38 protein-coding genes, 7 tRNA genes and 2 pseudogenes (1 of these 47 running past the window's edge) are annotated in these 57,671 nt (G+C 44.8%); 5 read left to right on the top strand and 42 right to left on the bottom strand.

From position 1 onward, the window contains the following. Together OCV99_RS10905 and OCV99_RS10910 are read left to right on the top strand one after the other, a co-directional pair. Positions 1–189: hypothetical protein (locus OCV99_RS10905; protein WP_262575449.1), on the top strand; the 189-nt coding region annotated here is incomplete at its 5' end. Positions 190–277: 88 nt separating this feature from the next. After that, positions 278–1,432 carry an AraC family transcriptional regulator gene (locus OCV99_RS10910; RefSeq protein ID WP_262575451.1) on the top strand — a complete coding sequence of 385 codons (1,155 nt, stop codon included), beginning with the start codon at positions 278–280 and terminating at the stop codon, positions 1,430–1,432. 223 nt (positions 1,433–1,655) lie between these two features. Here the strand turns inward: OCV99_RS10910 and OCV99_RS10915 are convergent. From OCV99_RS10915 to OCV99_RS10965, 11 genes and pseudogenes are all read right to left on the bottom strand, one after another. Next, a pseudogene (locus tag OCV99_RS10915) lies at positions 1,656–2,537 on the bottom strand (Fic family protein); the annotation flags it as partial. Positions 2,538–2,833: 296 nt separating this feature from the next. Next, positions 2,834–4,303, bottom strand: coding sequence for a tetratricopeptide repeat protein (locus OCV99_RS10920; protein WP_158370552.1), 1,470 nt, complete (start codon positions 4,301–4,303; stop codon positions 2,834–2,836). A 32-nt stretch (positions 4,304–4,335) separates the two neighbouring features. Then, complete coding sequence (locus OCV99_RS10925) at positions 4,336–4,920, bottom strand: hypothetical protein (RefSeq protein WP_158370554.1); 585 nt, start codon at positions 4,918–4,920, stop codon at positions 4,336–4,338. Positions 4,921–4,932: 12 nt separating this feature from the next. Further along, the gene (locus tag OCV99_RS10930) at positions 4,933–8,994 is read right to left on the bottom strand and encodes an AAA family ATPase (RefSeq protein WP_158370556.1); all 4,062 of its coding nucleotides are present in this window, start codon (positions 8,992–8,994) and stop codon (positions 4,933–4,935) included. Between the two features lie 14 nt (positions 8,995–9,008). Beyond that, positions 9,009–10,514 carry an Hsp70 family protein gene (locus tag OCV99_RS10935; protein WP_158370558.1) on the bottom strand — a complete coding sequence of 502 codons (1,506 nt, stop codon included), beginning with the start codon at positions 10,512–10,514 and terminating at the stop codon, positions 9,009–9,011. Positions 10,515–10,627: 113 nt separating this feature from the next. Next, complete coding sequence (locus OCV99_RS10940) at positions 10,628–11,923, bottom strand: hypothetical protein (protein ID WP_158370560.1); 1,296 nt, start codon at positions 11,921–11,923, stop codon at positions 10,628–10,630. Further along, entirely contained in the window at positions 11,908–13,395 is a 1,488-nt protein-coding gene (locus OCV99_RS10945) for a serine/threonine-protein kinase (RefSeq protein WP_227193167.1), read from the bottom strand. The genes OCV99_RS10940 and OCV99_RS10945 overlap by 16 nt, the downstream gene beginning before the upstream one ends. A gap of 89 nt (positions 13,396–13,484) precedes the next feature. Beyond that, positions 13,485–14,723 carry a 6-phosphofructokinase gene (locus tag OCV99_RS10950; RefSeq protein ID WP_158370564.1) on the bottom strand — a complete coding sequence of 413 codons (1,239 nt, stop codon included), beginning with the start codon at positions 14,721–14,723 and terminating at the stop codon, positions 13,485–13,487. A 60-nt stretch (positions 14,724–14,783) separates the two neighbouring features. After that, positions 14,784–16,289: a glycerol kinase GlpK gene (gene glpK / locus OCV99_RS10955; RefSeq protein ID WP_158370643.1), complete on the bottom strand. Its 1,506-nt coding sequence runs from the start codon at positions 16,287–16,289 to the stop codon at positions 14,784–14,786. A 130-nt stretch (positions 16,290–16,419) separates the two neighbouring features. Continuing rightward, positions 16,420–18,459 (bottom strand): hypothetical protein, encoded by a 2,040-nt coding sequence (locus OCV99_RS10960; RefSeq protein WP_158370566.1) that lies wholly within the window; start codon positions 18,457–18,459, stop codon positions 16,420–16,422. Between the two features lie 21 nt (positions 18,460–18,480). Beyond that, on the bottom strand, positions 18,481–18,852 hold the full coding sequence (locus OCV99_RS10965) for a response regulator (RefSeq protein WP_158370568.1): 372 nt from the start codon (positions 18,850–18,852) through the stop codon (positions 18,481–18,483). A 191-nt stretch (positions 18,853–19,043) separates the two neighbouring features. Between OCV99_RS10965 and OCV99_RS10970 the strand changes: the two genes are divergently transcribed. Together OCV99_RS10970 and OCV99_RS10975 are read left to right on the top strand one after the other, a co-directional pair. After that, positions 19,044–19,760 carry a LytR/AlgR family response regulator transcription factor gene (locus OCV99_RS10970; protein WP_158370570.1) on the top strand — a complete coding sequence of 239 codons (717 nt, stop codon included), beginning with the start codon at positions 19,044–19,046 and terminating at the stop codon, positions 19,758–19,760. Then, a complete protein-coding gene (locus tag OCV99_RS10975; protein ID WP_227193166.1) occupies positions 19,757–21,082 on the top strand; it encodes an ATP-binding protein in 1,326 nt (441 codons plus the stop codon). Before OCV99_RS10970 ends, OCV99_RS10975 begins: the two co-directional genes overlap by 4 nt. 14 nt (positions 21,083–21,096) lie before the next feature. Here the strand turns inward: OCV99_RS10975 and OCV99_RS10980 are convergent, their stop codons facing one another. The 24 genes from OCV99_RS10980 to OCV99_RS11095 form a co-directional block, all read right to left on the bottom strand. Further along, complete coding sequence (locus tag OCV99_RS10980; protein WP_158370572.1) at positions 21,097–23,937, bottom strand: phosphatidylinositol-specific phospholipase C domain-containing protein; 2,841 nt, start codon at positions 23,935–23,937, stop codon at positions 21,097–21,099. 137 nt (positions 23,938–24,074) lie between these two features. Then, on the bottom strand, positions 24,075–24,530 hold the full coding sequence (locus tag OCV99_RS10985; RefSeq protein ID WP_158370574.1) for a hypothetical protein: 456 nt from the start codon (positions 24,528–24,530) through the stop codon (positions 24,075–24,077). A gap of 9 nt (positions 24,531–24,539) precedes the next feature. Further along, positions 24,540–24,827: a hypothetical protein gene (locus OCV99_RS10990; protein ID WP_158370576.1), complete on the bottom strand. Its 288-nt coding sequence runs from the start codon at positions 24,825–24,827 to the stop codon at positions 24,540–24,542. 5 nt (positions 24,828–24,832) lie between these two features. Beyond that, positions 24,833–25,966 (bottom strand): hypothetical protein, encoded by a 1,134-nt coding sequence (locus OCV99_RS10995; RefSeq protein ID WP_158370578.1) that lies wholly within the window; start codon positions 25,964–25,966, stop codon positions 24,833–24,835. A 76-nt stretch (positions 25,967–26,042) separates the two neighbouring features. Continuing rightward, positions 26,043–26,116 (bottom strand) — tRNA-Arg (locus tag OCV99_RS11000). 280 nt (positions 26,117–26,396) lie between these two features. Beyond that, the gene (locus OCV99_RS11005) at positions 26,397–28,094 is read right to left on the bottom strand and encodes an ABC-ATPase domain-containing protein (RefSeq protein WP_158370580.1); all 1,698 of its coding nucleotides are present in this window, start codon (positions 28,092–28,094) and stop codon (positions 26,397–26,399) included. 33 nt (positions 28,095–28,127) lie between these two features. Continuing rightward, entirely contained in the window at positions 28,128–29,300 is a 1,173-nt protein-coding gene (locus tag OCV99_RS11010) for a nucleotidyltransferase domain-containing protein (protein WP_227193163.1), read from the bottom strand. A gap of 4 nt (positions 29,301–29,304) precedes the next feature. Continuing rightward, the gene (locus OCV99_RS11015; RefSeq protein ID WP_158370584.1) at positions 29,305–29,571 is read right to left on the bottom strand and encodes a PqqD family protein; all 267 of its coding nucleotides are present in this window, start codon (positions 29,569–29,571) and stop codon (positions 29,305–29,307) included. Beyond that, entirely contained in the window at positions 29,572–30,312 is a 741-nt protein-coding gene (locus OCV99_RS11020) for a hypothetical protein (protein WP_158370586.1), read from the bottom strand. A gap of 22 nt (positions 30,313–30,334) precedes the next feature. Continuing rightward, the gene (locus OCV99_RS11025) at positions 30,335–30,778 is read right to left on the bottom strand and encodes a S24/S26 family peptidase (protein ID WP_262575459.1); all 444 of its coding nucleotides are present in this window, start codon (positions 30,776–30,778) and stop codon (positions 30,335–30,337) included. A 95-nt stretch (positions 30,779–30,873) separates the two neighbouring features. After that, positions 30,874–32,259: a radical SAM/SPASM domain-containing protein gene (locus OCV99_RS11030; protein ID WP_227193161.1), complete on the bottom strand. Its 1,386-nt coding sequence runs from the start codon at positions 32,257–32,259 to the stop codon at positions 30,874–30,876. A gap of 27 nt (positions 32,260–32,286) precedes the next feature. Further along, the gene (locus tag OCV99_RS11035) at positions 32,287–32,463 is read right to left on the bottom strand and encodes a hypothetical protein (protein WP_227193160.1); all 177 of its coding nucleotides are present in this window, start codon (positions 32,461–32,463) and stop codon (positions 32,287–32,289) included. Between the two features lie 302 nt (positions 32,464–32,765). Next, a complete protein-coding gene (locus tag OCV99_RS11040; protein WP_262575462.1) occupies positions 32,766–32,900 on the bottom strand; it encodes a hypothetical protein in 135 nt (44 codons plus the stop codon). A gap of 42 nt (positions 32,901–32,942) precedes the next feature. Next, positions 32,943–35,027, bottom strand: coding sequence for an RICIN domain-containing protein (locus OCV99_RS11045; protein ID WP_227193159.1), 2,085 nt, complete (start codon positions 35,025–35,027; stop codon positions 32,943–32,945). 224 nt (positions 35,028–35,251) lie between these two features. Further along, positions 35,252–36,547 (bottom strand): ABC transporter ATP-binding protein, encoded by a 1,296-nt coding sequence (locus OCV99_RS11050; RefSeq protein WP_227193158.1) that lies wholly within the window; start codon positions 36,545–36,547, stop codon positions 35,252–35,254. A gap of 33 nt (positions 36,548–36,580) precedes the next feature. Continuing rightward, positions 36,581–37,450, bottom strand: a complete 870-nt coding sequence (locus OCV99_RS11055; protein WP_158370592.1) for an ABC transporter permease — start codon at positions 37,448–37,450, stop codon at positions 36,581–36,583. A 108-nt stretch (positions 37,451–37,558) separates the two neighbouring features. Next, positions 37,559–37,645: transfer RNA gene (locus OCV99_RS11060), tRNA-Leu, on the bottom strand. Positions 37,646–37,675: 30 nt separating this feature from the next. Beyond that, positions 37,676–37,748, bottom strand: a tRNA-Val gene (locus OCV99_RS11065). A gap of 39 nt (positions 37,749–37,787) precedes the next feature. Next, a tRNA-Asp gene (locus OCV99_RS11070) sits at positions 37,788–37,861 on the bottom strand. A 6-nt stretch (positions 37,862–37,867) separates the two neighbouring features. Next, a tRNA-Ile gene (locus tag OCV99_RS11075) sits at positions 37,868–37,941 on the bottom strand. A 27-nt stretch (positions 37,942–37,968) separates the two neighbouring features. Continuing rightward, positions 37,969–38,041, bottom strand: a tRNA-Thr gene (locus tag OCV99_RS11080). Positions 38,042–38,275: 234 nt separating this feature from the next. Then, positions 38,276–38,347: transfer RNA gene (locus tag OCV99_RS11085), tRNA-Glu, on the bottom strand. Positions 38,348–38,610: 263 nt separating this feature from the next. After that, positions 38,611–43,878: a family 78 glycoside hydrolase catalytic domain gene (locus OCV99_RS11090; RefSeq protein WP_158370594.1), complete on the bottom strand. Its 5,268-nt coding sequence runs from the start codon at positions 43,876–43,878 to the stop codon at positions 38,611–38,613. 242 nt (positions 43,879–44,120) lie between these two features. Further along, positions 44,121–45,293, bottom strand: a complete 1,173-nt coding sequence (locus OCV99_RS11095) for an iron-containing alcohol dehydrogenase (protein WP_158370596.1) — start codon at positions 45,291–45,293, stop codon at positions 44,121–44,123. Positions 45,294–45,432: 139 nt separating this feature from the next. On the opposite strand from OCV99_RS11095, the gene OCV99_RS11100 reads away from it, so the two are divergent. After that, positions 45,433–45,882, top strand: coding sequence for a MerR family transcriptional regulator (locus OCV99_RS11100; protein ID WP_158370598.1), 450 nt, complete (start codon positions 45,433–45,435; stop codon positions 45,880–45,882). A 21-nt stretch (positions 45,883–45,903) separates the two neighbouring features. Here the strand turns inward: OCV99_RS11100 and OCV99_RS18240 are convergent. The 7 genes and pseudogenes from OCV99_RS18240 to OCV99_RS11135 form a co-directional block, all read right to left on the bottom strand. Then, a pseudogene (locus OCV99_RS18240) lies at positions 45,904–45,990 on the bottom strand (AAA family ATPase); the annotation flags it as partial. Between the two features lie 200 nt (positions 45,991–46,190). Beyond that, positions 46,191–46,580, bottom strand: a complete 390-nt coding sequence (locus OCV99_RS11110) for a hypothetical protein (RefSeq protein ID WP_227193572.1) — start codon at positions 46,578–46,580, stop codon at positions 46,191–46,193. Positions 46,581–46,587: 7 nt separating this feature from the next. Further along, positions 46,588–46,845: a hypothetical protein gene (locus tag OCV99_RS11115; protein WP_227193571.1), complete on the bottom strand. Its 258-nt coding sequence runs from the start codon at positions 46,843–46,845 to the stop codon at positions 46,588–46,590. A gap of 168 nt (positions 46,846–47,013) precedes the next feature. Beyond that, positions 47,014–47,586 carry a type IV toxin-antitoxin system AbiEi family antitoxin domain-containing protein gene (locus OCV99_RS11120; protein ID WP_158370600.1) on the bottom strand — a complete coding sequence of 191 codons (573 nt, stop codon included), beginning with the start codon at positions 47,584–47,586 and terminating at the stop codon, positions 47,014–47,016. 185 nt (positions 47,587–47,771) lie between these two features. Then, a complete protein-coding gene (locus OCV99_RS11125) occupies positions 47,772–53,585 on the bottom strand; it encodes a beta-L-arabinofuranosidase domain-containing protein (RefSeq protein ID WP_262575468.1) in 5,814 nt (1,937 codons plus the stop codon). A 93-nt stretch (positions 53,586–53,678) separates the two neighbouring features. Then, the gene (locus tag OCV99_RS11130; RefSeq protein WP_158370604.1) at positions 53,679–57,560 is read right to left on the bottom strand and encodes a family 43 glycosylhydrolase; all 3,882 of its coding nucleotides are present in this window, start codon (positions 57,558–57,560) and stop codon (positions 53,679–53,681) included. A gap of 12 nt (positions 57,561–57,572) precedes the next feature. Continuing rightward, positions 57,573–57,671 carry the end of a family 43 glycosylhydrolase gene (locus OCV99_RS11135; RefSeq protein WP_158370606.1) on the bottom strand. It continues 3,645 nt past the right edge of the window, so only the last 99 of its 3,744 coding nucleotides appear in the window; the start codon falls outside the window, past its right edge — the gene reads right to left on this strand; its stop codon occupies positions 57,573–57,575.

Raw genomic sequence — 57,671 nt, forward strand, 5'->3', positions numbered from 1 at the left:
TGGTGGACACCGCCAAAAGCTAATATATCTGCAATTTTCAAGGTTCCGATGGAGCCATTTTTTCAGCTCCATTTTTTCATAGACTACTTTACACTACCCCTTTTTTTGAATGCATTCATTGAAGAGACTATAGCATTTTTATACCAAAAGGAATATGGCAGGATTTGTCTTTTCATTGTCTTTTTATGATATTTGCCAAAAATATTGCTTTTTCCCAAAAATAATTTTAACATATTATATAAATACAATATTTTATATCATCCAGAAGGAGAACGCTATGAAAAAACCAGCTTCCGTCACAGATATCGGCAGCGTCCGTTCCGTTTTATATGCAAACTATGAAAAAAATCAGACAACCATGCCTTTTCCTAAGGCTCTCTCCCTTGCGCTTCTATCCGAAACCCGCAAGACAGATACCTTTTGTTACCCGGAATATTCCGGTTTCTTATCCTGCAAGGATTTTTGGGATTATGTGGGGCGGATTCCTGTCTTTCAAACAACACATCCGTCGCCAATCTCCCACCCTCAGAATATTACCGGCAGATTCGGCAATTTTTACCTGCAGGAAGATTCTTTGTTCACAGAAGGAATGGACATTAATGTCTATACCCATCTTCCTTTCGTAAATGATGGTTTTCACACGCACGATCATTTTGAACTAAATTATATCTATCATGGAAATGGAGATTTTTACTTCGAGGATGAACATCTGACCCTAAAAGAAGGAGCTTTCCTGATAATTGCACCGGATTCCCCTCACAATATCCGGGCATTTAAAGACGATTTCATCATTTCTATCATGGTAAGGAAATCCACCTTTAATAGCCTTTTCTGGTCGCTGCTTAGTAAAGACACTTTATTGTCCGCTTTTTTCAGAAACGCTCTAAAACAAAACAATGAAAAAAATTACATGATTTTCCAAACAGAAAACGAATGGCTTCTGCAAAATTACCTGCAGAATCTATTTGCCGAACTTGGCATGAAGGATGCTTTCTATAACCATAATATGACATCCATCCTGTTGTTATTTTTTTCCACACTTTTAAGAAACCACAGCGACACAGCGCACTTTTATAACTGTCAGCAGTTATCCGGCGAGCACTGCGATTTTAATCTACTTTCTCAATATATAAGGCAAAATTACAACACCATCACGCTAAAAGATGTCGCAGAGAAGTTCCATTACAGTGAATCTTTTTTTAGCAAGCTGATAAAGAAGAATTTTGGTGTTTCTTTTTCTGTACTTATCCGCGACCTTCGCCTGTCCCATGCGCACGAATTGCTCCGGCACAGCAGCTACACGCTCAGAGAAATCTGCGATATTGTGGGCTATCAGTCTGTCAGCGCTTTCAGCCGCTCTTATAAAAAGCGTTACGGAACTTCTCCGGGCAGTCATTCACAATCCACAGCTGATTCTTTCCCACGTTCATAATTTGTTCATTTATCTTTTAAAAATCTTTCATTTCTTCAACACCATTTCTTCACAGCTGTCACGTATACTATAACCATCAAAAGAAAACGACGACTTAGTAGATAATACTTTTTGAATAAACTTTTTCATAATACATGCCGGGAACCGCATAAAGCGGTTACCCGGCATCCTCCCTTTATCAGCATTCCCGACGTTCTGTCCGTTACTCAAACTGATTATCCGTTTTTGAATTTATATTTTCCTTTTCCGAAAGCACACTTTCAATGTCTACTTTTTCAGCATTCAAAAGTCCACTTATATGCAAATCTCTGTTATGAAGTTCGTTGTTCTCATTCAAAAGCAGATTTCTAAGGAACACTTCCAAATATTCCGTGGTTTCGTGAATACCTTTTTGTAAATTAGTATAATTGGCACGAACCAGTGCGTTTCTGAAATACCACGCATTTTCCGCAAAAATATCATTGGTTGCGGAGAAGCCAAGCGTTCTGAGATATTTGATAAAGAATACCGCCGTCGTCCTTGTATTGCCCTCTCCAAAAATATGGATTTGCCAAAGTCTTGAAACAAACACTGCAAGATGATGTATAATTTCATCCATTGAAAGTCCTTTATAACTAAAGTCTTTTTCCTGTGAAAAGTCATATTCAAGAGTTGCTCTAAGTTCCGAAGCACTACCGTATATTACGGTTGCACCGTCAAGCACCCATTCTTTCTTTGTGATATTATAGTCTCTGATTTTTCCGGCGTGCTTATATATTCCGTGAAAGAGTTTGCGATGGATAGAAATATACTCATTTGGGGAGAATGAAAATGCAGCTTCGGAAAGTATCAGTGCAATACGAGAAGAAACCTTATCTGCTTCTTCTGTGCGTTCCTCATCCGGCAAATGCACAGGGCGTTCCTCATAATAGCTGTCAATAAGGCTCTGTGCTTCTTTCATCGTGATTTTGCCTTCAATGTTTTGAATAGCAGTATCTATCAAATATTTTGACGGTTTGAGTCCATCCACAGCCTGAAGTCCGATTGCAGTACTCCAAGCGTAACCTTTTCCTGCTTTGTCAGGCTCTGATTCTCTCAAATATTCCTTAAATGGGTCTTTTTCCATTTTCGCTACCTCGCTTCACAAATATGTGCCTATCGTTACCATTCACAGCCGATTTGAAATTCAATATGGATTCGCCGTGCTTGCACGTAAGAAGATATATTGAATTTCAAATCCGGCCTGTGGAGCAGTCACCCCACCCATATAAGCAGTCTTAGCTCCGTCAGGAGCGGGACTGGAGCATCGAAGATGCGACGAGTGCGCATGTTGGTGGGGTGCTGTGAATGGTAACTGCCTATCTATAATTCCATATTAATTTTACTACAAGCCTTGCTCTGGTTTCCCCACACAAAAGTACATTATTTCATTTTAAATACACTCTTTACCGCACTTCCAATTGCCCATCCGATTATAATCGGTACGAAGAACGCAATAAAGCTCTTCACCGCAAACTGTTTCAGATATTCTGTCGCCGTATGCCATACATAAATATGCCATACTGTCATTGCTACTGCTACCCACGGCACAAGGGAACTTATTTTTTTAGCAAATTTTTTACGGGAATGGACTGCTCCGATGGTTGTCAGCGCTGCTGCAACTACCAGAAGTTCCATTGCAAAAATTCCGTTAATCGTTAAAAATCCTCCGCTTGACGCCCATTCCGTCAGCGTCTGCCATGGAATAATCAATTTCTCGGGAGCCATTGGTATCTTGGAAAAAAAGGATACCATAGTTGTGTAATTCGGGTGCAGCCCCCAGAACATATAAACAAAACTTACCACGTACAATACATTTCCCATAAGGGAAAGTATCGTCGGCAATGTTCCTGCATTCTTCGCTTTGTTAAGCCGCTTTCTTTTCTCTTCCAGTTCTTTTTTCTTCTTCTGATACTGATCTTTTTCATAAGAACCCTGTACAAGATTGGCTCCTCTGTCACAATATGCCATTGCTCTTGTAAGCCACTGGGTATTCATGCCATCCTGCAGGCTCAGCTCAATGTACTTATCGATTGCCGCCTGATAATTCTGTTCCGCCGCCTTTTCCATATAAGACATTCCGGTCTTAGTATTTGTATTGTCCGACGTTCCGCTGCCGCTTGCCAGCATTAATACCGCATAAGCATACTGCGCATCCGGGTTACCTCCATCCGCCGCACTCTTATACCAGAATTCCGCCCGGTCTTTGTTGACGGCAGTTCCCTCACCTTTCTCATACATCCTGGCAAGCATCAACTGTGCAACCGGATGTTTTTTCTTCTCGCCCAGTTCAGTAAATTGCTGAAAAGCTCTCTTATAATCGCCCTTCTGGTAATTCTGAAGCGCCGCTGAAAGCGCGGTCTGCTGCGGATCCGCCTGATCGCCTTTCCTCGCAGCCTGCTGTACATCCTTCCGGTCGTCTTGCTTTGCGGTCTGCTGTGCATCCTTCCGCTCACCGTTTTTCACCGTCTGCTGTGTATCTTTCTTCTGCTCCGGCTTCGCTTTTTCTTCCGGTTTCTGCTGTGCACGGTTTTTCATCTTTTCGATGTCTTTCTTCAATGCTTCATTCTTTTCTTTTTTCGGCTGTGCCTTCTTCTCTTTCTTTTCCGTCTTTTCAGCTTCCGGACCATCAACGATAATTGCCGTCTGAATTGCATTCAATTCTTCCTTCACGGATTCTGTTGCTTTCTCGATTTTAGATAGAATCTGCTTCAGCTCTTCCTCTCTTTTCGAGTCATTGACATTCTCCAACCGTTCAAAATACTCCAGTTGTTTTTCCTCCAACTGTTCCAATATGGCCGCCAAGCCATCCTCCGTATGAACTCCGATTGATTCCAAAAATTTTTTGTCCATCTTCCTTTCCTCTCCTTCCTGCTGCCTCTCCACTATAACGCTGTATTGGGAATTTCTACTACTTCGCCATCATACATAACGACCCGACAACAATTTGTATATACTTCTACACATTTGCAATCCGGATATTTATTGAACGCAATTCTTCCATGCTCATATCCTTCCGGCATTGCTTCATCTATTTTAAAATGCTCAAGAATGCTTCCTTCCGGCGTAATAGCATGGCAGTCGCATCCTGAAATATAGCATTTAGACAGAACGCCCAACATAATGGAACTCATCTCGATCTCAATCTGCGCAAATTCTTCCAGAAAAATAGCCCGTATCTGTTCCAAAATATCTTCATCGGACATTTCTTCAAATTCTTCCGCCTCATCTTCATCCATATTTTCTTTCAGCATCTCGATAATTTCTTCGTCCGTTGAGCTCAGCATATCCATTAATTCAAACATCGCCAGATATTCCTGTGATCTGGGCTGACGCAGAAGTCTCTCTGCATCATTAAGCTCCGCCATAGAAAAGTTAAACCGTCTTGTCACACTGCCTGTCTGTACCTGTTCCTGCTCTTTTGCTTTCTGAGTCTGAGCCTGTTCTCTCTGTTTTGTCAAATCTTCCATAGCGCTTCTCCTTTACTGAAAATCTTCTCTGGTTATCGTAGAGACCATATCTTTATCCAGCTCTATATGCTCCCGCATCATACGGGCAAGCCTTACATTCCTATTCTCAATAACCTTATCTACAATATTGCGCACGCCGCGCGCATTTCCAAAGTCTCTGCCTTTTGATTTCTCCGCAAGATATTCTCTTGCCGTCGGTTCCGCGCCTTCTTCCAGTACTGCCGCTCTCTTGTGCAGCATCCCCTGGAAAATGGAATACAGCTCATCCGCCGTATAATCCTCAAATACAAGTTCCGTTGACAGCCTGCTCTTTAGTCCCTGATTTGTATCCAGAAACCGATCCATCTCGCCCGAATATCCGGCAACAATCAGCATCAGGTCATCCCGGTAATTTTCAATATCCGCTACCAACGTATCAATCGCTTCTTTTCCAAAGTCACCGGCTCCGCCGCTGCTCAGCGTATACGCCTCATCAATAAATAGAATCCCGCCTCTGGCTTCTTTTACTTTAGCTTTTACTTTTGCTGCGGTCTGGCCTACATATTCGGCCACCAGATCACTGCGTCCGCACTCTACCAGATGTCCGCTGGGAAGCACGCCCAGTGCCTTGTAAATCTTGCCAATGATTCTCGCTACCGTCGTCTTTCCGGTTCCTGCATTTCCCTTAAATACCATATGGAGCGTGCCAAAGCCCTGCGCCGGAAGTCCCATTTCTTTAAGCTTCTGATTCACCAGTACGGAATCCATCATCTTCTGCACCTTTTCCTTCACAGAAGCAAGCCCTGTCAGAGACTGAAGCTCTTCCATCAATTCTTCCACAGAAACTGTATGTTCCCTTTCCCCGCCAAGTCCTTCCAGATCCTCTTTCAGAATCCTCTGATAGTCTTCCTCCGTAAGCTCTCTTCCGTTTCGCATCCATTCTGCAATCCGAATATTTCTCTGCTCTACGATCTTATCCAGAATATTGCGTACACCTCTGGCATTTCCAAAATCAGGCATTGCAGACTGTTTTTGGATGACACTGCGGATCAGCGCGTCCATATTTTCCTCCAGAATCAGTCCTCTGGATCTGCACATTCCTCTGAAGATTGACAAAAGTTCCTCCACAGAATAATCTTCAAATATAATTTCATTGGCAAAACGGCTCTTTAATCCCTGATTCATCGCCAGCAGCTGCTCCATGTCTGCTGAATATCCTGCAATGATTACCATCAGGTCATCCCTGTAATTCTCAATATCCGCCACAAGTGTATCCAGGGCTTCCTTTCCGGCCGTATCATTCTGATCCCTGCAAAGGGTATATGCCTCATCAATGAACAGGATACCGCCCATTGCCTGCTTTACCTTTTCCTTCACTTTAATCGCTGTCTCGCCCATATACTGGCTTACCAGATCACTTCTGCCGCATTCCACGAAGACTTCTCCTCTTGGCAGGATTCCCAGCCTCTTGTATATCTGCCCGATAATTCTTGCCACCGTGGTCTTTCCGGTTCCCGCATTTCCTTTAAATACCAGATGAAGTGTACCGTAGCCTTGCGTGCTCAGCCCTTTTTCCTTCTGTGCTTTGACAATCATGGTACTGTCAATCATGGCAGAAACTTTCTTCTTCACACTGTTAAGCCCTGTCAGACTATTTAACTGTGCTTTCAGCTCTTCTATCGTTGATTCACTCTCCTCACTTGTGACTCCGGTAATATCTTCTTTTTTAATAATCATATAATCATTTTTGCTGACATTCACGCCTTCCATCATCAGGCGGACCAGCCTGTCATTCTGGTTCTGAACCACCTCATCCACTACATTCCGCACACCTCTGGCATTGCCAAAGTCAGGAACCCGTGATTTTTCATTCAGAAGATTCTGAATCTCCTTCTCCAGGCCAATATCCAGATGCAGACCTTTCCCTTTTACCATCTGGGCAAAAATCGCCGTCATTTCTTCTATCGTATAATCAGCAAAATGTATCTCTGTCGCAAGTCGGCTTCGCAGTCCCTGGTTCTTGTTCAGAAACTTATCCATATCCGCCGAATAACCCGCCAGAATCACTACCAGATTATCCCGGTAGTTTTCAATATCCGCTACCAGCGCGTCAATTGCTTCCTGTCCGAAGGAATCATTGTCATCTTTGCAAAGCGTGTAAGCCTCATCGATAAAAAGAATACCTCCCATCGCCTGCTTTACCTTCTCCTGCACCAGCTTTGCCGTTTTACCGACAAATTCTGACACCAGATCTCTTCTGGTACACTCAATCAGCGTTCCATTGGGAAGAATTCCCAGGTTCTTGTAAATCTTTCCGATGATTCTTGCCACCGTGGTCTTTCCGGTTCCCGCATTTCCCTTGAAAACCATATGCATTGTGCCAAATCCCGTCTTACGCTGAACACCGGATTCTGCCGCCTTCTTCTGAATCAGAACCGTATTAACCATCTTGTGAACCTGGTCTTTGACCTCCTGAAGTCCCGTCATATCATCCAACTGGCGCAACAGCTCTTCTACAGTCTCAGTTTCCTCACCCGTCTCAAAATCCTCCGCCAGTATCAACACCAGATCCTCGTCCTTCAGATGCCGCTTCTTAGACACTCGCTTTGCCATATGCAGGGCGGCCTCGCCCAGAATTTCTTCTACCGTCCGGGTATATTCAAATCCCGGCTGCTTCATCTCCCTCTCCAACAGCTTCTGAAGCCCCAGAGCGGCTTCCTCACTGATAATATAAGATTGTTTCTCCGCAATTCTTTTGGCAATCTCACACAACTCCGTCAAAGAATATCCTTTCAGATCCACCCGGTTCATAAAACAATCTTCAAAATTATACTTCACCTTCAGAAGTTTATCCGTATCATTCTTATCTCCGGTGATAATCACCGCAACATTTCCATTCGCTTCCCGAATTGCTTTCTCAATCTGTGTCACGGCATCCATTCCGGGGGCGGAAGGATTGTCGCTATAGAATTCCTGAATATTCTCAATCAGGATGACTCCGCCCATGGAATTCTCAAAAGTATCCTTAATATTGTTAAATGTCTCATCGGCTGTATTCGCCACCAGCTTCGTATAATCCGTCTCTGTAACGGTTTTACTGCTTAATACGCCAAAATCATACAACACGCCGGCAATCACATGCGCCGCCTCAGTCTTCCCGGTTCCCCGTTCTCCACACACAATGAAATTACTGTTTACCGCGCTGTGTGCAAAGCCCTTCTTCAGGCGGGCCTTCTGGAACTGCAGCAGGCGGTACAGATTATTTAGTTCCCCGGCCAACTCCTTCATACCGACAATCTCTTCCATATGCTTCTCAATCGGCTTTGGCAGTGTATCTTCTTCTTTTTTCTTTTTCTTCTGCATTCCCAGGACATCCGCCAGCGATTTCCTGCTTTTTACCGCAGGAGCATCCTCTTCTGACGACTTTTCTAACGGTCTTTCTGAAGGCTTTTCTAACGGTTTTTCTTCCGTCGGCTTTTCTTCTTTCAGATGCTTATAGACGCCGCTGGCTTCCCAGATATCCTGTTTCAGGAAATCCTTTGCCTTCCCATCGCCAATCGCGTCCAGAAACCGTTTGGCATATTCCACGCTTTCTCCATTCTGAAACAGACGAATCAGCTTCTTACACAATTTGGACGCTTTCTTTTCTTCTCCTGCCTCCACATAATCCGCCGCAAGATAGAGCATATAGTTCTCATCTTCCTGCTCATCTAAAAATGCCTGAATATCTTCTATCTGTTTCTGAAGTGGTTTCTTCTCTATATGTCCCAGCTCATAGACGGCCGCGCGGTAATAATAACCTGTGTATCCCGCCTCTTCCATCTGTTTTAAAATATCCTGTATCTTCTGATAATCATGGTTGCCAAAACATACATCTATCAGAAAGCCATAGGCTTCCTCTGATGGCTCCAGATCGCAGTATTTCCGATACCACGCTATACTCTTTGTATAACTTCTGAGATTTTCATATGCCTCTGCCACAGCAAACACGATGTCCGGCGACGTCTGGCTTTCCGGTGTCTCAGTCTTAGCCAGCCTGGCTATCTCCCTGTAATTATTTTCTCTTTTATATTTAATGATTAATGTCTCATCCATGGCGCAATTCCTTGTTAGTTTACTTCATAATCTGCAATAAGTCCCGTCAGCTTCGCTATATCTGCCTCACTCAGATTCGCTTGCCGCTCAAAAGAAAATTCCTTTTCAAACTGTGCCGACGGAATGTTTAAAAATACATGAATCAGCTGTGACGCATCCAACTGAAGCTTAATCTCAATCTTGGTTCCCTTTTTCAATCCCTCCGGCAGCGCAAGATAAGTTGTGCTGATAATCGTAACATCAGTAAGCTCTACAAATTCACCCTCTGTCACCGACAGTTCAATTCCCTTCTGTCCGTCCACAGCCGTCCGGAATGTATTCGTAACGCTTGCCGGAATTGCAGAATTGCGGTGAATCTGAATGGAGTTAATCTTCTTGCTGGTCTTGGCATCCAGAGTGACAATTCCGATACTGTGAGAGCAGACATCCTGTATTGTCTTTTTCTTACTTCCGGATTTTTTCGTTGTAATCTCTCCGTAAAGAGCGGCGCCCAGGCCGACCACCTCATCCGGGTTCACCTCCCTGGACGGTTCAAAACCTACCAGCTTCTCAAGCTTTTCTTTGATATAAGGGATACGGCTGGAGCCTCCCGCTAGAATCACTTTATCAAGATCTGAAAAATCAAGTCCTGCATCTTTCATCGCTTTCTTTACCACGAATTCTGACCGCTGATACAGCTTACCGACAATCTTCTCCAGAAATTCTCTGGTAATCTCAACATTCTCCCGGACCTTGCCCGCGCGAACTGCAATATAAGCTTTCTGCTGATTGCTCAGTTGGATTTTCACCTTCTCAGCCCGCTCATACAGCTCCTGATAGGCATCCAGATACTCTTCATCCTCCAGATCCACATCATATTTATCATCAATATATTCACACACATAATCTACAATATCCTGATCAAAGAATCTGCCGCCGACCTTAGAAAGTCCGCCCGTACTCTTCACAACGATATCTTCACCTTCAATATGTATAATCGTAACGTCAAAGGTGCCGCCGCCCAAATCATATACCAACACATTCGCATTCTTAAGCTTTGTCTGATGTGCATAATAAAGAGCCGCAGCCGTAGGCTCATTGAGAATTCCCAGAAGATTCAGTCCCGCGATGGTTGCCGCATCTTCCGTCGCCTTTCGCTGGGCATCTGTAAAATACGCAGGAATGGTAACTACCACATCTTTGATAGGTTCCTCAGGGTTCAGATAGATATTGGCATCACCGACAATCTTCTTTAAAATAAAACTGGAAATCACTTCCGGCGTATATTTCTCACCATATGTAGATTCAAAGACCTGCTTCTTCCCCATATAATTTTTCACTGCCGAAACCACATTCTCCGGACAGATAATACTGTTATCCTTTGCCGCCTGGCCGACAACGACAGAATTTTTATTTTCAAAATACACCACCGATGGCGTAACATTATTTCCTTCGGTATTAATAATCACCTTCGGTTCTCCATTTTCTGCAATGTAACTTCCCACAGAATATGTCGTCCCGAGATCTATTCCCAAAAACATAGAATTCACTCCTTCGTCAATAACTTCAGTCCCTCAACCACTAATTTATATTATACTTTGCACGAAAAAAACTGTCAATTTCTTTAATTAATACAAAGAAAAAAGAATCCCGCCTACTCACGAAATTCTTTTTTTCTGATTTTTACCATCCCGGCTCCCATAAAAATGCTTGCTGCCGCTGCTCCCACCGCCAAAAGCAGCTTCCTGCCTTGTCCTGAATATCCTTCGTCTTCCTCTGTAACCCTGAATAAAATGCTCTTCTCTGCCCGGTTTCCCGCCTTATCCTCCGCCAGCACAAATATCTCCCACTCTCCCGGCTCACTTATCTGATATTCCCACACATTCCGGCCGCCGTCAGCCTGCATCTCTTCTCCGTTAATCAAAACCTGCTCCAGTTTGTCCGCCGGATTTCTGAGCTTCACCTGAACCACCGCAGACTCCTTATAGGCCGCCCCTTCTTCAATTCCCGAAACCAGAATTTCAGGCGGCGTACGGTCTATAATAAATTCCACATTCTCTTCTGTCTGATTCCCCGCCAGATCTTCTGCCGTAATCCGAAGCCTGTGCATCCCCTCTTCGGTCACTTTCTCCCCACAGCGATAGAGTTTATCATCAAGCTGCATTTCGCAGGTACAGCTTGTGGCATCTTTCATATACTGCCCCACCGGAGAGGAAAGACAGAATTGGCGCATGTATTTTCCATTCAGATCCTTAATTTTCATAATCACCGGAGCCGTCCTGTCAATAATTACCTGCGTATCCGCCCTGCTCTCCTGTCCTGCCCTATCTACAGCATACATCTCTATGCGGTATACCCCTTCCTGTTCCAATGTTTTTACCTGGCTCTTTCTTCCGCCCGTTTCTTTCCAATCTTCGGCGGATAGATAACTCTCGTTTCCCTCCACGTCCTTCCATAATATGGAAACCTCCCATGTATCCAGTTCACAATTATCTTCTGCCAGAAATGTAAGCTCCACTTTACCGGCCGAGGCCATACGATGATCCGCTCCCAGTATCTGCGTCCGGGGCGGTTCCTGATCCAGGCGGATTTCCAGCACCTGCTCCTCATAACGCTCTCCTTCCCTATCCTCCATCCACACAGTCAATACATTCTTCTCTCCTTTAAACTCTTCATGAAGGCTAATCTTCTCCTGGTTTTTCAGTCTTCCTTCCACATAACCGCCATTCCCGTTAGCAAGCCTGTATTCGGTATACACCCTGTCGTCCCGATTCTGTATAACCACTTCCGGCAAGGATGTATAATAATGATAATTCTTGTAAGAATCCGTACAATATAAAATATATTTTCCAAGCGGCGTCTCTTCAACGGCAAATAATTTCTGCTGCCGGTACAGTGCCAGAAGAACCAGCAATAACAGGAAAAGCCTCTTTTTTATCTCCCCACCCATACCTGTTCTCCTTCTATTCTTATCTCATATTCCTGCTGAAGCTTTTTAAATTCTTCACTTTCCGCCAGTTCCGGTATCTCGTTCAGACATTTTTTAATCGTCTCTGCACAAATCTGGCGGTCAATGGAGCTTTCTGCACATTGCAGCCTGATAAGAAGATTCGCAAGTTCCGGCGTCCCCGTCTCTTCCAGTCCCGCTTTGCAGCTTGCAATCGCTTCATTTACTTTGTCCAGCTTGTCGTATAATACTGCAATTTTATGAAACAGCTTCACCCGTTCCTGCGGTTCTTCTTCCATCGCAAGCAGTTCACTGTACTGTTGTACGGCAGATTCCCATTCTGCTGTTTTATCATAAGCCGACGCCAGAGCCTTTTTTAAGTATTTTTCCTTCTCATGCCCTGTATCCGATGCCTTCCATTCTTCCATAGCGATACACTTCCCGGCAAGCCTTATCTTTGCATCTTCCGCATCCTCGTTATCCAGAATCTCATATCCTTTCAATATACTCAGATAATAACGAATATCTCCTTCGGCCTTTTCCTCCGGCAGTTCTTCCTCTATCCGGGCAAGAAGCTGCTCCAATTCCCGGTCCGGCCTCCCGGTCTCCGGATTCAACAGAAATTCACACAGCAAGGCATAATCGGATGCCAATCCGCTTTCTTCCAGCCGCCCAAAAATCTCCCTGCTTTTTTGGTAATCTTTCATCTCCCAAAAATAAAGAAGTCCCATATCAAAAATCATCGTCTCATAATTCTGCAAAAAATTCTCATCTTCCTTCTGAGTCTTGTTTTCCCGAACTTTTGTCTCTGCCGGATGTTCCCTGTATACTTCTTTCTTTTCTTTCAGAAAAAAGGCTGCTCCGGCAATTATGACTACCAGTGCCGCTATATACAGCAAATATCTCTTCTTTTCTTTTTTCTCTCTTTTTCCTGGAAAATGTTCTGATATTTCCCGAACTGTGTGATATCTCTTTTTAGAATTCTTATTCAGACACCGCGAAATGAATTTCCGAAAGGATGCCGCTTCCCGCCCGGACAGCGGCGGCTCAGCTTCTGCCGTTGAAAGCATATATTGGAACGTCCTGCCAAGACCATATATATCTTCCTCAACGCTTGCCTTCTGATAATATTGATTCTCCGGGGACAAAAAGTTTTCCCTTATTCCCCGTCTCTGCATCTTAAGAAGAAGCTCTTCCTGCCTTCTGCTTCCCAGATCCAGCAAATGTACTTTTCCCTCTTCATCGACGATCATACTGTACGGATTCACGTATTGATAACAGGGATTCCCTCTTACCTTGTGAAAACACGCCAGATTACCAATCATCTCCTGCATCCAGCGATATAACTGTTCCTTTGGAACGCAGGAATGATGCTTCAGCCACAGCAGCATCGGCTCTCCCCGAATATAATCCGTGCCGACATAGCATCTCTCTCCCCTTGTAACAAATTTTAACACCTCATATTCTTTGGACAAAAAATCACCTCGATTCAAAATTACATAACTTTTTCTTTATGTTAATCGAATCGAGGTGAAAAATCAAGCTCTTTTTTGTTACAATTTTGTTACATATCGTAAGATCTGAAAAGATGTCTCGGAATTCCGTCTACCATAACCGGTGATACGTCTCCCTGGATCAACGGTCTCACGTATGCAACAAATTCGTCTGTCACATAGGTACCTTCTTCATTTACCCATTCTCTCGGAACGAGCTTCTCATCATTTGCAATCTTGTGAACATCCTTTACCTCTGTTCCGCACTGATATGGATCATCAGACAATCTCTGAAGAACTACCATCTTACCAGAATCGCCTTCATCTGCTGCCTTCACAGCCGCGCCGCCTACCTGGTATGCTTCCAGAATATCTACACGGGATGCCGCATGAGATGCAGAACGCTGTAAAGTACTCAGCTCAATAGCACGGGTCTTACATCCAATCTCGCCTGCAATAAAGCTTGCCAGATAAGACGCTGTCCCGGACAACTGCTTATGTCCGAATGCATCTACAAAATCCACACTGCTGCCAAGCTCACATACATAGTTGCCATCCCCGGTGCGGATACCTTCTGATACCGCAACAACAACAGACGGCTTCTTCTCCAGAAGCTGCTTTACCTTATCGCTGAACTGATGCAGGTCAAACGTAATCTCCGGAAGATAAATCAAATCCGGTCCGTCACAGTCCTCGCCCTGGGAAAGCGCAGCAGCGCCTGTCAGCCATCCTGCATTACGTCCCATAATTTCAACAATTGTTACCAGCCCCTTTGGATATTCCAGGCAGAAACCATCCCGGATAATCTCTTTCAGGGAAGTACCGATATATTTTGCCGCACTTCCATAACCCGGTGTATGGTCTGTCAGTGCAAGGTCATTATCAATCGTCTTCGGGCATCCTACAAATCTTGTCGGATGTCCCGTAATAATCGCATAATCAGACAATTTCTTAATCGTATCCATGGAGTCGTTGCCGCCGATGTAAATAAAAGCCTCTATGTCAAGCTTATCCAGAATCTTGAAAATCTTCTCATATACTGCCTTATCCTCATGGATCTCCGGCAGTTTATAACGGCAGGAACCAAGGAACGCCGCCGGTGTTCTCTTTAAAAGTTCCGCATCCAATTCTGTCTTAATATGTTCAGAAAGATCAATATATCTCTCCTGTAATAACCCCTGTACTCCGTGAAGCATACCATAGACTTTCTTCGCCCCACGATCCTTCGCTGTCCGGTAAACTCCTGCCAGGCTGGAATTAATCGCTGCTGTCGGTCCGCCGGACTGTCCTACAATAACATTTCCCTTCATTTCTCTAACCTCCGTATTTTCTGTCAATAGTATTATTTTAGTACACTTTACAAAATATGTCTATAATAAATTTTCGTCTTTTGCCCAGCCATAGGCGTATCTGACAGCTTTATTCCAGCCTTTTATTCTTCCTTCCCGCTCTTCTTCAGATATATCCGGCAGGAAGGTCCGGTCAATCGCCCAATTTTTAATAACGTCTTCTTTGCTGCTCCAGTAACCTACCGCAAGCCCCGCAAGATAGGCGGCGCCCATGGCAGTCGTCTCCACACACTGCGGACGGTTCACAGGCGCATCTATAATATCCGACTGCGTCTGCATCAGGAAATTATTGGCGCTGGCTCCGCCGTCTACCTTCAGCGCGCTTAATGTTATCCCCGAATCCGCTTCCATCGCTTTCAGCACGTCATTTACCTGATAAGCAAGCGATTCCAGCGTCGCACGAATAATATGGCACTTATTCACTCCCCGGGTCACACCCACGATTGTTCCCCGCGCATACGGATCCCAGTGGGGCGCTCCCAGCCCGGTAAATGCAGGAACCACATAACAGCCGTTGGTATCCTTTACCTTCTGCGCCATATACTCAGAATCTGCCGCAGAATCAATCAGCCGCATCTCATCCCGCAGCCACTGGATGGCAGCCCCCGCAACAAAAATCGAGCCTTCCAGCGCATAATTCACTTTACCATCCATCCCCCAGGCAATCGTTGTAACCAGTCCATTTTCAGAAAATACCGGCTTCTCGCCCGTATTCATTAGCAGGAAGCATCCGGTTCCATACGTATTCTTCGCTTCTCCCGGCCGAAAACAGGTCTGTCCAAACAGCGCAGATTGCTGGTCTCCGGCGGCTCCGGCAATGGGAATCCTGCCGCCCAAAAAGGCAGCATCTGCCTCCCCGTATACACAGCTTGAAGGCATCGGCTTTGGCAGCATACACGCCGGAATCTCCAGCTCCTCCAGAATTTCCTGATCCCATTCCAGTGTATTGATATTAAAAAGCAGTGTTCTGGAAGCATTGGAATAATCTGTCACATGAACTCTTCCTTTCGTAAGTTTCCAAATCAGCCAGGTCTCCACCGTACCAAAAAGGAGCTCCCCTTTTTCTGCCTTTTCTCTCGCTCCTTCCACGTGATCCAGAATCCACTTAATCTTCGTCCCGGAAAAATAAGCGTCAATCATCAGTCCGGTTTTTTGGCGGAACTTTTCCGCCAGCCCTTTTTCCTTCAGCCTGTCACAATATTCCGCTGTTCTGCGGCATTGCCACACAATTGCATGATAAACCGGCTCTCCCGTATTCTTATCCCACACGATTGCCGTCTCCCGCTGGTTCGTAATTCCGATTGCCGCAATATCTGAAGCCTCCGCTCCGATTTTCGTCATAGCTTCCACCGCCACTCCAAGCTGCGAAGACCAGATCTCATCCGCATCATGCTCCACCCAGCCCGGCTTCGGGAAATATTGGGTAAATTCCTTCTGTGCCACACTGCACATTTCCCCCTTCTCATTAAACAAAATGCACCGGTTACTCGTAGTGCCGGCATCCAGCGCCATCACGTATTTGGCCATCTCATTTCCACCTCTCTTTTCCATATCTTACTTTCATCTATTATACGGTTTTTTCTTCCACGGCTCAAGACCAAAAAACGGGCTGCGCAAAGCAGCCCATTTAAAAATCCCGGTTCAATGATACAAATATTTACTGTGCAAGAATGATTTCTGATTTTATCGTACCCGCCTCATCTTCCAGGTCAAAGGCGTCGCCGTCCACGACGTTCATGCGTACTTCATAAATCACTTCCTGTTCAAGCTTCCCTTTCACTGCATTTCCCTGCTCATCCGTCAATTCCCAGTCCTCTGCCTCCGTCAGGCTGCCTTCCTTATCCCTGACAAACAGCCGCAGGTCTCTACTCTTTCCTGAAAGTCCGTTCACACGATATGCAAGCACAACTTCTCCGTCTTCCTCATCAATCTCTGCCGAGCAAAGGTAGGATACCGGCTCTAACTCTTCCCCGGTTTCCTCCCGGAACTCTTCCTTCTGCATCCGGAACCGCTCCATACGGTTTAAATCCAGATCCTTCTCCGGTTTTTCCGGAAGGTAAGCAAACCTGTCCTGAATCCTTGTCAGAACCATATTATTTGTCGGACAATACAGAGTATTGCCCGTAAATCCCTGCATCAGCCCAACTGCCATATTATTATACTTTATATCCTCTGACACATCCCATGTGTATACCGTCTCACCCGTATCATAATCCAGTGCCATAAACTGCCACATTTCCGTATCCGGATCCTGCGTATACGTATAGAAATACCCTGTCGCAGTAGACAGCTTCACCATCGCCGTATCCGTAAGGTCTTCCCTTACCCAGACTTTTTCAGCATGGTAGGAACCATCGGCATCCCGCACAAAATCCATTCGTTCTATACCCGGAAGCAAACCGTCCTTGCCACTGTTAATCCAGTTCTCATCGTAAATGCTGTCGTAGCTTTGCACGGAAGAATCTTCAATATCCGCCTTACCGGCTCCGCACCAATTGCAGACAAGCACGGTAGTCAGATCCTTGTCAGGCGAATAAACCATAATCGAATTTTCTACGGACACCGGCATTTCCAGATTCTCAAGAACGGTCGCCTGCGCTACAATTTCTCCCGTCTTTATATCAAGCGCAAACAGATGAACCGTCTCTGTATTATCCGTAAAAATAACAAGCTCATTTGTCAATGTAGGTGTAGAGCCGCCGCCCCAGGCAAGGCCGCTGCCTGTAATCCCGCTGCCTTCCGGCGCCACTTTCAGACCGTCGCTTTGGTATCCCACAGACCATACAGTCTCCACTTCCTTTTCGTCCGCACGCAGCAGCATACAATTTTTGTTCGTCAATAGTACCATTCCTTCCGGATGAGAAGAAATACCATTCTCCGCATTTTCACCCGCGGAGAGCCTGATGCAATGTAGATACTCTCCCACCCCCGGCGACTCACCAGCCAAAACCCTGTCAATATATTCTCGTTCCAGGTAACCGGTAAATCCATCTGCGCTTACTGCCGGATCCATACGGAATCCTCCGGTAACAAACCAAAGATTTCCTTCATAGTCGAAAATCAGGCTCAAAAGATCGTCGTTAATCTCCTGTCCCAACTGCTCTTTCGCCACAGAAACCACATCTACATCCAGCGTCTTCTCGAATATAGCCAGCGGTTCTCCCAGTTCATCCGTCGTCTTCAGCATCAGAATATGCCCATGATTCGTCGGCACAACAAGATTACCCAGCGCATCTACAAATGAATAAGAAATCTGCAATGCATACGGACTTGCCTCAGGATTTTGCGGGTCGGGATCATCTCTCCTTGGAATAAAACTTCCAACGGTTACAATCTCTTCGCCATCCATAATGCGGATTGCCGCTCCTCCGTTCAGAGACGTAATACAATTGCCGTAATCATCATAGAAGAAACAAGGCGGCGCCTGCACGCCTTCCTTGTCAACCGATTCATTCAGCTCCGTATAGATTCCTAACGGAACCACTGCCTTCGTTACATCACTGCTGTAATTATCGTTATGGATAATGGCTTCCCCCGACGCCAGGTACGGATTCTTCTCTACCCTGCTTTCCGGCATTGGATTGGGAACAATCGCCGTCCCCGGCTCATTTTCCCCCGGCATAGAACAAACAATTCCTATTCCTATCAGCAGCGTTACACCCACCACCGCTGCCGCCGCAATTATTTTCTTTTTCATAAATATAAAACCCCTTTCACTCTAAAATCGCCTGTTCTTCATCCAGCGTGATAACCCTTCCGCCAGCTCCGTCTCCACAAACGGCGCCTTTATAAAATACTCAGCTCGCAGGCGGTACGCATGAAGCGAAAAATCTAAATCACTGCACCAGATCAAACCACATTCGCTCCACAAAGACCGCAGATGTTCAGCGGCATTCAATCCCGCCACCCCCGGGAGGGCAATAATCACGCCTCCCGGTGCTTTCTCTCTCAGTTCAATGTAAAACTTTTCTTCACTTTCATACAAATCTATCCGCGGGAACAACCCCTTCCCGGCAAAAAAGCGCTCCGTCCATCCGGCAAGACTGGCTCCAAAATCAAAATTCTCCGCTATAATCACGATACGATACATATGGCACCTCCCCCGCCTTCTGCAATACCTGGCTTTTAATTAAAATTATATAAAAAATGAATAATTTCACAATATGAATAGCATGAATCGCAATTTTTCATCACCAATTGTATCTCATAAAACAAACATTGCTCCCAAATTCCGAATCTGTGATATAATAGGCACAAATGACTCGAAAGGAGCGGATGAGAATGCGTATTGCCATTGTTGATGATGATGCTGCTGACCGCCGTACGCTGCACGGCAGATTGGAAGTCCAGCTTGCCCGGCACAGCATACACGCAGATATTTCCGAATACGAAAACGGCAGGAAATTTCTCGCCGAAGCTGCACAGGAACCTTTCACCCTTGTGTTCCTGGATATTTACATGAAAAAAGATAACGGTATAGAGACAGCCAAAAAGCTGCGGCTCTTTGACCCGGATTGTATGCTGGTATTTACCACCACCTCCGCCGAGCATGCACTTGACGGTTTCCGCGTCCGGGCGCTTCACTATCTCGTAAAGCCGTATTCTGATAAAGATTTTCAGGAACTGATGGATGAGATCATTGACAGAATGCCAAAACCGGACAAATACATCGAAGTCCGGTCTGCAAATGGTACCCAGCGTCTTCGCTTTTCTGAAATTATTTATGCAGAGCATTATCAACACCAGATTTACACACATACCACTGACAACCGGAAAATCACCACCCGCCAAACCTTCGGCAAATTCGCCGAAGACCTGCAGGATGAACGCTTCTTTCTCTGTAACAGAGGCGTTCTCGCCAATATGGAACATGCGGTGGATTTTAATGGTACGGACTTTATTATGGAAAATGAAGAAGCCATCACTGTCAGCCGCAATCTGCGGAAATCTGCCCGGATGGCTTTCGGAGATTTTCTTTTCAAAAGGAGGGGAATATGATGCCGGATATTCTTCGCCCGATTCTTGAATTTGCTGTTATCATTCCCGGCCTTTTACTTGCATATCTCCCTATGAAGGAGCATTACCGGGTACGTCCCGTCAAGATATTTGTCCGGATGTTCCCGCTGGCAGTCTTCCTGTGCACTGCAGCCGGAATACTCTGCTATATGCTGAAAGCCAGAACCCTATGGGCAATGCCCGCCGTGATCCTGATTATCGGAATCGGCTACCTGCACAGCCTAAATATTTCCCGCTGGAAGTCCGTCAATGTTCTTCTTGCCATCTGCGCCGTTTATACCTGGTTGAGTAATCTGGCAAGAGCTTCTGACCTTGCGGCAGCCTCCGGGAACGGCTCCCCCTGGTTCAGTTTCCGCGCTCTCCTGCTATACCATCTTCTATGCTGGGCGTTCACACTTCTCGCATGGTTTCCTGCCGACCGGGTTGCAGACACGCTTCTAAACGATGAAAATATTGCGCAGACATGGTATGTTTTCTGGATACTGCCCTTGACTTTTATCGGACTGAATTTCTTTATCAATCCAATCTATCCGGAAAACATGAAATATGGACGCATCATGCTAATCTATATTGTTATCAGCATAGCAATCCTTATCCTGATGCTTCTGTTCTATACTCTGTTCTACCTTATGGCAAGGAGCCTGAATCGCAACGTCCGGCTGCAGCAGGAAAATCAGTTTCTTTCCATGCAGCAGACACAATATGATAACTTACAGACAGCGATTGAAGAAACACGCCAGGTACGCCATGACATGCGGCATCACATCCACACACTCTCTTCCCTCGCAGAACGCGGGGAATGGGACACGCTGAAAACATATCTTGCCAAGGCACAGAAAAGCATCCCGGAAGCCGGACTGAATCTGTGTGATAATCCTGCCATTGACGGAGTTGCCGGACACTACGGAATGCTTTACAGGAAAAATAATATTCCCTTTTCCATGGAGCTTGACCTGCCTTCGCCGCTCCCGGTTTCCGAGATGGATTTCTGCCTTGTGCTTTCCAACCTGCTTGAAAACGCACTGGAGGCAAGCCTGCGTACTTCCCCTGCCAAAAGACAAATTAAAGTACAGGCTTGCCCCCATTCCGACCAGATCTTGCTTCTGACCGTAAAAAATACTTATGAAGGAACCGTAACTGAAAAAAACGGAATCTTTCAGTCCTCCAAAAGGAGAGGCAGCGGCGTAGGACTGCAGTCCGTCCGCCGGATTGCCGAAAAGGGCGGCGGATGCTGCCGGTTCACCCATGACGGTGAAACATTTACAGCAAACATTATGCTCCGCAAAAAAAGCCCTGATGCATAAAAGATTGTGTCTTTTTATGCCCTTCTCCTTCTCCTCACAACACACAAGATCAGTACCGCACCGGACAGCAGCAGAAGCCCGATATACGGAAGAACATTTGCCGTATCCCCTGTTTTCACCGTGGATGGCTTCTGCGTGCTGTTACCGCTGGTTCCCGTATTTCCATTATTGTTATCAGGCTTCGATACTTTACTGATATCCTCATCCTGCGCTACACCGAAACATCCCAGCGTACTTACGGAAAAAATCAGATGTTCGCCTTCTTTCTTAACATCCAGTTTGCTGCACTCTCCGGCATCATTCAGATGATATACACTCAGGTTCTCAAGCTTCTCCTGCGCCTCTTTCTTTATGCTGATGGAAAGCTCGCCTTCCCAGTCAGCTTCTGTTCCGTCCTCACATACCAGTGCAAAACGCCAGCCTCGCAAAAGAGTACCGGACTGCAGCGCATTCTTCAATGTAAGATACTCCGTGCTCGTATCTTCTAACGGTACAAGCACAAGCTTCGCACCTTCCTGTATCTTCCCGCTGACGCTGATTCCATGCTCCTCGTTCGACAACGTCTGCTCTCCCATAAAGGACGGTACTATCACATTTGTCTCCCAAATCTTCTCGGCAGTCTTACAATCGGCATAGTTCAGCATCGTAATTCCAATGATATGTAACGGTTCAATCTTATTCTCAGAGTCTCCCATAATCAATTTATTCGTGGATCTTGCGCGTCCAAGCGAATCCTTCGACGTCGTATAGTTAAACAGATACGCATATTGCTGTATCGTATTATCATTTTCTGTATATACTTTACGGGTTATGTTGTTATTGGTTGCATGGTCTATTGTTCCATAAAACCATTCCATCTTCGTATATTCATCGTCTGCCTCATAATAATCCTGTACATATACCTTATTTCTGGTAATGGTATGCTCGTCTCCGTCATCCACATCCATGCTGAAGATTTCCAGCTCGTTTTTCTGTGAATCATAGGCAAAATTGTCCCAGGAAGAAAGATCAAAGCCAAGCTCCCATTCTTCCACGCCGTCCGGAAGGGTATAACTGCCCAGCCCATATCTGCGGAGCAAAATGACTTTTCCTCTTGCCTCTCCCAGCGTCGGGATCCTGTTCTCCCTCCACAGCGGATATTCTTCATCCTGAACATAGGACGCTACTGCCTTTGCCACATTGCCTTCATCCCCAGCGCCCAGCCAGACGTCTGATTTCACCGTCACGATTACACATTCTGTCGGATGGTAAGACAGGAAATTCTTCGCCGCATTCATAATGTCGGACAAGGACATAGATGAGCCATCTCTGTTCTCACACTGGAACAGCGAATCCCCATGTACGATATCCGGATCGCCGTCTCCGTCCGTTGGATCACAGCGCACATCAAACGCACGGATTCCCATATTCAACTGTTCATCCGGATACAACTGCTGGCACTGGATCGTTGAATTCTGATCCGCAACCACATTGCCGCCACGCATCCTTGTCGCACCGGTATCATGCGTTCCGGGTATGTTCAGCTGTCCCAAAGACCACTCGTCCGGATAACGAGACATCCAGTTCGCAGATTCTGTCGTCTGCTGCACCAGATCCAGTGTATTCACTTCCCAACGCATGGGTGTTTCGCTCTGTACGACCTTCACACCGTCTTCATCCTTCTTATCCCTCAGCGACAAATATTTTCCGGTGTACGCATTATAAACGTAATATACATTATCTTCCTGCGGGATAAAACGCCATATCTGGCTTGGATGGTTGTCTTTCCGGCTCCACATATGGATCTGCGTATCCGACTCCATCTTCATGCCTTCCACATCCCATACCAGATCCATCACATCGTCCGACTCATCCATCGACTTCTGACGCAGATAATAACCCTGATACTTCTCGTTCCATTCCGCTTTAAATTTACTGGCCGTCCCGATATAATACAGATGCAGATCGCTTCCATCGACGGAAAGATGATCGTTCTGGATATTGATGTCCCGAATGTATCCTTCCGGGTTGAACGTAAGTACCGGCCCATCCTGCGCGAACTTCGCCTCGCCGCCTTTCATAGCAGCAGTTTCATCGTAATCCCTCGTGCTCACATACCATTCCGTAGGCGTACTCGTCGTAACAATCTTCGTATGTTTTGCTACCGAATTATTCTCCAGGCCTATGTAGAGGGATTTGTTACTGTTATCTCCCTTTTTCGACATGATATAATACACGTCTTCTTTTCCTGCAACCGGAACAAAACGGAACTTCTGGTTATCCTGATGAATCTTCTTCTCGTATTGATGCAGTACCTCTCCTGTTTTGTCATTATCGCCTTCTGAATCAATATAAAAGCCGCATGTATTATGCATAATTGAATAATACTGCACGCCATTTTCATATACGCTGCCAAGTCCCATCTTACAGTTACTTCCATTCCTGTCATCCAGATGTACACATTCACCCTTCAGCACGCCGGTATTATTGATATTCCACCGATACTGCCGGTCACTGCCATTATAGTAAATATAGACAAACTGCCCCGTCGGCATCGTCGCTCCCGTAAGGCTGGAAGCTGCCACAACTTCATCTGTTCCTGCAACAGTCTCTTCCGCTTCCTCTCCGGCAGATTCCTCCGTCGTTTCCTCCGTCATTTCCTCTGACGTTTCTTCTGTCGTTTTCTCTGCTTCCTCTTCTGCCATTTCTTCTTCTGACACTGCTGTCTCTGCTGTCTCTTCTTCCGTCAGCGCTTCCTCCGTCACTTCTTCTGCCGGGAAATCTTCAGCCCGTACTTCTCCTACATACAGGAACACATTTCCCAGGCATAATAAAAGTGCCAAAATCAACGCCGTAAGTTTCTTCACTCTATGCATATATTCATCCCTTTCTTCCAGACGCTTTGTATGCGCCGCTATTGATTAGGGCTATTATAGCGAAGAAGTGTAAAACAATACAACGCCAATGGCACAGATCGTATAATTCCGTCCTGAATTGTAACTTCATGGTTATCTTAAAAAATGTCAAAAACAGACTTTCCTCTGGAAGTCGTTATAATTTCTTCATAAATATCATTTATCATCGAATCAATTCGTACAGATAACTTATTATACTGAGCTACACTCATTTTTGCTTCTGCAACAACCAGTTCATCCTCCAATCTTTGTATTAATGACAATATTTCCGAGTAAAACTCTATATTACGAAACTTAAAATACAGGGAATTTCTTCTGATTTCTCTCAACAAATCCAGAAATTGGTCTATACCCAGCACTTCACCCTGAGATGATAACTGAATTTTCATTCTTGAAATTGGTATTTTATTAATCAAATAGTCTTTATATATTTCATCATAATATGATACTTCAATATTTATATTATTAAAGCTCTTATTATAAATATATTCAAAAAATGGAACTCCTATAGAGATAATTAAAGCTAAAACGGAAATATATAATGAAATATCCATATGTTTCTCCTAAAAAATCAAATCTTCGTAAATTCTATATGCTAATTCTTTGGTTCTTGCCCGTATTTCTATTTTCTTCTCAACACCATCATATCCGATTTTTTTTACAATCTCAGCAAACAATCCCTGAGTAAAGGAAGAAGCCACTCTTTGAACATTATCAGGAAATACTAAAATATTTTTTCCCTCTAAATTCACTTTTTTTTCAATCTGTTCATAATAAACCGCAAGCCCAAAATCATAACCCGCAAGCCCACTTAAAGACTTTTCAAACTCTAACCGTATTACATTATCCATATTTCTTAATCTCCTTTTATAACAAAGTTTAAATTATATGCAGTTCCTGGCATATAAATTGTTCCTTGAGTAAATACCCCATTTGCCGGACGTCTATTTAAAAAGTCATTTTCATCATTAAACCCAAGCCATCCTTCTTTATCATACTCCAAATACTGATGGTAAAACCACACTGCACGATTGCCGGAAATAAGATAACATCTATGAGAATCCGAACGCTTTTCAAGAGAAGAAATCAATTTTGTCAACCCCGTCCCACCCGTCAAATCTTTTCTCATGCTGCCCGATATTTTATGCTGAAACGATGCAATATTATAAAAATCTTCTTCCGTATATAACTCATCAAAAAAGTTCGAATGATTCTTGTGTGCCTTTTCTACCACTTTATATCGTTCGGTATGCACTCCATTCCAATTCTGCATCTTATCTTTCAGCGCATCTCCAAGAAGTTTTTCCGAAAAATTAACAACAGAAATATTTATTCCAAAATATCTGCCCTCCGTATCTTCTCGTAAATAAGGCTCCGTAACATCTACATCAATCAAACATTCTGCTTCTGCATGCTCCCATGCGTTACCTGCCAACTCTATAGTAACTTCTGACAACTCATCTATACAATCTTCATTTACACCCAAATATTTCAAAAAATAAGCTATATCATCCATCCTTTTGGATAAATCCTCTTTATCTTCATTCTTCCCCATCACTTTCCGATAATGTTTTTTATATATATCACTTTCAAACTTTTCCAAATATTTATACATACTCTTCTTATTGGTATTATTCAGCAGCAACAATGGAGACGACGAAATTCCTTCAATCCAGATATTATGTTTGCATTTGAATTCCACAACTACCGGATAACCATATTCTTTTATTAATATATAACAAATTATCTCCAAAAAAACATATGTTAATTTATCAGCAAATTCAATCTGACCTAAATTAATTATAATCGGCATTTTTATTTTCGGATATCTTTTTCTTAAAACATGTATATCTGATAATAAATTATCAATAGAAAAGCCATTAAAAACTCTATCTCTATTATGATATATTATGTATCCCTTTTGAATGGTAGTATTTTTAAAATTTCGTCCTGCCTTTTTCTTCGCTAATAATAATTTAGCATCTTCCAAGATTGTGCCTCCAAAATATCGTAATGTATGTTCATTGCCAAAAAAAGCACTCCGAAACTCGAAGTGCTTCTCCAAACGTGGGCGAGAGGATTCGAACCCCCGACCTTTTGGTCCGTAGCCAAACGCTCTATCCAGCTGAGCTACGCCCACATATGTTGCTTTGACATTACTCATTCGCAACACAATTTATAATACTGCATCAACGCAGATTTGTCAAGATATTTTTTTGCACTTTCTTACAACAGTTCAGCCATGCACAAAGTCACAAAAATCTGAGTTCAAACTTGTTTGAAAACGAAGAGTTTTTGTGCACTTTGTATATGGCGCTCTGCCATAAGCGAGAATTTAGCCGCGTATGCGGCGAAATAAGCTGCGAAGCAGCTAATTCGAGCTGTTATGGCTGAACTGTTATATTTCCTTACCGTTCTTCTTACTGCTTCCGGTATCCCCGGTAACGATTGATGCACGCATAGATTTCCTGCCGTCTGACTTCCGCCATAGAAACCGGCAGATAAGAACCATGCACCAGACATTTCAGCCCTTTTTGCCGGATTTCTTTCCAGATACTCTCCATCAGGTATTCTATATCCTGATTCGGTCTTTCCTCCAGCCGTTCCAGCACTGTCTTCAGCACATAACTCAGCGCTGTCGTCTGCTCGCTGTCGGAAATCTGCTCTACATACTTAAGATCTACCGTTTCGTGCCCAATAGAAAAGCTGTCCTTTCCAAACTGCTTGATTTTTACCTGTCCGTGCTTTTTCTCAAGCCTGCCCGCGCGCAGGAACCTTTTCTGCTTCTTCCATTCATAATCCACTGTCGGCACGCTTTCACCGCTGCCAATTGCCGCTTTTACCTTTTCTGTGATATCCAGCGTCCGATAGGTATCCATCTGCAGGATTTTATCTGCAATATAAAAATATGCCCCGGAACTTCCCGCCACCAATATGACGGAGACTCCCTTCTCTTCATACAATTTTCTCGCCTGTTCAATAAACGGCGTAATCGGCTCTTTCTCTCTTGCAATAATGGACTGCATCAGCGCATCACGTACCATAAAGTTCGTCGCAGAAGTATCCTCGTCAATCAGCAGCGCTCCCGCCCCTGACTCTACGGCTTCCACCACATTTGCCGCCTGTGAAGTAGAACCGCTGGCATCTTCTGTAGAGAAATCTTCCGTATCCTTTCCGTTCGGCAGATGATTGATAAATGGCGAAATATTCACATGAGACACTGCCCTTCCATCCTCCGCACGGATTTTCATCGCCGTATCATCCGTAATGACATATTCCCTGCCGTCACCTGCTATATGATTGTATACACCCAGCTCCAGCGCCTTCAGAAGCGTAGATTTTCCATGATAACCGCCGCCCACAATCAGCGTAATCCCTCTGGGAATTCCCATCCCCTTCATTGCGCCTTTATGAGGAAGCGTAAGCTCGATTTCCATACTCTTTGGGCTCTCAAATGCTACCGCTCCCTTCATCGGCTTATCAGAGACGCCGCTTTCTCTGGGCAGCACAGCGCCATTTGCCACAAATGCCGCCAGATCACGCTTCTTTAATTCTTCCCGGATTGCCTGCTGATCCTCAGCAAGATTCACCACTGCCTCAATTGCTTTTCCATTCAGATTTTTATAATATAAGGATTTCTTCACACATTCCGGCACAAAATCAAACAGGATCTTCTTAAGTTCCGGCGCGTTAATGGTTCTCCCATTCGCCGGGAAGCCCACCTCGAACCGCACAAGAATCCTTCTGTCATCCAATTCCAACGCCGTCCGCTCCAGAACCTCCTGTCCGCATCGGCTGATGCTCATCAGGCCGCTCTTTCCCGATCCCTTTGCCTGAAACATATAATCCGACATGACCTTACCGAACCTCCGAATCAGAAAATCCTGCAGCGCAATTCTTTTATATGGCTTGTCAAATAAATCGGCCGGGAAGCCCGCCGTCTTCATATCCACTTCCACACTCACCTTAGACGGCGCCGCAAAAGGGTCTCCCTGCACATGGTCGATATGAAGAATGTATCCCGGGAAACGATAGCTTCCCTGCAGCCCCTTATACGCCGGATAACTTCTCCGGTGAATGCTCATTAACTGTTGCTCCAGTTGTGTTCCTGTATCCAAAATTATCTGCTCCTTCCATGTAATGTATGTCAATCAATGTATGCCCAATTCGTCCATAGATTTCTTCAAAGCTTCCGCTTTCTCTTCCTTCAGCTCCGACACATTCCGGATATATTCCTTACCACTGTGAAAAAAGATAAACTTGCACGCCCGCTTCACCTGGACTGCCGGAAGAAGAAACGGCCACTTCTTCAAAATGGGATAAGCTGTGCACAGATTCTCCCATGATGGGAAAAATATCGCCATAATTGCACTGCGTTTACTCTTCTTCAGATTTTTCAAACCGTTTTCCTTCATGATTTTATTGGCAATCGAATTCTCCTGCGTGCCATAAATGCCATTGTGAATGATAAAATCAGTAAGCTCTTCCAACTGCTCCACCGGTTTCTCCGGCGGATTCATCCAATACTCGCCCAATTTCCTCGTCATATGATGAAAATTCTCAAGCGCAAGCTCTCCCAGGCTCTTCTGCAGATACGTTTTATCCAGATACTCCGCCTCTTTCTGCCAGTAAAGCCAGACATCCAGAATCTGCCGGATTCCCGCACCGCCATTTCTAAAATGCTTCGTCATATGTGCCAGAAGATACAGATACGTGTCCTCCTTACTCATAACCGCCACGCTCGTTCCTTCTTCCCGGACTTTATCTATCGCTTTCTGAAAAAATGCACAGTATGCTTCATAAGATTTCTCAAACAATACATGGTGGATCTCAATATTGGTAACCGGAGGTTTCATATAGACATCATGGCAGTCTTTCCCATACACTTCCGTCTCATACCCCATCTTCTCCATGCATTCCTTTACAACCGGCCTGTCCTCCTGCCGGACCAGGATGTCCATATCCGACATACTGCGATAGAATGTTTCCGGATAATACTGTTTCAAAAGACACCCCTTCAAAGGCATCATATGGACACCTTGTTCAAGATAGGCTTTCTCAATGCACGCATATTCATGCCCAAACACGGTATCTTTGGACACTGCCTTCCAATATTTTTCCTGAAACTTCTTCTCCACCTCTCCCGGCAATACAACACCATTTTTTTGTAACGCGTCATACACAAGCGCAACCATCTGATGGCGGCATGTCTGACGGTACAGCTCTTTCCAGTCATGTTCCCCTTCGTCCGTCAAATCTGCATCCGTCAGGAAACTGCGCAGCAGCGCTATTATATAACGTCCTTCCCGTTCTGCAGCCGTCATCTTCCTAATCCTCCAGAATCCCCGTATCAGCAATCGCCTCCAGGAATTTGTCAACGCCCTTCGCTGCCGTCGCCTCATCGATACCATACTCCTGCACCATCGCCAAGGCAAGCTCTTCTTTCGTCTTCTCCTGCTCTAACTGGCGGTACAGAAAAGCGCCGGAATCATTCATTCTCACCATTCCGTTAAAATGCTTACTCTCTTCGCCGACCGCTACCACGACCCAGCGTTCTCCCACCTTGCGCATTACGAATCCATCTTTCCGCTTCATCTACATATCCTCCTTCATCTTCCGATAAGCAATCTCCGCCGCCTCATGGCTGACCGTACAGGTAAGCTCATACACCGGAACCTGGCGGAACAGCTCATCTGTAAGCTCCAAAATCCCAACCATATACTCCATATCATCACAACGGTAAATCTGCTCCATCACTCCGGGAAGCGCTTCATTTACCAACATTCTGCGTATTACATTCTTCTCACCCTGCCGTATAAAACAAATCCCACACAAAGGAGCCTCCGTATTCGCCGACAAATGATGCTTCCCATCAATCGGCGTCCCATAGACCCAGAACCGCCTCCCGGCACCCCCGGAACCATCTTCCACATTCCGAAGCAGCGGCTTGTCGTCATTAATCATAACCACCCGCTCCCCAAAAGTCTCTCTCCACATCCGGGCATGGGTCGACTTGCCCGCGCCGGAAAGCCCGGCGAACAAATATCCTCTTCCATCCATCATAAGCGCCGAAGAATGCATCAGCATCCCTCCATAAGCCGGAAGCTGTTCACAAATCCCCCTGTACAGGGCATTCATCTCCCGAATCCACACCGGAACCGGTCTTCCTTCGTCTTCCGCCTGCTCTTCGGCAATCTTCTCCGGCGTCGCTTTCATCCGAATCTGAACCGTATCTGCGCGTTCTATTTTCCACGGCCGGAAGCGCTCCAGCACCCTGGGATGGCTCATGCCAAGCTCCATGTTAAGGCCTGCCATCCGGTAAAATCCAGTCTCCATACTCTACTCCTGATATAATTTCTTAAATATTTTTCAGATAGCGGTGTCCTGCCACACGAAAATATATTTTCCGCAAAGGAAGAAAACACCAAATCCTCTCATATAACCGAAGCCTGGCAGATTGACTCGATAATTTTTTCCCTTTCCTGCCGATATACTTCACTTTGCCGATAATCTGTTCATCCTGAATCCCGTATTCCAGCCATGCCTGATTATCTCCGCACAACACGTACCCATCCTCTCGCACCTTTAAAATGCGATGAAGGACATATTGTCCATTCTTTCTCTGATAAAAAATAATATCTTTTGGTTTCGGACGTTCCGCACATTGAACCAGTATCACATAGTCCCGCTTCTCCCGGATGAGCGGAAGCATACTGGTTCCTCTCGGGAAAAGCTGAAATTCCCCTCCACTGTCCAAAACTTCTCTTATAATTTCATCGTAATCCGATAATCGAAATTCCAAAACAAAATACCTCTGATATTTGCTATTTTTCTATAAATCCACGTCATCAAGCGGATTTATTATATCACATCCAACAGACAATTGCTACTTTATTGTTACACCAAATCTGTATCTCTTTTTTCTTTTTCTGCTTGTTCACGAAATATTTCCCAGGTATGACGCATCGACTTTTTCAACTGACGCTCTTTCAACCGTCTTTCATCTTCATCACATTTCCGCTGCCTTACCGGACATTTTTTAATCAGGCTGCATGTCGGATAAAAAAGACAATCCCGACACTCTTTCCATTCTTCATGCCTTTCTTTCCAGCTATCTATTACTGCATTCTCCACATTATCAGAATAAATGTTTCCGAAGAATTCACTATCAAGAAAATGTTCACATTTCCCCAATTTTCCATCCGGCAATATCGTCACTGCACTGTCGCTGTCAGCCATGCAATGATTTAATTTTATTCTTTTCGGCAAAGACCTGTAGGACGCAATCTTCTTTCTCTCAATATAATCCTCTAAAGCGAAAAGTTCATGATATAGCTCATGCTGTTTTGTATCAGTCCGCTGTCCGGAATTACTACCCCTGTCTTCATAAAGTAATGCTAATGCAACGCGAAACTTCTTATATCCTCCAAAACGTACGGCTAATTCATCACAAAGTTGATATAAATCCTGAATATTATGCCTGCCCATATTTAAACGAACAACCACCTTCATTTCCGCTTTTAAAAGGCGTTCCATATTGTCCATCACTTTTACATACGCATTTTCCTCTTTGTAAATAAAAGCCTTAATTTTGTTATAGACCCGTTCCGTCCCATCAAGCGTAATCTGAACATCCTTCACCTTCCAAAGGTGCCTTGCTTTCTCTACCATTTCATCGTCAAATAAATATCCATTGCTGACAATACGAGAAGAAAATACAACCCCGCTTTTTTCAAGCTCTTCACAAATAACATCTATCACATGGCTGTTAAAAAGCGGTTCTCCGCCGAACCATGTAATCTTTACTTTCTGAGAGCCACATTTCTTTTTTATATATACCGCCACATCCCGTGCAGTCTGCTCAGTCATTGCCATTCTTCTATTGTTCTGTTCAAAACAATAAAAACACCTTGCATTACAGTCCGTTGTAGTAAATATTGTAAAACCGGTTATACTTTTCTCATTTTGTTCCAGCAGCAAAGAAGCCACCGTTCTCACCTGATCTGCCAGCATCTTCTCATCCATATCATACGGAACCAAAAACCAATGTGTAATGAGATACTCCAGATTTTCACAAAAAGTACACGGCAGCTCTTCTAAAATTTCTGTCTCTTCTGCATCCAGCATAATCATCTCTTTCGTAAGCAGATTGTAAAGCAACATCCCTTCTGAAACCGGAAGTACAATACTATTCTTTAGAAGCCGATACTCTACGCCCTGTCTGACGTTCTGCATTCCAAGTATCTGCCGCGCGCTCTGCGCCATCGGCACCACACTTTGCATACTATAACATCCTTTCCTCATATCTTTTTACTCAAAATCTTCTTCCTCATATGTGGACTCCCCCACATCCTGTTGTTCCGAATCCTGTTGCTCTTCCTTCGTATTCTCCTCCTTGTCAGACGGTGATTTACACCCTGTAATTCCTGTCATAACCATACACACTATAAGACCTGTAAAAAATAATTTCTGAAACTTCTTTCTCATTCTAATCTTTCCTTTCGTTTATTATATTGAACAAAGCGGACAAGTCTGTCTTGAACTCCCTATATCTCTCGATCCTTGAGAGGTGCTGGACATCTTGCAGATGTCCGCTTAGCACCGATCGAAATGAAATGCAGACCTTGCTTCGCTTTGCAGCGCCGATGTGTGGCTGCTGCAAGTAGCCTTCCTTTGCACATCGCGCGCATCCCGCGGAGCGTTTTATAACATAGGAAATTGAGAACTATCCTATGTTATGAAAGAAGGGCGTTATAACAACGCCCTTCTAATAAATATTATATCACTGCTTAATCCCAGATTGAGCTATCTTCATCACAATTTACTTCTTCTTTACTGCCTGAACTCGGATCACTTGTAGTCACAATATCTTTCGTATCGAACTCAACTTTCTCAACTTCAGGTTCAAAATAACTGTTTCTCATTGTTCTCACTTCCTTTACAAAAAATTAATTTTACAGAAAATATTATTTAGCAACACACACTGCCGTGTTACTATACATTATATCTGTCTGCTCATTTCCGTCTGCGTCCGTATAAGAGTATTCTACATATCCCCTGCTATACCACACATCACCCAAATTACATTTAAAATTCACAACATAAGTTCCCAACAAAGTATTGTCCTTTGCAGTTGCCCGCTTCACTTCCGCTGTCCCATGTACAAAGTTATCTGAATATGCTACTGATTCGTCCTGTGTAATGAGCACACCATGCCTTATAATGGTATATCCTCCCGGCAGAGAACGATTTACAGTAAACTTCATCTTCCCAGTCCCTGCATCATATAAAGACGTACATGTAATAGTTGGTCCCTTTTCAACTTCTGCGTCATCATCAACATAGCAAGCTTCCAGCGCCATATCATACATTACATAGAATGAATAATCCGGGCGATAACACAAAATCTGATTATTGTTTGTATCTTTCCAATAGGCAAACTTCTTTCCGTCTGCCGGATCATCTGCCTTTACCGCTGCCTGTTCGCCTGCTTTAAAGGATGTCTTGTCGCTAATAAGCTGTCCATTTGTTACAGATACTGTATATTCCTGCTCTTTAACCGTAATCGTAACCTGCGCACTCTTATCAGAACCGTCAGCGGTAGTCGCCGTAATGGTTGCGTCTCCTACAGACTTAGCCGTTACAAGACCATTCTCCACAACTACAACATCCTCATCAGAAGACTGCCATGTCACAGCCTTATTAGTTGTTGATTCCGGTGTTACTACTGCTGTCAATTTCTCGCTTGTCCCAATTGTCATTGTAGCAGGAGCTCCCGAAATTTCAATTCCAGTTGCCATAACCGGATTGACTGTAATCTCAGCAAAAGCTGTTACGCCTGACCCATCAGCCGCTGTTGCAACAACCGTAGCTGTTCCCGGCTTCACCGCTGTCAAGGTACTTCCCTCTAATGTCAAAACATCCGTCCCCTCTTGAATGCTCCAGGCCACCTCCGGATTCGTCGCATCTGTCGGTTCCACCGTTGCCGTCAGATCAAGGATTTGTCCCACCGTAACTTCCGTCGCGCTGGTTATGGTAATTCCCGTCACTTTGACTTCTGGATGAACCATCTCTCCTAAAACAGCGCCTTCTAACGTCCAGAGCTGGGAAGCAGAACCCATTTCCAATTCTTCTGTCCTAACTACCGAATACCTGTCAGCAGAAGTTTCCTTTCTGGGAGTTGTAAAATACTGCTCATTCCCAGCGTTTTTAATTCGATAGGTGCCCGTATTGTCTACTTCTTCAAAGTCCCATTGCTGATATTGGTTTGTTTCATCAGAATTTTCCAAAACAATTTCGCCGTCATCTTTCGCCTGAAGCGCAAGCTTCCCATTTGAATCAAAATTTAAAATTTGATAATACTCCGTTTCATCGATTTTGCGGAATACCATTTTCTGATTACCTTCCGGTCCCGTCCAGGTAATAATTCTGGTTCCTGCCGTTATGTTTCCTCCATCAACTGCGGCATACAATTTTTCATTATTCCAGGCTATTCCACTGACAATATATCCGGATGACACCGGTTTCCATAACTGTGCGTCTGATTCCGCAGATTCTGTAAGAATAATCTCTTTCTCCTGACCCATTCCATCGTTCTGTGGTGCCATTCTCTTTGTTGTCAGATATAAGCCTGTTCCTACATTTTTAATCCGATAATATCCTTCACCATCCTCCACAAATATCCACTGCTGAGATGCTGCGTTCTCGATTAAGTCACGCTGTCCCACCGTAAAATCCTCCAACGCAGTCAGCACTTTTTGTGAATCCACTTTTACCAAAGTATAAACGCCTGTATTTATTTCCCGGAACTCCCATTCCTGGTTTGCTTCCGGTCCTGTCCAGGTAATGTTACATACATCTCCAACATTTCCGCCCCAGGAACCCAGGTATGTTGCTCTTCCATCTGAATCGGCCAACTTGCATTCTATGAATCCTTTTCTGTTTGCAGCCGTCTCCTCTGCACGAACCGTTTCAGGAGCCGCAACGAACACATTTCCTGCAAGCATTGCACCCATCAGCAAAATAGATAGCACTCTTTTCCACTTTCGCATAGCCTTCCTCCTCATACTTTTCCATTTTCAAAATCTAACTATTCCTATCCCCGCAAAACCTTTTTTCTTACTACTACGAAACAGCCTCCTCCCCAGGCATACATTTCCCGGTTTTATATAATAGTTATCATTATATTACCAAAAGTATCATTCTCTTCAGAATAGAAAAAACTACGCACTTTCTATAATTTTTACCCCATTCCAGCTATCCGCCGAATCCTTTCCTATAACTGCTGCCTGTCTGCAACTTCTATATCCGGGAAAATGGTATTTCCCCACTTTCGCGCATTCCAGTTAATCTGATACTGCCGGAAGGTCTCTTCCGTAATTTCAAATGCAAAGGCATGTTCCACCCAGTCGTGCCGGAATTGCCTACCCTCTCCCAGCGGTTCCACCGCCGCCATCTCTGCCATATACATTCCCTTCGGCAGCATTAAAGTATCAAAGCGCAGCAATGCACGCGCGTGTGTATCCTTTTGATAGCCTCCAAGACTATTGGAAATGGAAGAACCGATAACCTGCTGTTCCTGGTCATACAGCGTAAGACGGATATGAAGGTCTTCGATTTTTTCTTTTGCCTGAAAACCAACCCAAAATTGCAGTCCTTCTGACGCCGCAAATGTATTTTTTCCTTCTATATCAAGTGTTTCGATTTGCAGTTTGCCTGTCACTTTACGCAAATCTGCCGGGGTATTGTATGTATAATGCAGTTTCATCTGAACCACCTCGCCCAGATATTTTGCAATTGCTTCCTCCGGCGTACCGTCGTATACCAATCTGCCCTGATCCAGTACCATACATCGGTTACACAAGGAACGAATTGTTTCCATATTATGGGACACATACAGAATCGTTTTCTGTTCATCTTCTGACAGCTCTGCCATTTTATTTAAACATTTTTTCTGAAAACGCATATCCCCCACTGCCAGCACTTCGTCCATAAGAAGGATTTCTGAATTCAAATGTGCCGCCACTGCAAAAGCAAGCTTGACGTACATACCGCTGGAATATCTTTTTACAGGTGTATCTATAAAAGTCTCACATTCTGAGAAGGAAATAATGTCTTCCATCTTCGCCTCTACTTCCTGACGTTTCATGCCCAGAATTGCCCCGTTTAGGAAAATATTTTCCCGGCCGGTCAGCTCCCCATGAAATCCGGTTCCCACTTCCAGCATACTGGAAATACGCCCCTTAATTCCAATCGCTCCCTCGGTCGGAGCCGTCACTCTGGCAAGAAGTTTGAACAGCGTCGATTTCCCGGCGCCGTTTGCTCCGATCACACCAATCCGCTCACCTTTATAAATGTCAAAAGAAATGTCCTGAAGCGCCATAAAGCGCTCTCCGTCTACTCGATGGCTCTGCCCAATTCTTGCATTTGGGTCTTCCTTCCCTCGCCTTTTCGCCCACCGGCTCTGTATTTCATGCTGCAGAGTATCTCGCCCGATCACTCCCAGACGATACTCTTTCGCCAGCTTCCGCACTCTGATTACTACTTCTTTTTCTTCCATCACATTTTCCATTCTCTTCTTGTCCTTAATCCGTCCCGGTTTGTTCTATATAGAATCCATAAATGTCCTCTGCGTCCGGTTAAAGAGCAGCACGCCAAAGACCAGAATAACTGCCGTTATGAGCGCTCCCATTCCCATCTGCGGAAATGAAACCGTCCCGCTGCCAAGCCAGCCATATCGAAAAATTTCTACCAGCGAAGCTACCGGATTCCATGAAATGATCCATCGCCATTTCCCCGGAATCTGGGAATAAGGGTAAACAATCGGCGTTGCGTACATCCAGAGCTGTACGCCAAATCCTACCAACACCTGCAAATCTCTGTATTTTGTCGTTAAAGACGCTAAAATCATACCTACTCCCATAGCAAGGAGCGCCAGCTCAAACAAAATCAACGGGGTAAGGAGACACAACCAGGTAAGCCGCACATTTCCTTTCCACATATACCACATTACAAATAGGAAGAAAAGGAAAAACTGCGCGCCAAATGTAATCAGCTTAGAAATACATGTAGCAATAGGCATCACCAGCCTAGGAAAATAAACTTTGCCGAACAGCCGGGCATTTCCAAGAAATGTACCTGCCGTTGCCTGCAGACATCCCGAAAAATAAGACCACAATATATTTCCAGCCATATAAAACAGGAAATCCGGTATCCCATCCGTAGAAATACTTGCAATTCTTCCAAATACTATGGTGAAGATTACCGTTGTCAAAAGCGGATTAATCAAAATCCACGCCGGACCAAGAATGGTCTGTTTATACATCGTCTTAAAATCCCGCTTAACAAACAGTATAATCAAATCCCTGTATTCCAGAATTTCTTTTAAATTAAATTGAAAAAAAGAAGCTTTGGGACGAATTTCCATTGTCCAGTTCTCTTCTCCAAGAGATACTTCCTGTTTCTTCACCGCCATTTTATATATTCCTTTCTTAATGCCAAAACAAAGCGGACAAGTCCGCCTCAAATTTCCTATATTATAAAAAGCCTTAAATCCTTAAAAGGATCTAAGACTTTTCTTTCATGCCGGCGACCGGAATCGAACCGGTACGGGAGTATAAGTCCCGCAGGATTTTAAGTCCTGTGCGTCTGCCAGTTCCGCCACGCCGGCATTCTTATACAACAGCTTCCTGCTGTATAATGGGACCTACAGGGCTCGAACCTGTGACCCTCTGCTTGTAAGGCAGATGCTCTCCCAGCTGAGCTAAGATCCCAATCATCAAATTGTTTGTCTTCACATCTTGCGATGCTAACGACCCAGAAGAGACTCGAACTCTCGACCTCCGCCGTGACAGGGCGGCGCTCTAACCAACTGAGCCACTGGGCCTTGTAATGGACCTTCGGGGACTCGAACCCAGGACCGATCGGTTATGAGCCGATTGCTCTAACCAACTGAGCTAAAGGTCCAAAACAAAAAGTCCCTTATAGGAACTAAGCCGATGATCGGACTCGAACCGATAACCTGCTGATTACAAATCAGCTGCTCTGCCAATTGAGCCACATCGGCATGATGTATCTGAAGGCAGCTGATTTGTAATCAGCGCTCTGCCTTCGATTGACGCGGTCAATCTCACTGAATTGAGCCACATCGGCATGATGTATTCCGAAGGCAGCCGATTTGTAATCAGCGCTCTGCCTTCGATTGACGCGGTCAATCTCACTGAATTGAGCCACATCGGCATGATGTATCTGAAGGCAGCTGATTTGTAATCAGCGCTCTGCCTTAATACTTGATAACGAATGACTCCACCGGGAATCGAACCCGGGTTACCGCCGTGAAAGGGCGATGTCTTAACCGCTTGACCATGGAGCCATATAAACTTCGGTCACTATTATCTCCACAGCGACCGAAGTCTATGATAGCATATAACTAATTATTTTGCAATAGTTTTTATTAATTTTTTATTTCTCAAAGTTCAGCCATAAGTCGGATTGTGGGTGAATCATGCTTGCATGAATGAACACACGATCCGGCTTATGAGCGGAGCGCCATTTTATGAGCAAAAATAGCTGCATAGCAGCGGAGAAGCATCGCAGATGTGTTTTGCGAATGGCGCGGGCTGAACTAATACTTTTTTATTTCTCAAACTTTTCCATAAATCTCTGGATAATGATTGCACATTCCGCACGGCTCGTGCCTCCCTGTGGGTCAAGACGATAGGAACCGTCTTCGTTTTCTTTTCCAGCAATGATTCCGTTGCCTACCGCCCACTTCATTGCATCTTCTGCGAACTCCGTTACCTTGTCAGCGTCTGTAAATGCGCTGATATCGGTTGGTTTTTCGGATTTGTACTTTTTGTAATTCGCATAGCGGTACATCATGGTTACCATCTGCTCGCGGGTAATTGGATCATTCGTTCCAAAGTATCCGGAATCTGTATAACCCGTAACAACTTCTGTTTCGGCCGCCCAGGTAACTGCTTTTGAATAGAACTGTCCATCCGGTACATCCGGGAACTTCGCCTCATACTCTACTTTCGGTTCCCCGTTGAGACGGTAAAGAATCGTTGCAAACTGTGCACGTACCAGTGTTGTGTATGGCGCGAAATGCGTATCATCCATACCCGTCATAGTTCCTTCGTAATAGTTGTAAGCCACTTCATCGTAGAACCAGTCATTTTCTACTACGTCTTCATATGGAAGTTTTTTCCATTGCAGAGCCTTTGCCGCTTCGTCAAGCGCTGCAGCCGCATCATCAATTTCTTTCTGCGTTGCGGCCGTATCTGCAAATACTTCTTCTGCCTTCTTCAAAGCTTCTTCGTAAGCTGCCCAGCTCGCTTCTGAATAATGATCCTTCTTAGTATCCGGAACTGCATTTTTGATTGCCGCCTCAAGCTTCTTCTTGTCTGTATCATTCGGTTTCGCTGCTTCCTTCACTGTAACCTTAAAGGTAGCTATCTTTCCTTCATATGTTACTGTTACTGTCTGCTCTCCGGTCTTATTCTTATCATAACCGCTTACTTTGCAATCCGTTACCGCAATATCTTTTGTTGTATCGTCGCTGTATTTTGCAGTAACTTTCATTCCGTCAAGGTTAAGCTCTTCTCCTGCTGTGTACTCTGTCTTCGTCGGTGCTGTTACCGTAATGGATTCTACCACAACCGGATCGTCTCCATCCTCCTGTCCTACATAACCTTCCGCGTAAACTGCTGTCAGCTTTCCATCCTTCACACTAAAATCATATCCGCCGGATTCCAGCACGAATTTCGCCGTTTCCAATCCATTGTGCTCTTCCATGCCTTCATAGGACATACCGGTCAGCGCCTCGAAACCGTCCAGTGCGTTCTCTTTTACAGGGAGATACAGAACTGCCGTTGTATTTGCCGGTATTACCGTATGGTAGGAGGTAAGTTCGCCATCTGTACTCTTCCACTGAGATTCAATCTTTCCATAATAAGATTCGTAAGAAGCATCCACGGAATGAATACGTTCTTCGTCGTTATATTTTTCTCCTGTGTCAGGCGTCGGCTGTAAAATAATATTCTTGAATCCCGGATTTTCTTCGTCCGCGGCAATCCCCGCCATGTAACGGTACATCCATTCTACCACAGAACCGTATGCATAGTGATTAAAGGAGTTCATCTCGCTGTCGCCGAATCCCACGCCCGGCGTATAGGAATTCCATCTCTCCCAGATGGTCGTTGCCCCTGCTTTTACTTCAAAGAGCCAGGACGGTTGTTCATCCTGAAGGAGCAGATCATAGGACACATCGCTGCTTCCTATATCTGAAAGCACCGGCGTGATTACATTGGAGCCAAGGAACCCAACCGCAAGCGTATTTTTCCCATAATTAGCCCGAATACTGCCTGCTGCCGGATTTTCATTTTTAATATTCTCTATCAGCAGCTCTTTCGCCGCATCACGCATCTCGTCACTGTCATAGAATCCCAGTTTCAGCATCCAGAGCAGCGCTGTCTGGGAATTATCCTCCCAGGTTCCGCCTTTTCCTGCCCACCACATGAACTGGTATCTCTGCATATCTCCTGTACCTGATTTAATCACAAGATTACCATCGTTAAATGTTACATGTGTCTTTAAAAAGGTCTCCTTAATATCTTCAAACTGCTGCTCATAAGCCGCCTGCTTCTCCGTATTGCCCAGGACGCCCGCAATCTTCGCCATCAACTGTGCCATATAACCATAGTAATAGTCAGAAATAACTTCTACCGAAGTTCCCTGGAAGGACAGCCAATCGCCATAATTTCTGTCGGCTCCCAGATCAATCGGCGCCTGGTTTGCGCCTCTTTCATGCGCCTTCATATAATCCATATAGTGAACCATCGCATCCCAGTTCTCTTCCAGAACAGAAGTATCTCCGGTCTGGCTGTAAAGCACCCATGGATCAATAATCTCTACGTCACTCCAGCCTGCCGCCCAGGTACTGAAGTATCCGTTCATATCGTCAAATACGGAAGGCGTATATCCTTTTATCAGCGTATTTTCTGACAAAATGTCCTGAATCTCATTCAGAAATGCCACGGAGTTAAAATTATAAACTGCCGTCTGTGCAAATGCCTGTGTGTCTCCGCTCCACGCCTGCCGCTCATCACGCTGCGGGCAATCCGTAGACGTCGTAAAATAATTACTCATCTGTCCGTATAAAGTATTGGAGAACAATTTATTTACATTCGCATTATTTGTCTCAATATTTCCGGTCTGCTCTGTTATGGATGAGAGCGCCTTTGATTTTACAGAATAAATCGTCACGTCATCCGTTGCAGTAAATTCTATGTACTGATATCCAAAGAAGGACATCGTTGTCTGATAATGCTCTTTCCCGTCTCCGGCAAAGGTATACTTAACCGCCGACCTTGCATTTCTCAGGCTCTTCTGGTAAATAGAACCCTTCGGTCCGTCCGCCTGTGTAGCGCCGTTTCCGGAAGCGCTTCCGTCATTCAGCATTTCCGCAAACCGCATGGTAAGTCGGGTTCCCCGCTCAGCCGCAAATTCCACCTCTGGGATAGCTGTCATATTCTGTCCCAGATTTACGATCATCGTCTGTCCCTTTTTCAGAGTGATTCCGTCCCCAAGGATATTTTCTCCCTCGGAAACAGCCTCATATTTTCCTGCATACAGAGCATCCTCCGGCTCTTCGTATGCATAATATTTATCTACATTTACTTCGCCGCCTGCCAGAGAAGAATTGGCCGCCTGTCCGGTGTAAAGCACGCAGGATACCGGTTCTTTTGAAAACTTGTCAATAATTTTGCCCGGTGTCGCCGCCTGCGCACGTATCTCGCCGGAATAAGTGGTGGTCGACATGGCCGTCTTTCCTGACAGCACCGTATTCTTCAGCGTACCCGCATCCAGTTTTGAAGCACCGTCAATATCTTTCCAGGTCTTACCGCCGTCTGAAGACGTCTGGATAGAATAGATTTTCGCATAGTTCGGGCAAACTCCGTAATAAATAGATTCCTTGTCCGTACGTGCGTACAACTTCATACCCGAGAAGGTAACCGCCTGGTTAAAATGAAAATCAATGGTAATCGGATTGTCCTCCATATCCAGGACTTCATTCCCATAATCCAATATCTCCGTGGTAAAGCCCGCATTATTCTTCAGGCCATAGTCTCCGTCTGTCAGGTTCGCCGCACTCCACTGGGGAGCCGATTCAAAATTTCTGGATATTGTTGGAGTAACTCCTGCCGCCACATTTTTCTCAGCAGAATCCAGAAGTTCCAATTCCATAATCTGCAGACGATTCTCATTATCCTCCATAACCGCCGGGCCTACCGCATAGACGGCAACTCTCACATCCTGTGCTGTCACTTCCCCGAAATCTGCCTCAGAATAGACTCCCTCGCTGTCCGTCTCCGGATAGCTGACAGTATTGCGCAGGCTATCTACCTGATAAGTATCCACAGTCGTCCAATCTGTCCCGTTTTCCGAAACCTTCAGGCTGTATTTCTTCGGATAGTTGACGCACTCATTTCCGCTGATTGGTTCTCCCTTGATTCGCGGATAAATGTCCAGACTTTCCACAGACACTGCACTGTCAAATGCAAATTCAATTGTAATCGGTGTTTCCAACGTAAAAGAGGTCTGTCCGCTTGCCACCTGCTCTGAGGAATATCCTCTGTCACTGTCAATTCCGTAATCTCCATCTGTCAGATTACTTTCTGTCCACTGCGTTCCCCATGTAAATGTATTGGATACCTTCGGTGCAAGCCCGCTCACCACATTATTTCCCTGGGAATCCTTAAGCTCCAGCTCCATCATCTGCAGACGGTTCTCGTTATCTCCCTTTGTGCCGGGTCCGATTTCTTCTACAACAAGCTGTGCATATTTTACATTTTCCTGTGCCGCAAATTCCTGATGAATCACAGGAGTCTGCGTATCATTCCCCTCTGTCAGGGAATTCACCCACGCGCTGTCATCGTAACCTGCTTTCGTGAAATCACCCAGTTCTTCTGCTATACGCGCGTCGTAATCTTCACCATAATATACTCCGTTGGCAGTAATACCGCTGTCCAGTGTTCCCTTCCAGTCAGTCGTATTGGTAACAATGTCTTTCACCGTATCGTCCGCATAACGAATCCGGAGCATCGCCTTCACCGCAGGCTGTGCGGATGTGGCGCCGATATTCGTTCCGCCGTTTCCGTCATTCCACCCGGTTCCTCCAATCACGGAAACCACGGCTGTATCCTGCTCTTCCAGCATGGAGGTTACATCATAAGCCTGATAGCCCATACTGATATTTCTATTGCCGTATCCCGGGTTCATGTGATGATAAACGGTCTCACCGTCTTCCTGCACACCTGCCCGGCTTCCATTTACATATGCCTGATATGCACCAATCGCCGTAATATAAAGTCTTGCAGATTCTACCTTGCCATCCAGCTTCTGTTCTGTTCTGAAAACCGGGGCCGCGGAACTTTTATTCATACGGATAAACGCCGCATTTTTCCATGCCTGCTGATTTGTAACTCCTGTCTCAAATGAAGCCGTACCGGATTGTACTTCACTGCCCGTCTCTGTCCAGACTTTCACCGTCCAGTCATAAGCCGTACCTTCCGCCAGTGCCTCGCCTCCATAAGATATACCGACAGACTTGTCATTCTCAACTTTGCCGCTGTCCCATACGGCTTTCGATGTGCCGCTCTCTGTAACCTGAATCTGATATGCCGTCTGTTTCGTACCAATTCCATTGGACTCCAGCTTCCATCCAAAATGCACGGAATCTGTTTCAATGCCAATGGGATTCGCCATATACTCCGTCGTCATATCAGAGATGCTGATTCGCACATCATCTGATACTGCCGCCGATGCAGTCACAGGCATAACACTAAAGAGCAGACAGATTGACAGAAAGAATGCCGCTGCTCTTTTCCATTGCTGCTTCATAAATTTTTCTCCTCCCTACTTTTCTTGCAGAACATTATATCACTTTTCTCCAAAACATTCCATGCGCTTTTTTATTCATTTTTGTTAAATATTTTGCACTCATTACTATTCAAATCCGGACTGTGGAGCAGTCACCCCACCCGCATAAGCAGTCTTAGCTCCGTCAGGAGTAAGACTGGAGTATCGAAGATACGACGAGTGCGCATGCTGGTGGGGTGCTGTGAATGGTAACTTGCACTTTTCTATACAAGACTCTCCCGCAGAATCTGTACAATTTCCTCCCGGTCAAGTACTTTGTATCCTCCTGGCATGGCAAGTGTTACGTCAGCAATTCCTTCAATCATTGCTTCATCGGCTCCCAACTCACGGATATTCATCACAAGTCCCAGCTCTTTCATCCAATTCTCCATTGCCGCAAGTCCTTCTTCTGCAACCTGGCGGTCATCCTTTCCTTCCGGATCCACATCCCATACATTTACCGCAAAACGCTTAAATTTCGCCAGCCCATAAGGCAGAATGTATCGATAATACGGCAGAGAAACCGCAGCAAGCGTCATACCGTGGGTCGCATTGGTGTAACCTCCCACTGCCTGTCCCAACATATGAACCATCCAATCAGTAGTTTTTCCTTTTGCCACCAGCGTGTTCAGTGCCCATGTTGCCGTCCACATAATATTGCTCCTCGCCTCATAGTCCTGCGGATTCTCATTCGCAATCCGACTGGAATGTAACAGAGATCGCATCAGTCCTTCACTGATGTAATCACTGGTATTGTCATCCTCTCCCGAAAAGTACTGCTCGCAAATATGGTTGAAAATGTCATAAATACCGGAAACCATCTGATAATGCGGCAGGGTCATGGTATAGCGGGGATTCAGAATCGAAAACTTCGGCATAATCGCCTCGTCTGCAAAAACATGGCCGATTTTCTGCTTTGTCTCCTGATTCGTTATCACAGAACCAGCGTTCATCTCCGAACCAGTTCCTACCATTGTCAGCACACACCCCACCGGAATCGTCTCACATTCCGGTTCTTCAAAACGAACATAATACTTCTGCCACGGATCATCTTCACAATGAACAGACACAGACACCGCCTTTGCATAATCGCAGACCGAACCACCGCCTACGGCCAGAATGAAGTCCGCTTGGTGATTTCTTGCAATCTCAACACCCTCATACAATTTGGCAAGGGTAGGATTGGGCATAACACCGGAAATCTCCGCAACCTCTTTCCCATTTTTCTTTAAAATAGAAACAACTTCCTCATAGATTCCATTCTTCTTAATTGAGCCGCCGCCATAGATTAATACTACATTGCGCCCATATTTTGGCAGTTCCGTATTCAGCGAATTCAGAGAATCTTCTCCAAAATAAAGTTTGGTAGGATTACAATAAGTAAAATTTCCATTCATAATTCTTTCTCTCCTTTGACAGTTCTGTTTTTATTTGTTAAAATCATTGTAGAACGTAAACCTAACTTTAGGTCAAGATTATTTTTCAAAAAACTTTGCACAAAGGTGCTATAAACAGCAACTGCACAGGAGGATGAATATGTATACAATCGGACAGGTATCTGAGATGTTTGGACTGCCAATCTCAACACTGCGCTATTACGACAAAGAAGGACTCTTTCCAAATATAAAGCGCACTTCCGGGATCCGCAGATTCGGTGAAGCAGAACTTGAAACCCTTCGGGTTATTGAATGCCTGAAAAAGTCAGGTCTTGAAATCAAAGACATCAAACAATTTATAGAATGGTGCGGTCAGGGCAGCGAAACTTACCCACAGCGCCGGGATCTGTTCATAAGGCAAAAGGAACAGGCAGAAGCCGAGATTGCACGTATGAACCGCGTTCTCGCCATGTTGAAATACAAATGCTGGTATTATGAGCAGGCAATCAAAGACGGAAACGAGGAGCGGCTTCGCTCTCTCACTCCGGAGACCATGCCGGAAGAAATCCGGGATATTTATCAATATGCACACTTTGACAACTTTAATTGAAACTTAATTCTCCTGCTCCGCAAGCATAACTTTAATAAGGTTTGTCTTATCTACATAGTAAAAACCTTCTGTCTGCAGCTTTTCAAAATTCTCAATACCAATGGGCAGTTTATTTTTCTATTGTACAGAAATATTATGGAAAACCTACCGCCATTTTTTCATTCTCTGTACCCTTTCCACTGCCCGGCTCATTCTGCATTTTACTTAAGCAACTGCCAAAGTTCCTTCCGGTCACTGTCGGAAACGCTTAATACCTCCGCTTCTACCAGCTTCGCATATGCTGCTGTCAAGTAAGGATCAAAGATTTTTTATCCTTTCATTAACTTCTTCTCATCTCTTTTCACTCTGCGTTCCAACTTTTTCAGGTCTTCTGCCGGGGGCAAATCCTCCGGCTTTATTCCTCTCTGTCCCAACATCTCTCTTACACTTGAATTATTCTGAACATGTTCATCTGTTATAGGAGCTTCGCCATATAATTCTTTTTGTTCCACATTATAATTAGTCATTTCTGTTGCCAGATTTTTAGCAGCTATGGTCAATGTTGGAAGGAAATCTGCCAGAGGTCTGTTCTCTTTTACTCTTAGACGTTCTTTCATGTCCTTTGTAGTAAATCCGCCAAAAAGCGCCTGGTCACCCTTGGATCTTATTCTTCCAAAGCCAGCATCATCCACTCCACGTTCGTAAATATTCTGAGACAACCTTTTTTCAGACTCTCTTAATTTCTCTCTTGCATTCAAATTTTATCATTTTCGTGACGCCACGAAAATGATCGTTTACATTTCCACCTGCATTCTCACAAGATATCATCGCTTTCTTTATAACTAACTCGAAATTTTCCCACCTGGAATATCCTAACAATGGCTGCAATTCCCTGGCATACCAAAATTCAATTGCTCCATCTTCTGATATATGAATAACATCATCAAAAAGTTTTTTTAATTTTCCAATCTTTTTTTCATCCATGCGATTGCTATGTACCTCCATATAATTACAATTGCAGAATCCTCGGATATCTTCCTATGAAACAGTATCATATACATCGATACCCTGCATATCTGTTTTTCTCGATTATCTCTTGTATTTTCAATGTATATTTGTGTTTGCATATTGTTAAAAAAATAATCCATAACTCTATAATTGCTGTTTTACCCGCAGTGGCTCTGCATATCTCAATATACGTCTATATTGTTCCTCATTCGCTTTTATCTTATCTACGATCTCTGTATCAATATACGATTCCAGACGAAGCATATCGCAGATACTCCGCTCAATGTCGTAGATATTATAGCAGCCAAATTCCGTCTCTTTTTTTCTCGCACCTATTAAGTAATGATTCGTCGAAAAATAATGCCGTGTAATCGGAAAAGCCATACCCAGCAAGCTACGATCCGTCCGCGCCGTGGCAACAGACAAATATTCCGGCTCTTCTTTAAGCATACCCTGATAATAGAGAGCGCTGTCCATGCAAACGATCGCCCTGGGGTCGCTAAGACAGACTTCTATGCATTTATAGTCTGATGGTTTCGCTTCCTTTTTTCCTGCCAGCCAATAATATCCATGACATACTTTTTCCAGATGCCCCTCTTCTGCCATGACCGCTATCTGGCGGTTTGAAAACCCTTCTTTCAGAAGCTCTTGCGTTCCTATATATCCTTTAAACTTCTGGTATACCATTTCCAGCCTGTCATATGTACTGCGCCTCATATCACCCTCCTGAATTGCATTTTTTCTTACGCACATATTAGCATTTTTCGCTACACATGTCACCATTAAAGCGGATAATCTCCGTTTCTTCTTTCACAATCAAAAATTCCCGGCAACATCCCACTGTCTTACTATTATGACAAGGAATATCGCCAGGAATTCTATACTTCATTTACTTCACTTATTTACTTTTCAAACTTCTCCATGAATCTCTGGATAATAATCGCGCATTCTGCACGGCTTGTGTCACCCTGCGGGTCGAGACGGTAAGAACCATCTTCATTTTCTTTACCGGCAATGATTCCGTTGGCTACTGCCCACTTCATTGCCTCTTCCGCAAATTTCGTTACCTTATCAGCGTCTGTAAATGCGCTGATATCGGTCGGTTCTTCAGATTCATATTCCATATGCTTCGCGTAACGGTACATCATCGTTACCATCTGCTCACGGGTAATCGGATCATTCGTTCCAAAGTATCCGGAATCTGTATAACCCGTAACGACCTCCGCTTCAGCCGCCCAGATGACTGCCTTTGAATAGAACTGTCCATCCGGTACATCCGGGAATTTTGTTTCATATTCTACTTTCGGTTCCCCATTAAGACGGTAAAGAATCGTTGCAAACTGTGCACGTACCAGCGTTGCGTATGGTGAGAAATGCGTAGGATCTGTACCCGTCATGGTTCCTGCAAAGTAGTTGTAGTATGCTGCATTGTAGAACCAGTCATCTTTCACTACGTCTACATATGGCAGTCCCTTGCTTTCCAGAGCCTCTGCCGCTTTGTCAAGCGCTGCAGCCGCATCATCAATTTCTTTCTGTGTTGCATCTGCATCTGCCAATACTTCTTTCGCCTGATTCAAAGCTTCTTCGTAAGCTGCCCAGCTTTCTTCCGTATACTTAGCTTTCTCGGTATCCGCTATTGCTGCCTTAACCGCTGCTTCCAGTGCCGTTTTGTCTGTTGTATCCGGTTTCTCTGCTTCCTTCACTGTTACCTTGAAGGTCGCTGTCTTTCCTTCGTACGTTACTGTTACCGTCTGTTCGCCGGTCTTAGTCTTGTCATAGCCGCTTACTTCGCAGTCCGTTACTGCAATGTCCTTTACTGAACCATCACTATAGTTAGCAGTTACCTTCATTCCGGTAAAATCAAGATTTTCACCCTTCTTATACTCCGTCTTTTCCGGTGCCGTAACAGCAAGCGATACAATCTCTGCTTCCGGCTCTTCTGTCTTTTTCTGTCTTACCACTTTCACCGTATAATCTGCATAAGTTTCATGATCCTCTCCATAAACCCGGAATGTCATTACAGAAGCCTCATCTTTTACGTCAAATTTCTGTGCAATAGAGTCATTCACCAGTTTTCCGTCTATATAGAGCAAACCATATGTATCCGCAATCTTTGTTGTAATGGCAGCTTTCTCTGTCTCTTCCGGTACAGTGACCGTATAAGTCTTTGTTGCCGCATCAAAATCTGTCGTTCCAACATCTGACTGCATACTTTCAATCTCTGCATGATTGGAATATCCGGTCGCAATATACACTTCCTCTACCAGCCTTGCAGAATTCTCACCGGCTTTTCCTGAGAAATAAATCCGCAGCACATCATAATCTTTCTGATTTCCGTCACCTTCCGTTACACTTACGGTCTGTGCTTTCTGAACAATCTCATCCGGTATCGGAATCTTAACTTCATAAATCGCATCATCACCGCTGTAATTCAGAACCTCTTCATAAATTATCTGACCTTCAATTGTAATTTTGAGAGTCTTGCCGTTATCAATCTTTGCAAGTTTTGCAACAATATAATTATCTTTTTCTTTATTAACCGCCATACGGTAAGAGAAATCTTTATCTGCCACAGCATAACGGGATGTCATCCCATTCAGCTCATTGTCGCTGGATGTACCCTGGGATCCATTTTCCCACAACTGATGCAGGTCGTCAAATTCATACTGTCCGTATCCGGCCTTTGTTACGTCAATCTTAACCTGATTGGTTCGTCCTTCTTCCTTCTGTGCAAGAATTCTTGCTTCTGCCTCAGCCGGATCAAGGTCATTTCCTGTGAAATACCAGTAAATTCCATAACGCTGTGTATGTTGTCTGTAATGTGCGGAGAACACAAGCTTCTGGTCTGTCCCATTCAGTTCAAAACGAAGCTCGTCGCCATCATCCACTCTTACCAGATATTCATTGATATTTTCAATGAAATCTTCTGCTGTTGTTTCTTCAATAGACAATGTTTCCGTTCCAAGTACCGCACGTTTTCCATCTTTTGGCATCGCCTGGGAACCATTTACAATCTTGCTTCCCGGAAGCATAACACTGGCGCCGCATCCTGAGAATTTATCCATTTCCTCTGTCCCGAGTTCTGCACTGAGAACCACCGGACCATATTTAAAACCAAACACGGTTTCGTCATCCGGAAGGCCATAAGCACGTACTTCCATGGGAAGCTGTATCTCTACTGTGTCTCCATCCGCCCATTCTCTGTCAAGGCAGACATATCCACCGCTGACTACAACCTCTTCCTTCTTCCCATTTACCGTTACCGTCGGCTCTCCGGCAATCCAATCCGGGATTCTCAGATACAGATTCATATCTGCTGATTTTCCGCCTAACACATGAACTGTAAACTTTGATGTATCCTTATCCGGAATCGAAGTTGTCTGCGTCAGTTTTATATTCTGCTCTTTCCACTCTGCCTCAGAACTTAAATACTGCGTTACATAAAGGTTCTTACCCTTCTTGTAGTAAATGCTGTCGCCAAGCTTGGTGAAATTCTCCATACCGCTTCCGGTACAGCACCAGAACTGGTTTTTATTTACATCTGTGTTACCATATACCTTAAAATAACCAGTAGCCATTGGTTGGAAATAGGTTGTCATACCCGTCTCCGGATTAATAGAAGAAATAATCGCATTGATGAAAGTGTTTTCATAGTAATCAGCATATTTCTTGTCTCCGGTAATCTTATAAAGCTCCCGGGTCATCTTCAACATATTATAAGTATTACAGGTCTCACAGTTACACTGGGTACGCTCTGCATCCAGAATATTATCTGCGCCAAAGTGCTCCCACTCACTGTTTCCTCCGGTAATATAAGTATGCTTATTCACAACCATATCCCAGAAAGCTTCTACGTATTCCAGATAGATTTCTGCATCTACCTCTTCACCGTCCAGCATCTGTCCATTTAAAGTACGGTAGCGGTTTAATGCTCCTACAAATTTCGGAATCTGCGTATTGGCATGTTTGCCATTTAACACATTGGCATTTCCGGAAAGTACGGATTCAAACAGCCACGTCTCATCGAACTGCGCAGCCGCTTTAGCATGTTCTGCTTTTCCTGAATATTTATAGAGCTCATAGAGACAGTCGTTCATACCGCCGTACTCAATCCCGAGAACTCTTCTCTTCATACTGTCATCCCATTTGCTGACCCTGTTATAAATCCAATCGCCAAGATTAGAAGCTACGGCAAGTGCCTCATCATTATCGGTATATTTGTATACATCCACCAGACCTGCCAGAATCTTATGCATGGTGTACCACGGCACCCAGTTGCCTCCGCTGGCAGTTCCTTCCATAATATCGAACTGCTTTTCAATATTATTCTTGTCTTCAATCTGCGCACCGAAAATAAATCCTGTGCCAACTGCGTCCTGACACGCTTTCAGTCCACTGATAATGGTATCAAGCTGCGTTTTCATCCAGGCCTTGTCTCCTGCATTATCCGCCGTCAGATATGCCTGCGCGCACGCCGTCATATAATGTCCAAGCGTATGGCCGCCAATGTAGCTGTTCTCCCATCCGGTATAAGGGCCGACACCCTTGGTATCCAGACCGGCCGTCTCACGGAATCTGGACAACAGCCTGTCTGCATCAAATGTCTTCAGGAAATCAATATCCTTCTGAGAAATCTGAGCATAATAAGAATTGGTTACATCCACAGTTCCCAGTTCAAAATCTTCCATCCCCTGCATTTCCGTAACCGCAAGTACATTGAAATCAAAAGTAACTTTCTGGCTTACTTCTCCTCTGGATACCGTAGCGGTAAGTGTAACAGCTTCATCCGGCTTACCAATTGCCGGACGCGTCACAGCGCCGTCTTCTGCAATGACATCTTTCTTACTGCTTTCCCACACAATCTTACTTCCGTTCATACCCATATCCGGAAGTTCCAGCTCACTCGCTGTCAGTTCGCCCTCTTTCAGGTTTTTCTTAAGCTCAGCAACATCTGCCGCCACACGTTCTTCATCCGCCATCTGTAAATACTTATCTACATACAGCAGAGCGACTTCTTTTTCTGTCATGGCATAATTATATACATCAAACCGTGAAATCGTCCCTTCATATCCCGGGTCAGCCCCGTAAAGAGATAATCCCAGATATCCGATTGCATCCGCAGGATCTGTTACGCCATTTTCCAGAATATCCGTAATGTTACACCCGTGATTCACACTTCCAATCAATTTTCCATTAATATAAAGCTGGGCTGTCTGATTATCATTGAATACCATTGTAGCTACGGTATCTGCTCCCGCTTCAATCACATCCCCTACATCAACATTATGTTCATCACCGGAAACCACGCTGGATTTAACGGAAAGCACGGTCGGTCCCCATGCGCGGATCGGATTCAGAAACACATAGTCCGCAGTACCCTTTGTTCCCAGGTTGAAAATCCATGCGAAAGCCTTCTGGGAAGTATTAAACTTCATATCTATTGTGAAACTCTCGTCACCTTGCTCAATAATCTCCTGCGGAAGCTTTACATATTTGGAATGATTTGCATTATCTGTAAAGTTAAGCTGTTTCTCTCCATTTTCAGCAGTCGTCACGTCCGCAGCAGAAAGTCCGACCAGCGCAGCGTCTCCTCTTCCCTGGCTATCAACAAGCTTACCGTCTTTTACCGTCATATCATAACTTACCCAAAGCTGCTCTTCTTCCGTAAGCTGTGGTTTTTTCTTTACCGTTACCGTGAAGGATTTTGTATCTTCCACATCCCCGGATTTAATCACTGCCGTAAGCGTTACCTCTGTATCCTCTGCCTGGCGTACCACCTTTCCTGTTTCAGAAATCACATCTTTATCCGTACTTTCCCAGGTAATCGTACTTCCGTTCGCTCCCTTTTCCGGAAGGCTGATATCAGCCGTAATAGCAGATGTGTTCAGCCCGCTAAAAGGATTCAGGATAGATTTATCAGCCACGACAATCTCTGCATCCGTCATCTCTTTTTTGCCCTCTTCATACAGTTTGGCAATCTGGTCCGCATTCGCAGCAGTATCCAGTAAAATCACCTGATCCAGCCTTGCTTTCAGATAAGAGCCTTTATACTCAGAACCATTATAACCAATTGCCTTCTCCGCACCATTGTCAACAATCTGATCTGCAGTAGTTCCGGTTGAAACAAACTGAGACTCACCATTTCTGTACATGGTTACTTTTTTTGTCTCATTGTCAAATGTAACCGCAATATGCGTCCACACCCCTGCCGGGAAAAATTCGTCTCTGGTTCCACTCATATGTACTTCATACACTCTGGTACCGATAGAAAGTACCAGCGGTTCTTCATCATTGAGGGAACTTAAGTACCAGCCATCCTGATTCCACAACTGTTTATTCCAGACAAGAATCTGCTCACCGGTCATCTTTTCCTGCGGATTAATCCAACAAGAAAAAGTCAGGTTGGACGGATTTAAATCTGCTTCCGCTCCAAGACTTAAATAACTTCCTCCATTCAACTGGAGCGCCTTTTCTCCTATAATTCCTTCAACAAACTGATAATCGGTACCTTCTTGCGCATTTATGCTCTCATCTCCCGACCATTTCTTCACGACGGTCTGCCGCTCACTCGCAATGCTGTCGGCCACATTTCCCTCAAATTCCAACTGCATAACACAATTTTCACCCATTGCTTCTACGGGTTCCGCCGCATAGGCAGGAACTGAAGTAAGTACTGTGGCTGCCGCCAGCAAAACTGCCAGTATTCTACGCTTCATTCTCATACTTCCTCCTTCTACGTAATTACTCGCTTATATTATACTTCTACTCTCAAGAGAAAAAGGTGGATTTTTCTTTAAAAGGTGTAATTTTCATTTGCCAAACTTCTCCATAAATCTCTGGATAATAATTGCGCATTCTGCACGGCTTGTGCTGCCCTGTGGGTCAAGACGGTAAGAACCATCTGTATTCTTTTTCCCTTCAATGATTCCATTTTCTACCGCCCACTTCATAGCCTTTTCTGCAAATTCACTTACCTGTCCTGCATCGGAAAAACTGCTGATATCTGTACTCTTTGATATATCATATTTCTTATAATCCGCATAGCGGTACATCATAACTACCATCTGCTCACGGGTAATCGGATCGTTCGTTCCAAAATAGCCGGAATCTGTGTAACCCGTAACCACCTTCGCCTCTGCCGCCCAGAGAACTGCCGTTGAATAGAATTGTCCATCCGGCACATCCGGGAATCTGTTCGTATACGCTGCATCCGGTTTTCCTTCCATTCTGTGAAGAATGGTTGCAAACTGCGCACGTGGCAGAATCTCATATGGTGAGAAATGAGTCGTATCTGTACCCGTCATAGTACCTGCAAAGTAGTTGTAGTATGCTCCATCATAGAACCAGTCGCCTTCTTCCACATCTACATATGGAAGCTTCGGATCCGGGTCCGGCGTCGGGTCTGGGGTTGGCTGTGGATCCGGGTCTGGCGTCGGATCCGGATCAGGCTCCGCAGCCTTCTCTACCTTAACCGTAAGTGTCACCGTCTTCAATTCTTCTGACAGTATCTGCTCTGCCGTCATATTAAAGATCGGGAACCCGTCAGCCCCAAAATGTACGGAATTGGCGTAAGCATGTCTTCCTGCGTCAAACAGACCATATCGGTCTTCATCTCTGTCCACATAACTCTCTCCCCATGCCCTTGCATGGTAAACAATTACTGGATTGCCGTTCTCATCTACTGTAAAGGAATTATGCCCCGGCCCGAAGGTTCCGCTGTAAGAACCTTTTTTGCCCGTTGTATAATCCGGATCTTCTACAGTAGTTGTAAGATCTGCCGTACTAAGCAGCGGATATGGATATTTGCTCCAACTGTCCGGATCCATCAGATCTGCATCAATATCAGCATAGATGACATTCGTCGCATAGAACTGATCCACGGTAGCACATGCATATGCAATAAATATCTTGTCATCATGGAACAGTACAGCAGAGCCCTCCTGGATATTCTGTCCGTTCTGTAGCACATTCGTCTCGAACGCCATGTCGCCTCGTGAGATGATAACCGGATCGCTCGTGAGTACAGTCGGATTATCCGGATCAAAAGTGGTAATCCAGAGCGCTCCCTTCCAATCAGCTCCCTTTGGAGTTACATAGTAGCAGGTTCCGTTCAGCTCGAAAAATGTGGTATCAAAGTTGTTCACTCTGGAGGTCTGGGTTTCATGGTTTGTTTCTGTCACATCAATATACCCGGAAAATCCCCAGTTATCCGGATCCATCAGATCATCGCCTTCGCAGGTAAAGATTCCCTGCCGGTCTGCGCCCCAGCCTGCCATAGAGATGATTCTCCATTTTCCGCCGAAATAGTGAAGCTCCGGCGCCCAGTAAGCTCCAGGGGCAATACCGTCTTCTCTCTCTCCCCACCAGATTCTTACTTCCTCGGCATCCTTCAGCCCGTTAATCGTAGAAGCCTTGCGGAGAATAATGGAGTCGTAGTGTCCTCTTCCGGCTTCATTATCACCATTCATATAAGATCCGGTGAAGTAGTACATGCCATCCTTTTCATTATATACAATCTGCGGGTCTGCCCGGCACTCTACAAGAGGGCTCTCATAGCTGGTACTGCTGATGGTTCCTGTAATCTCATAGGTGCCTTCTTTGCTCAGGTCAAGAGCCGAATCATCCCACGCAATGTTCATATCCGCATCTGACCCATCGTTATACGCAACTTGAATCTGTTCCGGCAGAGTAATTTTACTTCCCGGTTTCACGCTGATGCTGCCGTTTTCTTTGCCATCCCATGTGAAACTTTCCTCCGTCTCCGTTCCGTCTGCAGATACGCTCACCTGCCCATTCACGGACGTACTGTAAATATCACCGAATTTCTTTTCCAGACGGTCATACTCCTGTGCCGTCAGTTCAAACTGTGAAGATTCCGCAGCAGACGCATATTTCGGCAGTGTTCCGCTGACAGTTTCTTTCTGATACTGTACTGCTTCCGGTACTGAGAAGGATGTAAAATCCTTTGTCACAGACTTATAAGACTTTCCGTCTCCGCCTTCCCAGAAAACCGCATATTCTTTTGTTCCGTTATCGTATTTTACGGTAGGATTCTTTACAATAATTCCCTGCGTATTCAATTCAACTTTTCTCTGATTCTCAAAGAAAATCAAATCTTCCGAATCATAAACCAGAATTTCTGTTGAATTATTATCTACCGATGCAATAGCTCCATATGTTCCATCTGGTTTGCGGAAGAGGGACGGGGAACCCATCTTGTATAACCCAGTCGGATATAATACCGCTTTACTGTGATTCAGCGCCGTATACTCCTTCCCATCCTTTGACAAAGCATAATGCATAACATCTGTACGTTCATTATTTGTATAGTTTGTCTCTTTATTTTCATCAAAATTCGTCGGCTTTAATGCTTCTTCTGATCCCATATTATATTCATACAATGCAATATAGGTAGCCAGATAGCCTGCCGGCTTTGCGGCAACCGTAACCGGGAAGTTTCTGGAAACCTTCGCCCCGCCGTAGCTGAATTCTGCTTTCAGCACAACCTCTGTATCTTCGTCAGGACGGGTTACTTTTCCCTCATTTGTAATCAGTTCATTCCCTTCCCAGGAAATTGCCAGACCTTCAAATTCCTCCGGCAGCGTAATATCATCCGTCACATAAGTAATTCCAAGGTCAAATTTTTCTGCAACATACTCCAGCCTTCCCTGTTCTCCATCAGCGATCACCTGTACCTTAAAGTTCTTATCAATCGCCATGCCGGAAGCACTATCCTTAAAGGACGCTGTAAATGTAACTTCTGTCGTTCCCGAAATACCCGCCTGAATCTTTCCGTCTGCTGAAATCACTTCCGGCGCAGAAGATTTCCATGTAACAGAAGAACCCCTCGCTCCTTTGGAAGGAAGTTCCAAATCCTCAAACGTATACTCCGGTAAGCTTACGCTGTCCGCGTCCGCCTTAAGCGACTGAAGCGCTTCCATTTCCGTGTAATTTTCCTTAACTTCCTCTTCCGTCAATGTCTTATTATAGATTTTAAAATCTGTAACTTCCGCATCACAATACGGATCATTCCAGTTAGACTTTGCCAGGTAGCCCAGGACTCCCTCCTCATTTCCTCCGAAAATATCATCCAGATTATGCGCATGATTCAGAGTTCCAATAGCATTTCCGTTCACATAAAGCTTCAGCGTATTGCCCTCGGAAGTTACCGTAACCAGACTATATTTATGCGTATTTAACTGAACATCACCTACACCCGGAATGGAATTTTCCTGATTCACCGCATCCGTCTTAATTGCCACATTTATACTTCCATTGGCAAGCCGCGGATTGAAAAACAGATAATCCGTCTGAAATCCCGTTCCGATTGTCCACAAAAACTGGAACTGCGCAGTTTCCGGTCGTAATGTCATTTCAATTGTAAACGCTTCCTGATAATTCAGGTCTTCCTTGATGGAAACCGGAAGCGCCACATAAGACTCATTGGTTCCCGGGAACTTCAAAACTGCATCTCCGTAAACATCTTGAAAATCCGTATCTTCGATATTGTACATTTTCGCATCATGGTTATTACCGGACACGTCTTTCAGATACTCCCCTTCATGGGTCATATCATAATGCACCGCAAGGTCGCTTTGGCTCTGCTCTTCTGCTGCCTTTGCCGGAACAGACAGTCCGGAAAAGGCAAGCGCTGCCGCTAACAGAAGGGAGCCGATTCTTCTTTTTTTCATACCTTCACTCCTTTACTTCGCAATCTTATCTAAAAATCTTGTCAGAATAATCGCACACTCTGCACGGGTCGCATTCCCCTGCGGATCGATAACGGTTCCATTATACTTTCC

The sequence above is a fragment of the Dorea acetigenes genome (genome assembly GCF_025567385.1).
Taxonomy (GTDB): Bacteria; Bacillota; Clostridia; order Lachnospirales; family Lachnospiraceae; genus Claveliimonas; species Claveliimonas acetigenes.

Excerpts from the sequence above, each read along its gene's own strand:
- OCV99_RS10910 (WP_262575451.1), top strand. The coding sequence starts at position 278 with ATGAAAAAACCAGCTTCCGTCACAGATATCGGCAGCGTCCGTTCCGTT.
- OCV99_RS10920 (WP_158370552.1), bottom strand. The coding sequence starts at position 4,303 with ATGGACAAAAAATTTTTGGAATCAATCGGAGTTCATACGGAGGATGGC.
- OCV99_RS10925 (WP_158370554.1), bottom strand. The coding sequence starts at position 4,920 with ATGGAAGATTTGACAAAACAGAGAGAACAGGCTCAGACTCAGAAAGCA.
- OCV99_RS10930 (WP_158370556.1), bottom strand. The coding sequence starts at position 8,994 with ATGGATGAGACATTAATCATTAAATATAAAAGAGAAAATAATTACAGG.
- OCV99_RS10935 (WP_158370558.1), bottom strand. The coding sequence starts at position 10,514 with ATGTTTTTGGGAATAGATCTCGGGACGACATATTCTGTGGGAAGTTAC.
- OCV99_RS10940 (WP_158370560.1), bottom strand. The coding sequence starts at position 11,923 with ATGGGTGGGGAGATAAAAAAGAGGCTTTTCCTGTTATTGCTGGTTCTT.
- OCV99_RS10950 (WP_158370564.1), bottom strand. The coding sequence starts at position 14,723 with ATGAAGGGAAATGTTATTGTAGGACAGTCCGGCGGACCGACAGCAGCG.
- glpK (WP_158370643.1), bottom strand. The coding sequence starts at position 16,289 with ATGGCCAAATACGTGATGGCGCTGGATGCCGGCACTACGAGTAACCGG.
- OCV99_RS10960 (WP_158370566.1), bottom strand. The coding sequence starts at position 18,459 with ATGAAAAAGAAAATAATTGCGGCGGCAGCGGTGGTGGGTGTAACGCTG.
- OCV99_RS10965 (WP_158370568.1), bottom strand. The coding sequence starts at position 18,852 with ATGTATCGTATCGTGATTATAGCGGAGAATTTTGATTTTGGAGCCAGT.
- OCV99_RS10970 (WP_158370570.1), top strand. The coding sequence starts at position 19,044 with ATGCGTATTGCCATTGTTGATGATGATGCTGCTGACCGCCGTACGCTG.
- OCV99_RS10975 (WP_227193166.1), top strand. The coding sequence starts at position 19,757 with ATGATGCCGGATATTCTTCGCCCGATTCTTGAATTTGCTGTTATCATT.
- OCV99_RS10980 (WP_158370572.1), bottom strand. The coding sequence starts at position 23,937 with ATGCATAGAGTGAAGAAACTTACGGCGTTGATTTTGGCACTTTTATTA.
- OCV99_RS10985 (WP_158370574.1), bottom strand. The coding sequence starts at position 24,530 with ATGGATATTTCATTATATATTTCCGTTTTAGCTTTAATTATCTCTATA.
- OCV99_RS10990 (WP_158370576.1), bottom strand. The coding sequence starts at position 24,827 with ATGGATAATGTAATACGGTTAGAGTTTGAAAAGTCTTTAAGTGGGCTT.
- OCV99_RS11010 (WP_227193163.1), bottom strand. The coding sequence starts at position 29,300 with ATGACGGCTGCAGAACGGGAAGGACGTTATATAATAGCGCTGCTGCGC.
- OCV99_RS11015 (WP_158370584.1), bottom strand. The coding sequence starts at position 29,571 with ATGAAGCGGAAAGATGGATTCGTAATGCGCAAGGTGGGAGAACGCTGG.
- OCV99_RS11020 (WP_158370586.1), bottom strand. The coding sequence starts at position 30,312 with ATGGAGACTGGATTTTACCGGATGGCAGGCCTTAACATGGAGCTTGGC.
- OCV99_RS11030 (WP_227193161.1), bottom strand. The coding sequence starts at position 32,259 with ATGCAAAGTGTGGTGCCGATGGCGCAGAGCGCGCGGCAGATACTTGGA.
- OCV99_RS11035 (WP_227193160.1), bottom strand. The coding sequence starts at position 32,463 with ATGAGAAAGAAGTTTCAGAAATTATTTTTTACAGGTCTTATAGTGTGT.
- OCV99_RS11040 (WP_262575462.1), bottom strand. The coding sequence starts at position 32,900 with ATGAGAAACAGTTATTTTGAACCTGAAGTTGAGAAAGTTGAGTTCGAT.
- OCV99_RS11045 (WP_227193159.1), bottom strand. The coding sequence starts at position 35,027 with ATGCGAAAGTGGAAAAGAGTGCTATCTATTTTGCTGATGGGTGCAATG.
- OCV99_RS11050 (WP_227193158.1), bottom strand. The coding sequence starts at position 36,547 with ATGGAAAATGTGATGGAAGAAAAAGAAGTAGTAATCAGAGTGCGGAAG.
- OCV99_RS11055 (WP_158370592.1), bottom strand. The coding sequence starts at position 37,450 with ATGGCGGTGAAGAAACAGGAAGTATCTCTTGGAGAAGAGAACTGGACA.
- OCV99_RS11090 (WP_158370594.1), bottom strand. The coding sequence starts at position 43,878 with ATGAAGCAGCAATGGAAAAGAGCAGCGGCATTCTTTCTGTCAATCTGT.
- OCV99_RS11095 (WP_158370596.1), bottom strand. The coding sequence starts at position 45,293 with ATGAATGGAAATTTTACTTATTGTAATCCTACCAAACTTTATTTTGGA.
- OCV99_RS11100 (WP_158370598.1), top strand. The coding sequence starts at position 45,433 with ATGTATACAATCGGACAGGTATCTGAGATGTTTGGACTGCCAATCTCA.
- OCV99_RS11115 (WP_227193571.1), bottom strand. The coding sequence starts at position 46,845 with ATGGATGAAAAAAAGATTGGAAAATTAAAAAAACTTTTTGATGATGTT.
- OCV99_RS11120 (WP_158370600.1), bottom strand. The coding sequence starts at position 47,586 with ATGAGGCGCAGTACATATGACAGGCTGGAAATGGTATACCAGAAGTTT.
- OCV99_RS11125 (WP_262575468.1), bottom strand. The coding sequence starts at position 53,585 with ATGAAGCGTAGAATACTGGCAGTTTTGCTGGCGGCAGCCACAGTACTT.
- OCV99_RS11130 (WP_158370604.1), bottom strand. The coding sequence starts at position 57,560 with ATGAAAAAAAGAAGAATCGGCTCCCTTCTGTTAGCGGCAGCGCTTGCC.